Raw genomic sequence first — 57,671 nt, 5'->3', positions numbered from 1 at the left:
AGCCTGTATCATTGTCGGGTGATGATTTTCTAAATATCTTAAATGGTATTGGTCAAAAAGATGGCTTGGTCGTCAAAGTTGTTGATATTTTTGACTTCAATGGTAGTTGGATTAATGGCCTACACCGTTTTGTTGGTCAAAAAGATATTTTATTGATTGGCAACAAGGCGGATATTTTACCAAAGTCATTGAATCCAAACCGCCTCATTAATTGGATGAAGACAGAGGCTGCCAAACTTGGCTTGAAGCCGATTGACGTCTTACTTGTTTCTGCCCATACAGGTAAAGGAATGCCAGAGGCCCTGACAGCTATTGATACACTTCGTCGTGGTAAAGATGTTTATGTGGTAGGTTGTACAAATGTCGGCAAATCGACGTTCATTAACCGCATCATCAAAAGTGCGACGGGTATTGGAGAAGTTATCACAACATCTCATTTCCCAGGTACAACGCTCGACCTTGTTGAGATTCCACTTGATGACGGCAAGGCTATTTATGATACACCTGGAATCATTAACGATCATCAGATTGCACATTATTTGGATGCGCAAGATTTGAAAACGATCACGCCTAAAAAAGAAATTAAGCCGAAAGTGTTCCAGTTGAATGCTGAACAAACGCTGTACATCGGGGGACTTGCACGCTTTGATTTCATTGCGGGAGATCGTTCTTCTTTCTCGATTCATGTATCCAATCTTTTACCGATTCATCGGACAAAGTTATCCAATGCAGATGCGTTGTATAAAGAGCATTTAGGTGAGCTACTAGCGCCGCCATCTGGTGAATCATTGGAGAAATTGCCGCCATTGGTGCGTCATGAGTTTTCCGTTAAAAAAGGGAAAACGGATTTGGTTATTTCAGGACTTGGTTGGGTGACAATCCAGCATCCAGGTGTTGTTGTTGCAATTCATGCGCCACGTGGCGTCGATGTTGTGCTTCGACCATCCTTAATTTAAGGAGGAATATCCTATGAAAAAATGGTATGCCGTTATCGGAGATCCTGTCGCACAGTCGATGTCCCCAGCCATGCATGATGCTTGGTTTGTTGACAATGCTATTGACGCTTCTTATATACCTGTTCATGTAAAGGCAGAAGAACTTCAGAAAGCAGTAGCAAGCTTGAAAAAACTTGGTTGCAGTGGCTGGAATGTGACCGTGCCGCATAAAAGCACGATTATCCCGTTTCTGGACCAGTTGGAGCCTTCTGCTAAACTGATGGATGCTGTCAATACAGTGCATGTTCTGCCAGACGGTACGCTTGTCGGTTCCAATACAGATGGGCTTGGTTTTGTCCGCTCGCTAGAGGAAATGTTTGGTGAACAGTGCAAGGGTAAGAAAGTGCTCATCATTGGTGCGGGTGGAGCGGCGCGTGGCATTGCCTACGCACTCCATAGCATGGGGTATGGACCGATTTCATTTACGAATCGAACAGTGGAAAAAGCCGAGCAATTGGCATCAGAATTATTGGATTCAACGCTATTGTCCATTACAGAAGCACAGTCAACGCTTGCTGAATTTGGACTCATTGTCCAGACAACTACAGTTGGTATGAATTTCGCCCAACTAGGTATGCCGTTAGATCCGAAAAATGTGGTGGAGGGGACAGTTGTTGCCGATATCATTTATAATCCACTTGAAACAGAATTCCTTGCGGAAGCCCGTAAAAAAGGCGCGCAAACGATGAATGGTGTCGGCATGTTTGTTCACCAGGGTGCGCTCGCATTTGAAACATGGACAGGCTTTCGGCCAAATACTGAAAAAATGATACAAAAAATAACAACAACTCTTGGAGGTTAACACATGTTAACAGGTAAACAAAAAAGATTTTTACGTAGCAATGCAAATTCATTACAACCGATCGTTCATATTGGTAAAAGCGGTTTGACACAGTCAATTATTGACCAAATTGAAGAGGCGCTAGAAGCAAAAGAATTGATCAAGGTAACGATTTTACAAAATTGCGAGCAAGACAAAAACGAAATTGCTGCGAAGCTTGACGAACAAGTAGGCATTGAAGTTGTTCAAGTGATTGGTAGTATTATTGTGTTATATAAAGAGTCAGTAGAGAAAAAACGCATCGAATTGCCATTGCCATAAGGAGGATCTTATGAAAAAAGTTGGGATACTGGGCGGCACGTTCAACCCACCTCATATGGGGCATCTGCTTGTTGCAAATGAAGTGAGACATGCGCTTGGTCTTGATGAAGTCCGATTGATGCCAACAGCGGTGCCTCCCCATAAGGCGGCGCCTGGTGATGCTACGGCTACGCAGCGCCTTCAAATGGCGGAGCTTGCTGCGGCAGATATTGATGGGTTGGTTGTCTCTTCGTTTGAGGTCGAACGGGGCGGTATTTCCTACACATATGATACGATAGAGCAGTTAAAGACTTTGGAGCCTGATAATGATTTTTACTTCATTATCGGTGGTGATATGATTGACTTATTGCCGGAATGGCATCGAATTGACGAGCTTGTGAAGCTGATTCATTTTGTGGGAGTTGGACGGCCAGGAACGATTGGTGTAACAGATTATCCGATCGTCCTTGTAAATATTCCGCAAATTGATTTGTCATCGACGTTAATACGGCAACGTTTTGCTTCTCAAGGGACAGTCCAATTGTTAATCCCGCCTGCAGTGGAGGCGTTTATCCGTGAGGAGGGTTTATATGGATGTTAATCAACTCAAGCAACAGCTGGCACTGCGATTGTCAAAAGAGCGATATGAACACGTTTTGCGCGTCGCAGAAACAGCAAAGTCACTTGCAAAAAAGCACCAAATTTCAATTGACCAAGCAGAGCAGGCAGCATTGTTTCACGACATTGCTAAATGTATGGACAAAGCTGATTTACAGCTTGCCCTTGAGCGAGGACATGAGAATACCCAACTTTTTTCATACCACCATGAATTATGGCATGCGCCAGTGGGTGCCATGATTGCACGTGATGAATTTGGCATGGAGGATGAGGATGTGTTGAATGCAATCCGTTATCACACGACGGGTCGTTCCAATATGTCCATGCTTGAAAAACTCATCTACGTCGCAGATATGATTGAACCAGGACGTAGTTTTCCCGGGGTTGAACGCTTGCGTCAACTTGCGGAAGAGAGTTTAGAAAACGCAATGGAAGCTTGCATCTATCAGTCAGTGCAGTTTCTAGTGAATAAAAGAGTACCGGTCTTTCCGGACTCGATTGACTGTTATAATGAGCACATGACAAGAAGGGAACAGTGACATAATGACAACTACATTACTAACAGCAGCATATCAAGCAGTGGATGATAAAAAAGGGGAAGACATCGTTGTCTTGAACATGGAAGGGGTATCGCTAATCGCGGACCAATTCATCATTTGCCACGCTAACTCAGAGCGTCAAGTACAAGCCATTGCAAGAGAAGTCGCAGATAAAGCTTCAGAAAACGGTTATATGGTGAAAAGAATTGAAGGAATGGATTTAGCAAGATGGGTACTCGTCGATCTAGGTGACGTCGTTGTCCATGTATTCCATCGCGACGAACGCGGTTACTACAACCTTGAAAAGCTTTGGGGAGATGCTCCGATGCTGAATATGGCTGAAGGAAAATGACTCAATCCTATACTGAATTTGCCGCTGTCTATGATGAGCTCATGACGGACATTCCTTACGATGCTTACGTTGAACTACTTGACGAAGCAGCGGGAGGGATTGCTGGTAAACGACTGTTGGATATTGGATGTGGAACAGGGTTGTTATCCGTGAAACTGGCCAAACAAGGTGCGCAAGTTACGGGGATTGACCTTTCCGCGGACATGCTTGCGATAGCAGAAAAACGGGCAAGAGCACTCTCTTTGCCCGTTCAATTTATCGAACAACCGATGCAACAATTGACCGGCTTTAGTGGCTATGATATCGCAGTGATTGCCATTGATTCACTGAATTATTTAGCAGATAAAGAAGATGTTCAGTCAACATTTCGGCATATTTACGCGTCGCTTGCAGTAGGTGGAGCACTCGTCTTTGATGTCCATTCAACGTATAAAACAGATGTCATTTTCATGGAAGGCCCTTTTACTTTTGACGACGGTCGAATTGCATACATATGGGAAACAGAAGAGGGCGAACAACCCCACTCTGTGGATTCGGAACTGGCCTTTTTTATTCAACAAGACAATGGATTGTATAGTCGTTTTGACGAAGTACATAGCCAACGGACGTTTGAGGTCCATGATTATGTAGAGATGCTGACGGAAGCAGGCTTTTCTATGGAGCGAATTTTTGCGGATTGGGAAGATGAGCCGCCGCATGAAGAAAGTGAACGAATATTTTTTCAAGTACGAAAATAAACCTAGTCTTTTTGGTACTTAAAAAAGACCTTGAGGCATTATTGATTTATGGAGTCTATTGCAATATAATGGAATAGACTCCATATGGATGCCGCCGAAGAAAGGGTGAACGTACTGTTTCTTTCGTTTGTATCTAGCAAATGGCGTAAAATCATAACCCCAATCGCAGCAATCGCTGTCATATCCGCTTTACTGTTCCTCCCCAAAGGACAGGCTGACAACAATATGATTGTCATGAGCGAACAAAACCCATTCCCTGCATTAATTGAAGAACAACATGATAAAGTAGTAGAAACGACTGAGCCTATTGCTGCTGTTGCTATTGTTGTGGACGTAAAAGGAGCTGTTTTGCATCCCGGCGTCTATTCGATGCAACCAGAAGATCGACTGATTGATGCCATTCAAGCAGCAGGCGGTTATTTGCCAACAGCTGATTCTCGCACGCTGAATCATGCGATGAAACTAGTGGATGAATTGGTCATTTATGTGCCAGTCGAAGGAGAAGTGCCTTTGGAATTGCCATCACTTGTAATAATGGGGGCAACTGTCCAACAAGATGACGGAAAAATCAATATTAACACTGCGGATGAACAGCAACTGATGACGATTCCTGGCATTGGACCGTCAAAAGCGGCGGCCATTATTCAATACCGGGAAGAGCACGGTTTATTCAAACTGCCCGAATCGTTGATGGATGTCTCCGGAATTGGTCAGAAAACATTTGATAAGCTGGCATCTCAAATTACCGTAAAGTGATGATGTAATAACCTACAATTACTAATACAGGTGGAGGCAATCATATGGAGCGAATAACGTGGGACCAGTTTTTTATGGCACAATGCCATTTATTAGCAGTGAGAAGTACATGTACGAGACTTGCAGTCGGTGCAACGATTGTTAGAGATAATCGCATTGTCGCGGGGGGCTATAACGGCTCCATTTCGGGCGGAGACCATTGTATCGATCATGGTTGTTATGTCGTCGACAATCATTGTATCCGTACGATTCACGCAGAGATGAACGCCTTGCTACAATGTTCGAAATATGGAATTCCTGTTGCGGGTTCGACGTTGTATGTTACGCATTTCCCGTGTCTACAATGCTCAAAAGCGATTATTCAGGCAGGGATAAAACAGGTCATTTACTCGGCAGACTATCGTAACAATGAGTATGCTATCCAGCTATTTGCCCAATCGGGAGTAACTGTGCAACATATTCCTTTTGATGAAAAAAATGTTGATTTTACGAGTGACAGCAAGTTGGAGCTGTTCAATGAACTGTTGCAAAAAATGCAAGCGCTCGGAGTCGAGTCTAGCGAACTAACCCCTTATCAGCAAAGGGTGGATGACCTATTTGGCAAATGATGTCGCGTGTACGATTTATTTATATCGCTATTCCGGTTGCCGTATCAGCATTTGCTGCATACGGTCCGGTTTATCTCTTATTTTGTAACCTGTTAGTACTCCCCATTTTCTTGCGTAGAAAACAAGATCTTCTCACACCTATCCTCGCAGTTACGGCTGCATTTCTTTGCTATTTTTATATGTCAATGACAATTCCTCAAGTAGTAGATGAAGGTCCAGCGACGCTTTCATTGACCTGGTCGGACGCCGTGAAAATTGACGGTGGAAAAATGAAAGGCTTTGCCAAGACGTCTTCTGGACAAACGGTGTACGCCATTTATTCATTTACGAGTGAACAAGAAAAAACGCGTTTTCTTGCTATAAATATCCCGTCCATGACATTTACGATGTCTGGTGCCTTTCGTGATCCCGATAAACCTTCTCATGACTACTCATTCAACATGACAAAGTATATGAGGATGTACGGGGCGTCAGGCATCTTTGAATCGGATTCGATTATCCAGGTTGAACGGAAATCAGGTATCCGAACCCGCCTTTCTGAACATAGGCGCAACGTAAAAAATCATATTGTAGCAACGTTTCCAGAAGCGCTCCAAGTAGAAGCAGAGGCTCTGCTGATCGGTGACCGCAGTGGGATGGATGACGAGCTGGCGGCAAATTATCGGACACTCGGCATTACTCATTTATTTGCTATTTCCGGGCTACATGTTGGACTGCTAACGTTTCTATTCCGAGGAATTCTACTCAGAATGTCCATGAGGAAAGAGACTGTAGATATACTGCTCGTCGTCTTGTTGCCATTGTATGCAATTATGGCGGGTGGAGCCCCGTCTGTTTGGCGAGCGGTGTCAGTGGTCATCATGGTCCTTCTGGCGACGTCTTGGCGCATAAGAGTAAGACTAGATGACGCGTTAGCGATAAGTGCCATTATTTTTATTGTCTATCAACCATTTGTGTTGTTTCAACCAGGCTTTCAATTGTCTTATTTAGCTGCTTGTTCCCTCATTTATTCATCAGCTCTGTTAGCAAAGGCTAAGACAGTACTTGCGACATCCTTTTATGTTACTTCAATTAGTCAGTTAGCGCTCTATCCTGTGTTATTGTTTCATTTTTTTGAGTTGTCTTTATCGTCATTTGTTGTGAACCTTGCTTATGTTCCTTTGTATTCAATAATTATTTTGCCCGCAAACATATTATTTTTATTGACGACGTTTTTGTTGCCAAGGCTTGCCGATATGTTGTTCCTGTTGTATGTCCCTGTGAGGGAGATGATTAGTGGCGCTACAAGTGGACTTGCTTCATTGCCATACCAATTATGGACACCTGGGAAACCGGATGCACTATGGGCAGCGTTAGCTGTTGCAGGCGTGTTGTATTTTTTTACTCACTGTGAACGAGGGGGAAGTGTTTTTCGAGCATTGCCATTTGTCATTGTACCGGCGGTCGCTATGCAAATCATTCCCTATACGGATGGTTCGTTGCGTGTGACTTACCTCGATGTAGGGCAAGGGGACAGTATTGTGATTGAACTGCCTTATCGCAGAGCGGTCTATGTCATTGATACAGGTGGAACAGTAACTTTTGGAGAAAAGAATTGGAAAACGCCGACGAAGCCGTTTGAAGTGGGCAGAAAAATTGTCGTGCCTTATTTGAAAGGGCAAGGGATTACGACTATTGATAAGCTGATACTGACACATGCAGATGCCGACCATATCGAAGGTGCGGATGAGGTGCTACAAGACCTGCGAGTGCGTGAAGTCCATATTGCCCCCCGCAGTGACCAAGAAACGATGATGAGAAGCATCATGCACCTTATAGAGGAACAACAAATCCCGCTTTTTCAAATGAAAAAAGGCGTTTCATGGCAGGAAGGTTCAGCGGCATTTCATTACGTGGGGCCGACTGATGGGTCATATAAGGGAAATGATAGTTCACTCATTTTATATATGACCACGACAGGTCCTTCGTTTTTATTTACGGGAGATATGGAAGCGGAAGGTGAACGGCAATTCCTTCGACAATATGGACAAGCAGATTTCCGTTCTTTTATATTAAAAGCGGGGCATCATGGTAGCCGAACCTCTAGTACAGAACCGTTCATTGACGCGATACGACCGGAAATGACCATTTTTTCAGCTGGTAAAAATAATCGCTATGGCCATCCGCATCCAGAAGTTGTGGAGACATTTCGTAAATTTGGTCTAGCAACGTTATCAACAGCTGAAGTAGGTTCAATAACGGTTACTGTGAAAAAAGAGCACTACGGTGTATCTGTTATGGCGCCATGAAAAAACGGTCTTGTTGTTCCGATAAGGGAACTCCAAGACCGTTTTTAGAAAAATATTAGCGTGCGACGAGATCGATAACTGTAGCAACCAAAAAGATTGCTGAGAAAGCTACAAAAGCTACTATAAAGCCGATACCTGAATCGATAGCATCATTACGTTTGGATTGTACGTCGTGTTCAAATTCGTTCATTGCTACACCTCCTAATTCCATTATAGTATAGATGATAGCGGGCAAAAAATCCAGAGCAATCAAACTTTTGTCCGAGTTCGTCGGTAAATGACACAATTTGTTCAATTTAATCAACAGGGAGTTCAAGCTCCCTGTAAATTAAATTGAGCCTCCGGCGGATGTCACAAATTTTGAAAGGAGTTAAGGAAGGCAGTCTAAATACGCGACGTCCTGTCGCAACGACTGCATACCCGCATCCTGCGGGCACAATTCAAAATTTGGACACAATTACGCCGAGGCGTAATTGATACAGTTGTTTTGCAATACTGTATAATTGAACGAGATCAACATAGAAGAGGTGAGTAATGTGGCGACTGCAATTTGGAAAAAAATAGCCGCAGGGGAAATCGATTCGGTCTACTTACTAACTGGGCTCGAACAACATATATTTGATACGACGATTACACGTCTAAAAAAGGCGTTGCCTGATTTGGACGATGCATCCGTTATTCGCTTTGATTTGGAAGAAACCCCAATTGATACGGTTATCGAAGAGGCAGATACATTGCCATTTCTGGAAGATCGTAAGTTGATCATAGCAGGAAATGCCTCTTTTTTAACTGCAAAAGATAAGGGCAAAGAAAAAGTGACGCACAATTTGGAGTTGCTGGAAGCGTGGTTAGCAAATCCGTCACCGACAGCCATTGTGGTATTTATAGCCCCATATGAAAAATTGGATGCCCGGAAACGGATTACGAAGAAAATGAAAGAGCGTGCGACGGTTATCGAAGCAAATCGACTCCAAGGCAAGGATTTGTTTACATGGGTTCAACAGGAGGCAGGTGCGCACGGTGCGCGTATAGCCCCACAAAATGCAGAAATGCTTGTGCAAATGGCGGGAGATAGTCTACTAGCACTGTCAGCTGAACTTGCTAAAATCGCGACCTATTTAAATGGGGAAGGAGATATTACTGCGGAGGTTATCCAATTGCTTGTCCCGAGAACACCTGAAATGGATGTTTTTCGATTGACGGATGCCTATGTCAATGGACGGGTGGCGGATACCGTCTCAATTTACCATGATCTATTGCGTAACGGGGAAGAACCCATCATGCTAACATCGCTTATTGCAAGCCACATTCGTTTGATGATTCATGTGGGATTATTGCGAAAAAAAGGTTATCAACAAAATCAAATTGCTCAAACGTTGAGTGTCCACCCCTACAGGGTGAAATTGATGATGGAAAATCGGAGTCTACCGAATGACGGACGACTGCTGTTGATTTTAGACAAGCTGGCTGTCATTGATTATAAATTGAAATCGACGAGTGGCAAAAGGGAAAGGATCTTGGAGTTGTTTTTTATGGAACCTTTACGGAAATAATAAATAATAAAAAAAAAGACCGTCCAGAATTCTGGGCGGTCTTGTCTTTATTAAAGTGCTTTTTTAGTAAGACGAGCTTTTTGACGTGATGCAGTGTTTTTATGGATAAGGCCTTTACGTGCAGCAGTGTCCATTTTTTTGATAGCATCTTTTAGAAGAACAGTAGCATCTTCAGTTTTAGCGTCAAGAGCAGCTTCAGCTTTGCGGACAGCAGAACGCATTGCGTGCTTTGTTTGTGAGTTCTGTTCGTGTGCAGTAGCGCTTTGTTTCACGCGTTTGATAGCAGATTTAATGTTTGGCATTTCATTCACCTCCAATTTCAGGTAAGGCAAGAGTGTTTCCACGTAGTTTAGGATATCACTTTCACAACAAGCATTATTCTAACAAACCACGAGCTAGATTGCAACTAGAAAAGCCGAAAAGACCGCAACGAAAGTTCACCGCGCGGGAAGGAAGACGGTTTAAAAAAGCCACTTTCTGTTGGTCTAAGAATATTTTCACGATACATCGCACAAACTGATGCGTGAGGTGATTGGATGACTAAGTATGATTTTTATAGGACGGATCTTCTGGATGAAAGTGAAGAAATGGTCCGCCATCGAACAGCGGCGGAAAAAAATAGGTTGAAAGAAGAGGACGGCGTCACGTTTGGTGAATCAAGACTGGGGCGCGTTGTCGTAACTTCTGTCACTGTTGATGCGGAAGGTGAAAAAAGGATTGGCAAGAAAAAAGGATCATACATTACGTTAACGGTACCCACGCTAACACCGGATGATCTTGAAGGCATGAATGATTTATCCCGCGTGTTAATCGACAAGTTGGGAGAGATGCTTGCGAACTTGCCGGCCATTAGAAAAGGTAAAATTCTTTTCATTGGCCTCGGCAATCGGGATATTACACCTGATGCGGTGGGTCCGATGACAATGGATCGACTGCGCAATATTGTGCCTGATTATTATTCGGAAGAAGGCAGTGAGGTATTTGTTTATGCGCCGGGTGTCACGATACAGACTGGTCTTGAAACTGCGGACTTTGTTAAGGCAATTGCAGCGGAAATAAAACCAGATGTCTTGATTGTCATCGATGCCCTGGCGGCTCGAAGTAGCTCAAGGCTTTGTCGTACGATTCAGTTGACGAACACGGGTATTCATCCCGGTTCGGGGGTTGGTAATAGTCGAAAAGAAGTGTCGGAAGATACACTTGGACTGCCTGTCATCGCAATTGGTATTCCAACCGTTGTCGATGGACCTGTTTTGATTGCGGATGCCATTGATACAATGTTCGGCTATATCGCTTCCAAAATAAATGAAAAGGATAGCCCATCATCACGCCTTTCTGTTACGCCGTGGTTGCATAATGAAAGTAAAGATGCTGACCGTTCTAATCTATTACCGATTTTCGGTGATTGGGCTTCGTGGCCGCATGAAGATCGTATTCAATTATTTGAAGAAGTATTGACGAACCATGAGCTCCGGACATTCATCTCACCAAAAGAGATTGATGCATGGGTGTCTATTTATGCAGATACACTTTCCGATTCATTGGCCACTTGGATGTCTGACTTAAAAAAATAGTCATGAAGCCGTTTTCCGACACATATAGTTGGAGACGGAGGGATGCCAATTGAAAAAGACACCGCTAATTTGGGGCACACTTATACTCGTTCTCTTCCTGTTTCCTGTTGCTATCAATTTGATTCCAAGTGGGCAAACGGCGAAAGCCCCCAAGCTCATGAAAGAGACATCGTATATGGTATATGCCGCAAATATTCTTGAAGAAGATATAAATATTCTTGAAGAAGACATAGTCGTAAAGAACCCGGGAACAGCGCTTCTTTATTTCACACATTCAACCGAAGCCTATAAACCGGTGACGCAAGAAAAAAATGGTGTCATTGCTGTTTCTCATCAAACCGAGAATATAACGAAATTTGGTGAGAAATTAAAAACGCAACTTATAGCTAATGGCATTGAAACTGATGCACTATTTATCAACGTGCCCCACACAGGAGCCTATAGAAGCATTCGACCGTATGTAAAAGAACAATTGAATAAAAAAAATTATGATCTCATCATTGATCTTCATAGGGATGATCCTAAGAAAGATCGAACGACTATTGTCCACAATGAAGAAAATTATGCGAAAATTGGTTTTGTCATCGGGATGGAGCATCCGAATTTTGAGAGTAATCGTGCCAAAGCGCTGTTGCTGAAAAAAGAGATGGAGCTACTGGTACCGGGCATTACGCGTGATCTCATCATGAAGCATGGACCGGGAGTTGACGGCAAGTACAATCAAGACCTTGACCCATCACTTCTTGTTATTGAACTTGGAGGCATTGAAAACACGGAAGACGAACTAAATCGAAGCGTTGCTGTCATCGCGAAGGCGGCAGCAACAGTTATAGAAAATTCTGCACGTGCTGAATATTGAAGTCTAGACCGTTCACTGCTATAATTCATATAGCTAAAATAGGAGTGAACTATACGATGAATCTTGAACAGAAATTAGCACGACAGAAAAACATACGAAACTTCTCCATTATTGCTCATATTGACCACGGTAAATCGACGTTGGCCGATCGCATTTTGGAAAAAACGCAAACATTAACAGCTCGGGAAATGAAAACCCAAACGTTGGACTCAATGGATTTAGAACGTGAACGCGGTATTACCATCAAATTGAATGCTGTGCAGTTGACGTATACGGCAAGAGACGGGGAGGACTACACATTCCACCTGATCGATACACCGGGACACGTCGACTTTACATATGAAGTGTCACGTAGTCTAGCAGCTTGTGAAGGCGCGATTCTTGTTGTCGATGCAGCACAAGGGATTGAAGCGCAAACACTGGCAAACGTCTATCTGGCACTTGATAACGATCTTGAAATTTTACCCGTTATCAATAAAATCGATTTACCTGCGGCTGATCCAGAACGTGTGAGGCAGGAAGTCGAAGATGTCATCGGACTGGACGCTTCAGAAGCAGTTCTAGCTTCAGCTAAGGCTGGTATCGGTATTGAAGATATTTTAGAACAAATTGTGGAAAAAGTTCCTGCTCCCCAGGGAGATCCGGATGCGCCACTGCAAGCATTAATTTTCGATTCGCATTATGACCCTTACAAAGGAGTTATTGTTAATATCCGTATTATGCAAGGCACGGTAAAACCAGGCGATATGATTCATATGATGGCGACGGGTAAAAATTTCGAAGTGCTCGAAACTGGTGTCTTTACGCCTAAAATTTCACCTCGCGAAGAACTGACTGTCGGAGATGTAGGCTATCTATCTGCTTCCATCAAGAATGTTGGCGATACACGCGTAGGGGATACGATTACTACCGTGAAAAATCCAGCAAGCGAACCATTAGCTGGTTACCGCCGCATGAATCCAATGGTATTCTGCGGATTGTATCCAATCGATACATCGAAATACAATGATCTGCGCGATGCGCTTGAAAAATTGGAATTGAATGACTCGGCACTTGAATATGAGGCAGAAACTTCGCAAGCGCTTGGTTTCGGTTATCGTTGTGGTTTCCTAGGCTTACTGCATATGGAAATTATTCAAGAACGAATCGAACGTGAATTCAAAATTGATCTGATAACAACTGCACCAAGTGTTATTTACAATGTTGTATTGACTGATGGCACTGAGCTGAAAGTCGATAACCCGGCGTTGATGCCAGACGCACAAAAAGTCGATTATGTAGAAGAACCATATGTGAAAGCATCTATTATGGTGCCAAATGATTATGTAGGTTCTGTTATGGAGCTGTGTCAGCAAAAACGCGGTAACTTCATCACAATGGACTATATCGATGCGACACGTGTTAATATCATTTACGAACTGCCACTGGCAGAAATCGTTTATGACTTCTTTGACCAATTGAAGTCAGGTACAAAAGGCTATGCATCATTGGATTATGAACTGATCGGCTACAAGCGATCGAAACTCGTCAAAATGGACATCCTGTTAAACGGCGAACAAGTCGATGCCTTTAGTTTCATCGTCCACAAAGACTTCTCGTATGAACGTGGAAAACTAATTGTTGAAAAGCTAAGAAAACTAATCCCTAGACAACAGTTCGAAGTGCCGGTTCAGGCTGCAATCGGACAAAAAATCGTTGCACGTTCAACGATCAAGTCAATGGGTAAAAACGTTCTTGCCAAATGTTACGGCGGAGATATTTCGCGTAAACGTAAACTTCTTGATAAGCAAAAAGAAGGTAAAAAACGGATGAAGCAAGTTGGATCTGTTGAAGTACCTCAAGAAGCGTTTATGGCTGTATTGCGGATGGATGAGGATTAATAGTTGTAGGTATGCATATGCCTAAGGGGATGGAAGTTGAAATTAATTTCAATATTTTTCCAATGTAATATTATCAATAACGGATGGCGTGATGATACTGTCGTTTACTTTCACGCTAACGTGAATTGATTCTGTATAATGTGCACCGTATTTCAGCTTATTTTACATAAGCCGAATGCGGTGTTTTTTAATATATAAATAATTAATCCGCCCAGAGTGTGGGAGTAAATAGAAAAAGACCACTGATTGCAATTAATCAGCAGTCTACATTGCAGTTGCCATAGGTATCTTGATAGTTTTAGCAACCGTCTTCATATCTATCAGTATTTAAGAAACTTGCGCCAAGAATAATTAATAGAATAAACAGAACGATAAGTAAAGCGAATCCCCATCCGAATCCTGACCCACATCTAGGTCCATACCCAGGTCCATACCCAGGTCCGTATCCAGGTCCGTATCCAGGTCCATACCAAGGTCCATATCCAGGTCCGCAACCAAAACCTGTATTACCCATAATGTCCACCTCCTAAAACGAATTAGTTCATTTTATGCCGAAAATTAATTTTTGTCTGATTCATTCGTTTGGTGATTAAAAATTATTTAACCAGCATAGGGGTGCTTGGGAGAGGATCTTATTCAATTGGATATCATTGGAGTTTGATCACAAGTTTTTATTTGATTCACTAAAAAGACTTGACCTTGGTAATGTCATGGACAATATAAAAGAAAAATATAAGTGGAACATACGATTTATACATAATTTCAAGCGGAGGCGCATACTAGGGTAGCCCAAATGATAAGCATGACAGTGGTTTTCTGTCATGCTTATCGCGGTAGGCATCCCCAAGCGTTATTAGTAGCGCTCTTTATTTCAACATATATACGTAAAAAACTAAAAAATTGGTCTGAAGCCGGGTCGCCTTTTGTTATTTTAGGAAAAAGATTATCATTGAATTAAATGGTTAGTCATCAAGTTATGAACATTAGATTCAACAAAGTTAATTTTTTCTGTTTCAATTTTATGATGAGGGTGTGGGTGAAACCATTGAACTTCATCATTATGGAAAATTCCTCGATAGTCGTTCCCTTCAATGTTTAGTTTGAATTGACAACGTTCGTGTGCTTGGCCTTCAAACAATGGTGTAATTACCTCGAAATTTTGTAGCATAATGAACATCTCCTTTCGTAGTTAGTCTTTAAAGTATTCCCGAAACTGTTTTGCTTATGTATTGATAATAACTATTAAAAATTAAAAAAATAGGTGAAGAAGATTAGAGTTTCGTGAGAATATAGCAACAAAGTGTATTCTTTAAGGGAATCGCCTATTATAATCCTTGGAAAAACGGCCCGGAACGCATCAGCAGAGCGTTATTACTTACATAACAGCAGTAAGTTGAATAAGTTTATTATTTTAACCATGCAGGAAAATCCTGACAACTGTTGAAGGAGTATAGCATCTTTAAAATAAGGAGGTTGTTAGATTTGGCGAGAGATTTATGGTTGAACCTGCCAGTTCGAGAACCGGAACGGTCGAAAGAATTTTATCTCCAGCTCGGTTTTCGATTGAATGAACAGTATGTCGGGCAAGATGGCTCATGCAGTTTTTTCGTCGGCGACAATCAGATCGTTTTGATGCTTTTTCCTGAATCCCGGTTCAGTAGTTTTACGAAAAATGCGATTGTGGATTCGCAACAGGGGACGGAAGTGTTGTTTTCTTTGGGAGCGAATTCTAGAGATGAAGTGGACGAAATTGTATTAAAAGTTGAAGGTAATGGCGGCACTGTATTAAGGAAGCCGGAGGAACAGGGTGGATGGATGTACGGTTGCCTTTTTGCTGACCCGGATGGACATCGTTGGAACGTGTTGTATATGGATACAAGTAAAATGCCGCAGGGCTGAATGCTGGACACTCGCGGTGTTGAAGCAAGAAGTGTTTAACATTAAATCGGAAATCTAAAAAATTTAAAGACATGCAGGAGGTAGGCACGATGATAAAAGGGTTCGGAGGAATATTTTGGAGAACAAAAAATATTGATGTTGTAAAAAAAAATGGTACAGCGAAGTGTTGAAGATTGAAATAGACAATTGGAATGGGACTATTATTAAATCCCAATTAGGAAATGAGACCATTTTTTCTTTCTTCGCCGAAAATGATAATTATTTTCCGACGGAACAACAAGTGATGTTAAATTTCCAAGTACATGATCTAAATGAGGTTATTATGCATCTTGAACATATTGGTGTACCTCTTATTAAGGAAAAAGAGATTAATGAATATGGAAAGTTTGTTTGGATTAAAGATCCTGAAGGTCGACTGGTTGAGCTTTGGGAGAAATAGCGTGTTTCAACATTTGTACGATACACCTTAATGCTGTATGATATTCTATATTACTTCTATTGGTTTTGAAAAAAGACATCAATACAAGATAAAACAAAAAGAGGGCATCCAAGCCCTCTTTTTGCCGTTAAGAGAAGGAGATAACAATAATGAGAGGTATGTATATTCACATCCCGTTTTGCCATCAGATTTGTCACTACTGTGATTTCAATAAAGTGTTTTTCAAAAATCAGCCTGTGGATGCGTATATTGAATCCATTGGGTCGGAGTTGTCGATTATGCGCCAACAAGGGATTTCATTTGAAAAACTGGAGACGGTCTTTTTAGGTGGGGGAACCCCGACATCGCTATCTGAGCAGCAATTGGATCGATTGCTGGCAATTATTCATGACTATGTCGATGTTAGTGCGTTAAAAGAGTTTTCTACGGAAGCGAATCCGGATGAGCTCACGTATGGCAAGTTAACTGTGCTGAAAAATGGCGGTGTAGACAGGCTAAGCATTGGTGTTCAATCTTTTGACGCAGATTTGTTAAAGCGAATTGGGAGAACGCACGGTTCAGACGATGCTACACGTGTTATTGGAGATGCGCGCAAGGTAGGCTTCGATAATATTAGTATTGACTTGATTTACGGCTTGCCGAATCAGACGATTAAGCAATGGCAAGATACGCTCAATCAGGCGGCTGCACTTGAGTTGCCTCATTACTCGGGGTACTCGCTCATTGTCGAACCCAAAACCGTCTTTTACAATTTAATGAATAAAGGAAAATTGCCGCTACCTGGTGAGGATATTGAAACGGAAATGTTTTCAATGCTCATGGAGCAAATGGAGAAGCAAGGTAGGATGCGTTATGAAATTAGCAATTTTGCGATTCCCGGTCATGAATCAATTCATAATCTTATCTACTGGGAAAATGACGGTTATGCAGGTGTTGGAGCTGGTGCGCACGGTTATATAGATGGCATTCGCTACTCAAACATTGGACCACTTACGAAATATATGGACAAGACGGCGGCGAGGGAAAGACCTGTACAGCAGACACATATTGTCACAGCGACGGAAGCGATGGAAGAGGAAATGTTCCTTGGACTCCGTAAATCTAATGGTGTATCCGTTTCTTTATTTCAACAAAAGTTTGGCAAATCACTTGAAGAGGTTTACGGCGAAACCTTGCAATCGCTTATGGCAGATGGACTTGTCGAGCAATTGGATGATGCGGTTAAGCTAACGCACCGTGGTGTTTATAGAGGAAATGACGTATTCCAGCAATTTCTTACGTGATAAAGAGTCAATTCATTGACACTTCGAGCTGGATTTGTTAAATTATCAGTAGTATTAGCACTCGAAGTTATAGAGTGCTAACAGGAGTGATGATGATGTTGACGAACAGACAATTGCTAATATTGCAACTGACGGTTGACGATTTCATCGAATCCGCACAACCTGTCGGATCGAGGCAGCTATCCAAAAAGCCGGAAGCTCCGTTTAGTCCTGCGACTATTCGCAATGAAATGGCTGATTTGGAAGAGATGGGCTATCTTGAAAAAACCCATACTTCATCCGGCAGAATACCATCCGAAAAAGGATACCGATTTTATGTCGACCACCTATTGACACCAGAAAAATTGAAAACTGAAGACAGCATTCAATTGCGCTCCATTTTTCGAGATAAAATTGTCGAGACGGAGGAGTTAATCCGCAAATCGGCAACAATTCTTTCCGATTTGACGAATTACACGTCGATTCTTCTCGGGCCTGATACATCGTTGCATACAGTAAAACGTTTTTCAATCGTTCCATTAGATGAAAAGACGGCTGTGGCCATCATTGTTATGGACAATGGACGTGTGGAAAACAGGCTGTTTACAGTACCGGAAGGCTTTACGGCATCTGATATTGAAAAAATGGTCAATATCCTGAATGAGCGACTTGTCGGTACGCCGCTCGCACATCTTCAAAGGATGCTAGTGCAGGAAACGAAAACGGTGTTGGAGCGCCATATTCATCATACGGGTGACTTGTATTCCTCGTTTCAACGGGCAATTTCTATTGAACCGGAAGAACGCCTGTATTTTGGTGGTAAAATGAATATGATGAAGCAACCTGAGTTTAATGACATCGAGAAGATGAAGACATTTTTCGAAATGATGGATAAAGGAGCCCCGGCCATGAAGTTCTTCCAAGAAGGCCTAGCAGGGATTCATGTGCGCATTGGTTCTGAAAATAATCATAATGCGATGGAAGATTACAGCGTGATTACAGCAACCTATTCGGCTGGGGACAATATGACGGGGTCAATTGCCATCATTGGACCTAAACGAATGGACTATGCGAGAGTCATCACATTGCTCGATCTCATGAGCAATGATTTGTCTAGGGAGCTAGCGAGGCTGACAATCGGTGGGGGAACAGCAGGAGGGAACGAACATTGACAGAAGTTAAAAATGAATTTGTAGAAGATGACTTAGCAGTAGAGGAAACAGAAGCTGTGGGCGAAGACAACATCGTTGAAGAAGTTAGCGAAGTTGAAAACAGCGTAGACAGTGTTATTGCAGAACTCACTGCACAGCTGCAAGAAGAAGAGAATAAGCGACTTCGGTTGCTTGCTGATTACGATAACTTTAAAAGACGGGCGTCACTTGACCAAGAAGCGTTGCAAAAATATCGTGCACAAAATGTCGTGACGAATCTACTTCCTGTGCTGGATAATTTTGCGCGCGCACTTTCTGTTGAGGCAAAGACTGAAGAAGTTCAGTCGATTATGACAGGCATGGATATGATTTATCGTACCCTTGTCACCGCACTTGAAACAGAAGGTCTTGTTGAAATTGAGGCGCTTGACCAGGAGTTCGATCCGAATTTCCATCAAGCCATTATGACAGGTGTAGATGATACAAAACCTTCAGGAATCATTCTTGAAGAAATGCAAAAAGGGTATTTGTTGAAAGATCGTGTCCTTCGACCTTCTATGGTTAAAGTGAACGAATAAATAAATAATAGTAGCAATATTTTTAGGAGGAATTTGATTATGAGCAAAATTATTGGTATTGACTTAGGAACAACAAACTCAGTAGTGTCAGTGTATGAAGGCGGAGAGCCAAAAGTTATTCCAAATCCAGAAGGTAACCGCACAACGCCATCTGTTGTCGCGTTCAAAAACGGTGAAAGACAAGTTGGGGAAGTAGCGAAGCGTCAATCGATTACAAACCCAAACACAATCATGTCTGTTAAACGTCATATGGGTTCAGACTATAAAGTAAAAGTGGACGATAAAGAATATACACCACAAGAAGTTTCTGCAATGATTCTTCAATACATGAAAGGCTACGCGGAAGAATATCTTGGCGAGCCTGTAACAAAAGCAGTTATTACAGTTCCAGCTTACTTCAGTGATGCACAGCGTCAAGCAACACAAGACGCAGGTAAAATCGCTGGTCTTGAAGTAGAACGTATCATTAACGAGCCAACTGCAGCAGCACTTGCTTATGGTCTTGATAAAACAGATGAAGACCAAACGATTCTTGTCTATGACCTTGGTGGTGGTACATTTGATGTATCTATCCTTGAGTTAGGTGACGGCGTATTCCAAGTTCTTTCAACTGCAGGAGACAACAAACTTGGTGGAGATGATTTCGATGACGTTATCATTGAATACCTTGTAGAGCAATTCCGTAAAGAAAACGGCATCGATTTATCTAAAGATAAAATGGCGATGCAACGTTTGAAAGATGGCGCTGAAAAAGCGAAAAAAGACTTGTCAGGTGTAACGTCTGCACAAATTTCACTACCATTCATCACGGCTGGAGAAGCTGGTCCACTTCACCTTGAAGTGACATTGTCTCGTGCGAAATTTGACGAATTGACTGCACATCTTGTAGAACGTTCAATGGTACCAACACGTCAAGCGATGAAAGATGCTGCTCTTTCTGCATCACAAATCGACCGCGTTATTCTTGTTGGTGGATCAACACGTATCCCTGCTGTTCAAGAAGCGATTCAAAAAGAAACGGGTAAAGAACCTTATAAAGGTGTAAACCCAGACGAAGTCGTTGCAATGGGCGCAGCTGTTCAAGGTTCAATCTTGAGTGGTGACGTTACAGACGTTGTTCTTCTTGACGTAACTCCATTGTCATTAGGTATTGAAACAATGGGTAACGTATTTACAAAATTGATCGAACGGAATACAACAATTCCAACAAGTAAATCGCAAGTATTCTCAACAGCGGCGGATAACCAGCCGGCAGTAGATATCCACGTACTACAAGGGGAACGCCCAATGTCAGCTGACAATAAAACACTTGGTCGCTTCCAATTGACGGACATTCCACCAGCACCACGTGGCGTTCCACAAATTGAAGTAACATTTGATATCGATAAAAACGGTATCGTAACAGTTAAAGCGAAAGATCTTGGTACGCAAAAAGAGCAAGACATTACAATCCAAGCGAGCTCAGGTCTATCTGACGATGAAATCGAACGCATGGTAAAAGACGCGGAAGCAAATGCTGAAGCGGACCAAAAGCGTAAAGAAGAAGCTGACTTGAAAAATGAAGCAGACCAACTAGTCTTCATGGCTGAAAAAACATTAAAAGACCTTGACGGTAAAGTTTCCGAAGAAGAAGTCAAAAATGTTGAAGAAGCGAAAGACGAATTGAAGGCGGCACTTGAAGCAGCTAACTTCGACGATATCCGTACGAAGAAAGAAAAATTAGAAGAAATCGTTCAACAAATGACGATGAAACTATATGAGCAAGCTGCAGCAGAAAATGCTGGAGAAGCTGAACAAGCTGGCGGGCCACAGGATGATGGCATAGTCGATGCTGATTTTGAAGAAATTATCGACGAAGATAAAAAATAAATCAGAGTTGTTGACGGAAAAGTCAAAGTCCGATATTCCGGCTTTGGCTTTTTCGTTTTGATTGTCCGTGCGTAGTGGTATAGTAGAGGATAGGCAAAAGTATTTCGGGAGTGTGGAAAATGAGTAAACGAGATTATTATGACGTGCTAGGTATATCGAAATCGGCGTCAAAAGACGAAATTAGAAAAGCATACAGAGGGCTTTCCAAAAAGTATCACCCTGATTTAAACAAAGCAGCTGATGCGGAAGAGAAATTTAAAGAAGCAACAGAAGCTTTTGAAGTATTAAGTGATGACACGAAGAAAGCGAATTATGACCAATTTGGTCACGCTGATCCCAACCAAGGATTCGGTGGCTTCGGTGGCGGCGGTGCTGATGGCTTCGGCTTTGAAGACATATTCAGTACATTTTTCGGTGGTAATTCTCGTCGACGTGATCCCAATGCGCCTAGAAAAGGCGATGATTTGCAGTATTCTATGACGATTGATTTCATGGAGGCTGTTTTTGGGAAAGAAACGGAAATTGAAATACCGAAAGAAGAATCTTGTGATACTTGTGATGGATCTGGTGCTAAAAAAGGCACTTCGCCTAAAACATGTAACCACTGTGGTGGTTCTGGCCAAATTAGCGTCACGCAAAACACGCCACTCGGTCAGATGGTCAATCGTAGGGCATGTCCACATTGTCAGGGAACAGGTAAAATTATTCCGGAAAAATGTACAACATGTCATGGTGCGGGCAAAGTAACAAAAAGGAAAAAAATCAAAGTTACGATTCCAGAAGGTGTCGATGATGGCCAACAGCTACGTGTAACGGGGCAGGGTGAACCTGGTCATAAAGGCGGTCCGGCGGGTGATTTATACATCGTATTCCGTGTGAAGTCACATGAAAAATTCATCCGTGAAGATGACGATATTTACTTAGAACTAAGCTTATCTTATCCACAAGCTGCACTTGGTGATGAAATTGAAGTGCCAACTGTACAAGGCAATGTTAACTTGAAAATCCCAGCAGGTACACAAACAGGCACACGTTTCCGTTTGAAAGGCAAAGGTGTTAAAAACGTTCATGGCCGTGGTATCGGCGATCAGCATGTTGTTGTTAAAGTTGTAACACCGAAAAAAATGACAGAAAAACAAAAAGAATTGATGCGTGAATTTGCAGCGATTAGCGGCAATACACCAGAAGAGTATTCAAGTTCTTTGTTTGATAAAATCAAGCGCACAATCAAAGGCGACTGAAAGGGATGAAGTCATTTGAAATGGTCAGAAATTGCCATCCATACGACACACGAGGCAACTGAAGCAATAGCAAATATTTTGCACGAAGCAGGGGCTAGTGGCGTTGTGATTGAAGATTCGGTAGAGCCAGATAGAATTCATGAAGATCGTTACGGGGAAATTTATGCACTCGACAAAAATGATTTCCCTGTCGACGGTGTCATCGTGAAAGCCTATTTACCTGTCAATAGTTTTTTAATTGAAACGATGAAGGATATTAGCCAGGCGATTGAAGGTTTGAAAGAGTTTGGATTAGATATCGGGAAAAACGCTATTCAAACGAATGAAATTGATGAGGAAGATTGGGCAACTGCTTGGAAGCAATACTACCATCCTGTTAAAATTTCTGGCCGTTTTACGATTGTTCCTACATGGGAGGAATACGAGCCCGTTGAGTCTGATGAATTAATCATTGAGCTGGATCCAGGTATGGCATTTGGTACGGGAACTCATCCAACAACAGTGATGTGTTTACAAGCACTTGAAAAGTACGTCCAACCTGGTCATACCGTAGTTGATGTCGGTACAGGGTCAGGTGTATTGTCCATTGGCGCTGCATTACTAGGAGCATCTCATATTCATGCGTTGGACTTGGATGATGTGGCGGTTGTTGCTGCAAAAGAAAATATCGTGTTGAACAAAGTAGATAAAAAAATTACAGTGACACATGGTAATCTATTGGACTCAGTCAAAGAGCCGGCCGATATTATTGTTGCAAATATCCTTGCAGAAGTGATTATGACCTTTTCGCAAGATGCTTATGCCATTTTACCGCAAGATGGATTGTTCATCGTTTCGGGAATTATTGGGCAGAAGCGAGACCTTGTGAAGGATGATTTAATCGAAAAAGGATTTGACATCGTTGAATCTGTTTTAATGGAAGATTGGGTAGCTATTGTCGCTCAAAAAAGGGGCGTGTAAGGTTTGCAACGCTACTTTTTACAATCTGAATTTGATGATCAACAGCTCGCAAACATTACGGGCGAGGATGGTAAGCATATTGTCCGTGTCATGCGAATGACTGTGGGGGACAATGTGATTGCTGTATCGGGCGGAGAAGCATACGTTTCTACGATTACCGAACTTTTGGCGGATGGAGTTGTCGTCAAGCGCCAAGCAGATTCTTTGAAAATGAACGAAATGCCTGTCCGTGTAACGATTGTCTGTGGCTTGCCAAAAGGTGATAAGCTGGATTTGATTGTCCAAAAAGGGACTGAACTCGGCATGGCAGGTATACTGCCATTCGAAGCCGAGCGCTCGATAGTTAAATGGGACGCAAAAAAAGGCGACAAAAAAGTCGAGAGACTGCGTAAAATCGCAAAAGAAGCTGCGGAGCAATGTCATCGGACGATTATCCCAGAGGTAGCAACACCTTTCTCCTTTAAACAATTAATCGCCCAATCGACAAACTATGACGTTCTTCTTTTTGCAGATGAAGAAGATGCCAAAAGCGGGAATCCTAATCGGATGGCTGAGCGACTTAAAAATGTAAGGCCAGGTCAAACGGTTTTAACTGTTTTTGGACCAGAAGGCGGTTTATCAAGAAACGAAGCGGAGGCACTACGCTCCGCTGGCTTTTTGCCGATTGCATTAGGTCCGCGTATTTTAAGAACGGAAACAGCTCCGTTGTATCTATTGTCCGCAATGTCTTACGAATTTGAATAAATGAGCTTGGGCAAAAACCACTTAAAATGACCATTTTAAGTGGTTTTTGCGTTTTAATCTAGCAGGTCAGGGGATATTATCTGACGCTCTTTGTTCATGCACTTCAATTCTTCATTGGTCCTTATGATGCCATAAATTTCACCATTACCGCCACTCTAATCATGACGAGGCTAAAAAGATAGGCTCATCATGCTTATTTATGCTATCATAAAACACGTTGACATTTTATTTAACCAAAGTTAATTTTGATAATGATTGTAATGAAAGGATGAAATATTTTATGAGTAACGAGCGTTTAAAAACCGTTAGTTTCCATACCCTCGGCTGCAAAGTGAATCATTATGAAACTGAGGCGATTTGGCAACTTTTTAAAGATGCTGGTTATGATCGCGAAGATTTTGATAAGAATTCCGACGTCTATGTCATCAATACATGCACAGTCACCAATACGGGTGATAAAAAGAGTCGACAAGTAATACGTCGTGCGATTCGAACGAATCCAGATGCGGTTATTTGTGTAACGGGTTGTTATGCACAAACTTCTCCGGCAGAAATCATGGCAATCCCAGGCGTTGACATTGTTGTCGGTACACAGGATCGTCATAAGTTACTTGGTTTGATTGATGAATATCGAACAGAACGTCAACCGATCAATGCAGTTCGTAACATTATGAAAAACAGAGTCTACGAAGAGCTTGATGTACCTGCCTTTACAGACCGTACACGTGCGTCTCTTAAAATCCAAGAAGGTTGTAATAACTTCTGTACATTTTGCATCATTCCTTGGGCGCGTGGGTTAATGCGTTCGCGTGATCCACAAGAAGTGATTCGTCAAGCGCAACAGCTGGTGGACGCTGGCTATTTAGAGCTTGTATTGACAGGTATTCATACAGGTGGTTACGGGGAAGATTTGAAAGACTATAATCTTGCGCGTTTACTGCGTGATCTTGAATCGCAAGTAACGGGATTAAAGCGACTACGGATTAGTTCAATTGAAGCGAGTCAAATAACGGATGAAGTGATTGACGTCTTGAGAAATTCTAATATTGTTGTTCGCCATCTTCATATCCCGATTCAATCGGGGTCTAATACAGTATTGAAACGGATGCGTCGCAAGTATACGATGGAATTTTTTGCGGAGCGCTTAGACAGACTTCGTGAGGCATTGCCACATCTTGCTATCACTTCAGATGTCATTGTTGGTTTCCCTGGTGAGACAGAAGAGGAATTTATGGACACGTATAACTTCATCCGAGAACATCGTTTTTCCGAACTGCATGTTTTCCCATATTCAAAGCGGACGGGTACGCCTGCTGCAAGAATGGAAGACCAAGTGGATGAAGACGTAAAAAATGAACGCGTTCATCGCTTGATTGAACTGAACGATCAGCTTGCGAAAGAATACGCCTCCACTTTTGAAGATGAAGTGCTTGAAGTCATCCCAGAAGCAACTTATAAATTGGATCCGAATAGTGGCCTTTATGAAGGCTACACAGATAATTATTTGAAAGTGGTCTTCCCAGCCGATGAATCGATGGTTGGTAAAATTGTCCGGGTGAAAATTACAAAGCCTGGCTATCCCTACAATGAAGCTCAATTTGTTCGTGTTGTTGAAGACGAACAAGTCCATGCTTAATTTGCATCAGTAGAAGTCGCCCATTGCTATAAGTGACGGGATGAATGGTAGATATGCATTTAATTCAGTTGGGGTTCAAACCCCTGCTGAATCAAGTTAAAGTCTCCGACGGATGTCACAGATTTTGAAGATAATAAAAAAGTCATTCTCACCTTTAACGGTAGAATGGCTTTTTTCGTGCAGAAACAAACGATTGTTGATATGATGTAAAGAAGTACGGACATCTTAAAGGAGGAATTCATTTGAATACGAAGTTTGCAACTTATATCGATCATACATTACTGAAAGCTGACGCGAAGAAAGCTGAAATCATGGAGCTTTGTCAAGAAGCACGTCAATACGAATTTGCATCAGTTTGTGTCAATCCAACTTGGGTGACAACAGCAGCGGCTGCATTAGAAGGTTCACCAGTTAAAGTATGTACAGTGATTGGCTTCCCACTCGGGGCATCGACTTCTGAGGTGAAAGCATTTGAAACTGTCAATGCGATTGAAAACGGCGCAGGTGAAATCGATATGGTTATTAATATCGGGGCGCTTCGCGGTGGCGATGATGAATATGTCAAACAAGATATTGAAGCTGTCGTGAATGCTGCGAAAGGGAAAGCTATTGTCAAAGTCATTATCGAAACAGCTTTGCTATCTGATCATGAAAAAAGAAAAGCATGTGAACTATCAATCCTTGCAGGTGCTGATTTCGTGAAAACATCAACAGGCTTTTCAACTGGTGGTGCGACAGAAGAAGATATTAAATTAATGAGAGCAGTTGTTGGACCTGAAACGGGTGTTAAAGCATCAGGTGGCGTCCGCAGTTTTGAAGACATGAAAAAAATGATCGATGCAGGTGCTACACGAATTGGTGCCAGCTCGGGTGTTCAAATTATGCAGGGACTTGAATCTAAATCAGATTATTAATTTTTAATTTTATATTGACCAATTTTTAATTATGCGGTATAATTCTTGAGTACATGGCACTTGGTTATGTACAAAGTGTGTTTGGAGGGAGGGACAAGAGATATGTCGAAAACTGTTGTTCGTAAAAACGAATCGCTTGAAGATGCTCTTCGCCGCTTCAAACGTACTGTATCCAAAAGTGGAACAATACAAGAGGTAAGAAAGCGCGAGTTCTATGAGAAACCAAGCGTAAAACGTAAAAAGAAATCTGAAGCTGCAAGGAAACGTAAGTTCTAATTTCCTGTTGCCATGAATTCAATCTTGTAATGAATCTAAAATTTGGTAAACCGGAAAATCCTTAGTGATTTTCCGGTTTATTTGTTGTTACGACAAAATTTCTAAAACAAAAATGAAACTTCCAAGCTTTTCGCTCGTATATAGATATATAATAGATGATAGAGAGAGGTGAAACTACAATGCGTAAAATGATAGGAAGCGTGCTTCTGTTCATTTTAGTTATCTCGACGCTTGCATTTCCGCTCACCAACACGGGTGCGGCAACTCAAAAAGTCTATAAAGTTCCGATTGAAAATGAAGTTGAAAAGGGATTGTATGCATTTCTGCAACGCTCGTTTTCGGAGGCTGAACATGCAGGGGCAGATGCCATTATCTTGGAGATTAATACACCAGGAGGTTTTACAGATGCGGCTTGGAAAATTGCCAAGCTGATGGATGAGACAGACTTGCGTGTAATCGCTTATATCAATGACAAAGCCATATCAGCGGGTGCATTTATCGCACTCCATGCGGATGACATTTATATGTCGAGGAATGCCACAATGGGTGCCGCGCAAGTCATTGACTCAGCGGGCAATGCAGCATCAGATAAGGCACATACCTCATGGCGTGCAGACATGATAAGTGCTGCGGAGTCGTCGGACCATAAACGCGATCCGAAATATGCAGATGCTATGGCAGATAGTTCGGTTGATATTCCTGAATATCGTGCAGGTGTTGGACAATTGCTTACACTGACTGCTTCAGATGCATTAGAAGTCGGTTATAGTGAAGGAACAGTAGCTTCTTTCAAAGAGTTGCTTCAAGTGACCGGCTATGAAAATGCGGAAATCATTTCAACCAATGAAACCTTTGCGGAAAGTCTTGCGCGTATTATTACCCATCCAATCGTTGTACCAATCCTGTTATCAATCGCAGGACTTGGGCTTGTATTGGAATTGTATTCGCCAGGATTTGGTGTGCCAGGAACGATGGCTATTATCGCGTTCATCTTGTTTTTCTACGGGCATTTAGTAGCTGGGCTTGCGGGCTATGAAACAATTATTTTGTTTATCATAGGGGCTATTCTCGTCGGTGCGGAAATATTCTTGCCGCATGGCATAGCAGGAGCCATTGGTTCGCTCGCGATTATTGGTAGTATCATTATGGCGGGCGGCAATCCGATGTATATGGCGATTTCTGTCCTTATCGCGATTGCTATTGCTGTCACAGGGATGGTGATTATTATGAAGTTTTTTGGTAAAAAATTGCATTTGCTCAACAAAGTTGTCTTGATGGATTCGACAGATACAGAATTAGGGTATGTGTCAAATGTCAACAGAGTAGAATTACTCGGACGCATTGCTAAAACGTCCACACCGCTTCGACCAGCCGGCACTATTGAGCTGGATGGAGAAAGAATCGATGTTGTTTCTGAAGGAAGCTACATCGAAAGAGGAAAAAGTGTTAGTATTGTTAAGGTTGAAGGTTCCCGGATTGTAGTCAGGGAATCAGTAGAGAAAGGGGAGAATGAATAATGTCAGCACTCGCAGGTTCAGCAGGAGTAATAGGAATCGTTGCAATCGTCGTTATTGCAATAATCATCTTATCTGTATTTTTCACACTAGTCCCTGTCACGCTATGGATTTCTGCCATGGCAGCAGGTGTACGCGTAAGTATTTTTACACTAATTGGGATGCGTCTTCGTCGGGTAATTCCGAGTCGTATTGTTAACCCGCTTATTAAAGCGCATAAGGCAGGACTCGATGTATCGATTAATCAGCTTGAAAGTCACTATCTTGCAGGAGGGAACGTTGACCGCGTTGTCAACGCTCTAATCGCTGCACATCGTGCCAATATCGAATTAACTTTTGAACGTTGTGCTGCTATTGACCTAGCAGGTCGTGACGTACTAGAAGCTGTTCAAATGTCCGTAAACCCGAAAGTAATCGAAACACCATTTATCGCAGGTGTGGCAATGAACGGGATCGAAGTAAAAGCAAAAGCGCGTATTACAGTACGTGCTAACATCGACCGCCTTGTTGGGGGTGCTGGAGAAGAAACAATCGTTGCCCGTGTTGGTGAAGGGATTATCTCCACAATCGGTTCATCGATTGACCATGCAAAAGTATTGGAAAATCCAGATATGATTTCTCAAACTGTTTTGGCAAAAGGTCTTGACTCTGGAACGGCATTCGAAATTCTATCCATTGATATCGCGGATGTTGATATCGGTAAAAATATCGGTGCAGAACTTCAAACTGAACAAGCAATGGCTGATAAAAACATTGCGCAGGCAAAAGCGGAAGAACGTCGTGCGATGGCCGTTGCCAATGAGCAGGAAATGAAAGCGAAAGTAGAAGAAATGCGTGCGAAAGTTGTTCTTGCTGAAGCGGAAGTACCACTTGCCATGGCAGAAGCACTCCGCACAGGTAATATCGGCGTTATGGATTATATGAACTATAAAAATATTCAAGCCGATACAGGGATGCGTGATTCCATCAGTGGCTTTGGTGGCAATAATAGCGACCCAGAAATTAAAAAGAACTAATTTATCCATGTTCAGCAGGTGGTCAAACTCCCGCTGAACAAGGATAAATGCCTCCGGCGGATGTCACGGATTTTTTAGGGTTGCTTTTCGAGCGAGCTCGAAAAAAATCCGGACACAATTACGCCAAGGCGTAATTGATAATGAGCCATTTCCTGGAAGGGGGATGCACGAATGGAATCGATAATTATTATTGTCATTATGGCGATTGTCTCATCTCTTTTTAAAAAAGGAAAAGAGAACCCGGCAAAAGGCCAGTCAAAGCCGTTTACAGCAACCGGGAATAATCCAGACAGTCCGCAAAGTAAATTAAAAGAAATGTCGAAAGACTTGTATCGCGAGTTGCAGAAGGAAATGCAACGTACGGATGTCGAACCACCTAGTCGGCAATTGCAACAGCCGCCGGTGTCCCGGCCAGTCGTTGTAGCGCCTATGCCGGCTCCAGTTGTATCTGCGCCAACCATACCTGCACGTTCCACTGCACCACGTGCAGGAGTTGAGCGAAAAGAACGTTCTGACAGCTCAAGGGATCGCGGAAGACATAGCGGACGTCTTTCTGCGCATGGCGCTCAATATCAAATGGCGTCTACTGTGGAAGCTCGTGATTTACTGCCTAAGAATGAGCAGGATCTTATTAAGGGAATTATATTCTCTGAAATTTTTGGTCCACCAAAATCAAAACGATAATCATTGACCCCCAGTTCATTTCATACGATATGGATAGGGGGTTTTATTTTGAGAAAATTATTTAATACAGGTTCATCGGTAACAATTGAAGAGTTTTCTTCATTACGCATCAATGGTCCATACACATTGCTCAAGCTTGGCCCCGATTTTGCAATGCTCAAGAGCGGTGATTACATGATTGAGGCGTCAGGCGAGGATTTGATTGTCGAGACATTGTCCGAGGAAATGGCGGTATTTTCTTTCACTACCATCACAGCAATGCGAGTGACAACAGAACAAGACAATGGGGGAACGCGTGGTGCATAAGCGTTATGATATCAAGGTTTCAGGTGATGGTGACCTTGCTGGATTCCTCACAAAGCTTGTTGCATTAAAGGTGAAGGTTTTATCATTATCAGTTGTAGACGGTGTGGCTCGCTTTCGAACAGATCGTCACGGATTGAAGGTTATTCGAAGCAATCGAAGGCGCTATCGATTAAAGGTCAACATGTCGGTTGCAGGGATTGAATCAGGCGCAAAAGGGATTTTCACTTCTAATTTTTTCGTGATTGCCTGTATCATTCCATTTGTCGCTTCCTTATTTTTGTGGACTGTGGAGGTCGAATCGGATAGACCTGAAGTTGTAGAAAGGATTGATGGGAAACTTGAAAAAGCCTCCATTGTTCCGTTAAGGCCACTTGCCCTAATCCCGGATGAAGGTGAAATTCGCCGGGCACTTATGCTCGACGACCCCGCGTTGTCATGGGTTCGATTTAGCCGAGTTGGAACGACACTTACCGTTATTCCAATGTTATCGCCTCTTGCAACGCAAGAAGAGGAAGTGGCAGGACCTCCATCCGACTTGATTGCACGTACAGGAGGCGTTATTACCCACTTTGAATTAAAAAAGGGGGAGCGGGTCAGCCACGTACATCAGACCGTTAAAAAGGGGGACGTGCTTGCGACGGGGGTCCTAGTACAAGGCGATAAAACAACAGTTGTCGGTGCGGATGGAGCGGTTTATGCAGATTATTGGGTCGAATATTCCTTTAGTCTGCCTAAAGTCATTGGTTATCGTTTGCAAGGGGAGGAAACGGTGGAGTTTTCCTTCAATCTTCCTTGGCAGTCCCAAGAGGAAAAGTGGACACCAAAATCTTTTATCCAGACGGAGCGTCATGTACAAGAAGAGACTGGGCAGTTAGAATTAATGGAAGGAATGGAGGAAACTGTTCTCATTCCGCTGTTAAAAAACAAGTTATTGTCGGAATCTTTATCAAAAGCGATTATTCAAGACGAGAAAGTTTTGCACGTGTCATTCGATAATGATAAAGTTAATGGGACCATATTATTTCTTATCAATGACAATATCGCAGTAAAAAGACCGATTTCCCAAGGAGAATGAGACGAATGGACGAACAATTGATTCAACTTCATGTCGAGGACCCGAATGAAGCGGTTATGCTACTCGGGATTTCCGACCAGAATATGAAATTAATCGAAGAAGCGTTACAGGTGTCAATTTTAACAAGAGGCGAGACGATTGCGCTCAGTGGAGAGGAAGAAAATAAGAACTCGGCTAGAGCACTTTTGGAACAGCTTTTAAAAGTAATTCGTAAAGGTGTTAATATTAATCAACGTGACGTTTCGACAGCTATCGAAATGGTGAAAAGTGGAACAATCGAATACTTTGCAGAATTGTATGACGAAGAAATAGCAAGAAATAGTAAAGGCAAAGCGATTCGTGCGAAAACGATTGGGCAACGAGAGTACGTCCATGCCATTCGCACGCGAGATCTTGTGTTTTGCATTGGACCTGCTGGGACAGGGAAGACATATTTGGCAGTAGTACTGGCCATTCAAGCGATGAAATCGGGTTCAGCTAAACGAATTATTTTAACACGTCCCGCTGTTGAAGCTGGAGAGAGCTTAGGCTTCCTTCCGGGCGACTTGAAGGAGAAAGTTGACCCATACCTGCGCCCGCTTTACGACGCGTTACACGACGTGCTGGGGACGGAACAGACGGATCGACTCATTGAACGAGGCGTGATTGAAATTGCCCCGCTCGCTTATATGAGGGGCCGAACGCTCGACGATGCATTTGTCATATTGGATGAAGCGCAGAACACAACGAAAGCGCAGATGAAAATGTTTTTGACACGTCTAGGATTTGGTTCGAAAATGGTTATCACAGGTGATAAAACCCAAATTGATTTGCCAAAAGGTATCGAGTCCGGTTTAATTGTAACGGAAAAAATTCTGGGAAAAGTTGGTGATATCAGTTTTCAATACCTGGAACAAGGCGATGTTGTCCGTCACCCGCTTGTCGCAAAAATAATTGAAGCTTATGAAGAAGAGCAGTCATCTTAACTTGACTGCTTTTTTTACAAATGCATCGACTACCAACTAGAGAGAGAAATGGGGGATATTTAATGTTGCAGCCAATTAGGAAGTTTTTACTCTCACTGAAATTTAATTATCTAGCCATCTTCCTTATCGGATTGTCTGGAATACTCCTGTTTTCTATTATGTATGGAAGTGTGAAGAAAGAAACGTATGAGTTGGAGTCGTTACAAATTTCACCCGATACAATCCGATCTATCAAAACAGTTGAGGACACGGTGAAAACGGATCAGGATAGAGAGCGGGCTGCACGTGAAGTGACGCCCGTCTACCAATTATCGAAGGATGTCGCAACGAATCGGCAAGCAATTGCCTCGTCCATTTTCGATATTCTCATCGATGTCAAACAGATGGGAGAGCCAGTGCAGTTTGGTAGCGACGACTCTATTTTTGATAATAAAAAACAAATTGCTGAAGTGCGTAAAAAGCTAGGTAATCTGGAAAAGGAAGAACCAGGTCTACGATTAAGCGATGATGCTATTTCTGCCTTATTAGCACAAAAGACTGATGTGTTAGAGGACATCCAAAACGTCTTGGCAACCATTATAGGTGAAGAATTATCGAAGCCGATCCGCAAGGCAGATCTCTCGGCGATTCGCTATGAAGTAGAGCAGAAAATTCGACTTGCAGATGCGATTCCATCGTCTGTTCAGCCAATCATTTTAACACTTGGACGATTATTGGTTGTCGAAACAGAAACGATAAATGTGGAAGCGACTGAGGCTGGAATTGAGCAAGCAAGAGCTGCAGTTGAGCCTACGCGGATTTTACAAGGACAAGTTATTGTTCGGGAAGGGCAAATGATTGACAAGGAAATTTATCGACAACTGGAACTGACAGGGTTATTAACCAATCAGTCATCGGTTAAGCCATTTGCAGGTCTTGCGCTCTTTGTATTGATCATTACAGCAATCATTTTTATGCATTTCAACACTTGGCAAGAACATAGTTCTGTAAAGAAAAAAGCCTTAGTCATCGTTCTGTCTGTTTTTTTCCTACTTGTCATTTTAATGAAATTGATTGCATTGATTGATAAAGACTTTGATGTATTATTGGCATTCCTGTTCCCCACAGCGCTTGCACCGATGCTAGTGAAATTGTTGACAAACGAACGCCTTGCCATCATGATGACGATCATTACTGCTGCTACTGCGGGTGTTATGTTACAGGAAGGATTTGCTGCTATCATTCAAATGGAAGTGGCACTGTACATACTGTTTGGAGGCGTTGTGAGCCTTTATTTGCTAGGTAATGGAGGGAGACGTTCAACTATCTTGCGGACTAGTGCAGGTGTTGCGACGTCCAATATGCTATTCATTGCTTTTTACTTATTGATGACTCAATCTGCTTATAATTTGTCTGAACTTGGCTTTTATCTAATCGCTGCGATTGCATCTGGAATTCTATCGGGCGCCTTGACGATTGGTTTGATGCCATTTTTCGAATCAGCTTTCGGATTATTGTCGGACATGAAACTGATTGAATTATCGAACCCGAACCATCCGCTTTTGAAAAAAGTGTTAATTGAAACACCGGGGACCTATCATCATAGCATAATGGTTGCCAATCTTTCTGACGCAGCTTGCGAAGCGATTGGCGCAAATGGCTTACTCGCTAGGGTTGGTAGTTATTACCATGATATCGGGAAGACAATTAGACCTGGATTTTTTATTGAGAATCAGCATGCTGGACAAAATCCACATGATGCATTGCCACCGGAAAAAAGCCGTGATATTATTATTGCCCATGCTGAAGAGGGCGCAAAGCTGCTTGAGAAGTATAAAATGCCGCAAGAAATCATCGATATTGCACGTCAACACCACGGCACGAGTACATTGAAGTATTTTTTCGTAAAAGCAAAAGAATCTGGCAAGGATGTCGTGGAAGAAGCGTTTCGTTACCCAGGCCCAAAGCCGCAAACAAAAGAAATTGCGATTATTTCGATTGCAGATAGTGTGGAGGCTGCGGTTCGTTCCATGAAAGAACCTACCCCGCAAAAAATTGCTGGACTTGTACGGGCGATTGTCAATGATCGATTGAATGATGGTCAGTTCGATGAATGCGATTTATCTATGAAAGAATTGAAGAAAGCGGAGAAGGTCATCTGCGAAACATTAAATGGTACATTCCATAATCGGATTGAATACCCGGATTAAGTACGAAAGGAGAATAGATACATGCTAGACATTTATTTTGATGACGAAACAGCTACGATTGATACCGAGGTTGAAGAAATGATTCGCAAATTATTAAATCATGCGGCGCAAGAAGAAGCATTGTCGGGTGAACTGGAAGTATCGGTGACATTTATGACGGACGAGGCGATTCAACAAGTGAATGCGGAGTATCGTGGCAAGGACGTGCCGACGGATGTTATTTCGTTTGCACTGGAAGAAATGACGGAAGGTGAAGTGGCAATTGTTGTAGAAGAGGGCATGCCAACTGTTTTAGGTGATATCATTATTTCAGTGGAAACGACGAGCAGACAAGCAGAGGAATACGGGCATGATTTTAATCGTGAAATCGGCTTCCTTGCGCTTCATGGCTTCCTCCACTTGCTAGGATATGATCACATGACCGAGGAAGATGAAACAGTGATGTTCAAAAGGCAAAAGGATATTCTTGCAACATTCGGGCTCGAGAGGTGAAGCCATGCGTAAGTTCTTCAAGGCATTTAATTACGCATGGAGTGGCATTCTTTATGGCGTAAAGGCTGAGCGCAATGTGAAATTCCATCTACTGGCTACCGTTGTTGTTATGCTAGCAGGTCTAATTACTGGCTTGTCAGTGCTGGAATGGTGTATCGTTCTACTGTTAATCGGTGGGATGCTAGCCCTTGAAATGATGAATGCAGCTATTGAACGCGTAGTGGACCTTGTCACAACAGAAAGTCACCCACTTGCCAAGTATGCGAAGGATCTGGCTGCAGGTGCTGTGCTGATTTATGCAATGATAAGTGCGGTGATTGGGTGGTTGATTTTTGTACCGAAATGGTTTAATTAGGAGAGTGTAAGTATGGAGATAGAAAAATTAATAGCTGAATCAAAAAAAGCACGGGATAAAGCGTATGTCCCGTATTCTAAATTCCCAGTCGGGGCGGCATTAGTTGCTGAAGACGGGACTGTCTATCATGGATGTAATATTGAAAACTCATCGTATAGCATGACGAATTGTGCGGAACGTACGGCGTTTTTTAAAGCCGTTTCGGAAGGTGTTAACACATTCAAGGCATTGGCGGTTGTTGGTGATACAGAAGGCCCGATATCCCCGTGTGGTGCATGTCGACAAGTCATAGCGGAATTTTGTGAGGGCTCTATGCCCGTCTATTTAACAAATTTAAAAGGGGACGTCCTAGAAACAACGGTTGCAGAATTGTTGCCCGGCGCGTTTTCCAAGGAGGATCTTTCTTATGCAGCAAAACAATAAATCATTCAAGTCTGGCTTTATTTCTATTATTGGTCGCCCAAATGTGGGGAAATCGACATTTTTGAACCGTGCTGTTGGACAAAAAATTGCCATTATGAGTGACAAGCCACAGACTACGCGTAACAAAGTACAAGGCGTTGTCACGACAGATGACTCACAATTTATCTTTATCGATACGCCAGGCATCCATAAGCCAAAGCATAAACTAGGCGATTTCATGGTGAAAACGGCACGCAATACGTTGAAGGAAGTCGACGTTATTATGTTCATGGTCAATGCAGACGAAGCGATTGGCCGTGGAGACCGTTTTATTATCGAAATGCTTGAACATACACAGACACCTGTCTTTTTGATCATCAATAAAATCGATTTGGTTCACCCAGACGAACTGTTGAAAATTATTACTTCCTATACATCAGAATACAATTTTGCAGAGATCGTCCCAATTTCTGCAATGAATGGTAATAACATAGAACGTTTAAATGAGACGTTGACGAAGTATTTGCCGGAAGGGCCAAAATATTATCCGGACGATCAGGTAACAGATCACCCAGAGCGTTTCATCATTTCTGAATTGATTCGTGAAAAGGTGTTGCATTTGACACGGGAAGAAATTCCTCATTCGATTGCGGTTGTTATTGAGAAAATTGAGCGTGAAGAAGCGCGCGAAATGGTTAATGTCATGGCAACGATTGTGGTGGACCGTGATTCTCAAAAAGGCATCGTGATTGGGAAAAAAGGTGCTTTGCTAAAAGAAATCGGAACGAAAGCGCGATATGATATTGAGATGTTGCTTGGTTCAAAAGTATTTTTGGAGTTATGGGTGAAAGTGCAGAAAGACTGGCGCAATAAGCCTGGCCAATTGAAGGAATTTGGTTTTAGAGAAGACGAATATTAATAACAAGACGAAGTTGGTGTGATGACCTTGCTGAATAAATGGGAAGGTATCATTTTAAGAAGTATGCCATATGGCGAGTCGAACAAAATTGTGACGCTTTACACAAGAGAAGCCGGTAAGCTGACGGCGATGGCTAGAGGTGCTAAAAAACCAACCAGTCGACTCGCCGCTATTACACAGCCATTTACGCATGGTTCATTTCTCATCCGAAAAGGAAGGGGAATGGGGACGCTTGAACAAGGCGAGCCAATCGACTCGATGCGTCATATTCGTGAAGATCTTGAAGCGACGGCTTATGCGAGTTATGTTGTTGAGTTAATTGACCGTTTGACGGAAGACGGAGAGCGCTCTGAGGGGATTTACGGACTATTGCACGAGGCGCTTCATGCCATCAATGAACAATATGATCCTGAAGCAATTGCTTTGTTTGTGGAGTGGAAAATGCTGCCGGTAGCGGGGATTCACCCCGTTTTGCATCAGTGCGCGAATTGCGGGGCAACGGAAGGGGAATTTGCATTTTCTTTTAAGGAAATCGGTTTTCTCTGCCATCGCTGTTTCCATACCGATCGCTATATCATTCGAATTTCACCTACTCAATTGAAGCTTATTCGGACATTTTACACAGTTCCGATTAACAGGGTCGGCAACTTGACCTTGAAAAAAACGACGAAGCAATTTATGAAAAAACTCGTGCGCACGATTTATGATGAACAGGTTGGTATTCGCTTGAAATCGAGGTCTTTCCTCGATCAACTTGAATCCACACCTGAATTGCTGCCACGACAAGAAAAACCGGAAGAACAAGGGGAGTAGTGCCCTTGTTTCTCCGGTTTTTCAAAAATTATTTTTTAACTTAAAACTCAAGATGTTTTGCAATATATTCTTTTACATCTGCAATTGGCATACGGACTTGTTCCATTGAATCGCGGTGACGTACTGTTACTTGGCGATCTTCTTCAGAATCGAAGTCATACGTGATACAGAAAGGTGTACCAATTTCGTCTTGACGGCGGTAGCGTCTGCCAATAGATTGAGAATCATCGTATTGAACATTGAAATGCTTCGCCAACTGTGCGTAAACGTCACCAGCGCTATCTGCCAACTTTTTCGATAAAGGAAGAACCGCAGCTTTTACAGGCGCAAGGGCAGGGTGGAAGCGAAGAACTGTACGTTTGTCGTCATTTTCCAATTCTTCTTCATCATAAGCGTCGCATAGGAACGCAAGTGTTACGCGGTCTGCTCCAAGAGATGGCTCGATGCAATATGGTACGAATTTTTCATTCGTGATAGGGTCTTGGTAGTGGAAATCCTCACCTGAATGCTCCATATGGCGATTCAAGTCGAAGTCTGTACGGTTCGCAATACCCCATAGTTCGCCCCAGCCAAATGGGAATTTGTATTCAATGTCGACAGTCCCTTTTGAGTAATGGGAAAGTTCATCTTCATTATGCTCACGTAAACGCATAGCATCCTCAGACATCCCAAGGTTTAACAAGAAGTTCTTAGAATAATCGCGCCAGAACTCATACCATTTCATATCTTCGCCAGGCTTACAGAAGAATTCAAGCTCCATTTGTTCAAACTCGCGTGTACGGAATGTGAAGTTACCTGGTGTAATTTCGTTACGGAAACTTTTACCGATTTGTGCAATCCCGAAAGGCATTTTCTTGCGCATTGAACGCTGAACATTTTTAAAGTTAACGAAAATCCCTTGTGCTGTTTCAGGACGTAGGAAAATTTCGTTTGCTGATGAATCCGTCACACCTTGTGACGTTTTAAACATCAAGTTGAACTGACGAATTTCCGTGTAGTCCATCGCTCCACATGTAGGGCACACAACATCATGGTCTTGAACAAGCTCAGCCATCTTATCGAAAGAAAGACCGTCAACAACCAGTTCAATACCTTTTGCATCAAGTGCATCTTCAATCAATTTGTCTGCACGGTGACGTGTTTTACATTTTTTACAGTCAATCATCGGATCATTGAAATTTCCAATATGGCCTGAAGCTTCCCATACTTTCGGGTTCATTAAAATTGCTGCGTCAAGTCCGACGTTATACGGTGACTCTTGAACAAATTTCTGCCACCAAGCTTTTTTTACGTTGTTTTTCAATTCGATCCCAAGTGGACCGTAATCCCACGTATTCGCCAAACCTCCGTAAATCTCAGAGCCTGGGAACACAAATCCACGCTGTTTTGCCAAATTAACTACTTTTTCCATCGAAATTGTCATAGTAAATCCCTCCAATTATTAATCAAATACGCCTTGGCGGATTTGTGTCCAGATTTTGAATTGAGCTTGCTCAATTAATACCCCTCAAAATCTGTGACATCCGCCGAAGGCTTTATTTTGGTTCAGCAGGGGGCTTATGCTGCACCAAAATAAAAAGCACCCATCCCTGGACATAATGTCCAGGGACGAGTGCATGATTACCCGCGGTTCCACCCTGTTTGACCTTTGATAAGGTCCACTTCATAGTGCAATGGCTCGAGGATGCCGTTTCATGTCAGTACGGGCTTTCACTGTCCCCGTTCGCTTCAATTGACACTACTTATCGTCCTGTCTCCGCCTATTCAATTCTTTTTTAGTGTAGCACGGTTCCGCTTTCTTCGCAATAGTGCACGTCTTCGTATATAATAATCGAGGATAAAGAATTGAACGATTAGGGCGGTGACACATATGGAACTGAATAAGCGCCAGACGGAGATTCTTGCAATCGTCAAAGCGGATGGACCCATAACTGGCGAACAAATTGCAGAACGACTTACGTTGGCAAGGGCTACAATCCGCCCAGATTTAGCAATCTTAACAATGGCAGGCTATTTGGATGCTAGACCTCGTGTCGGCTATTTCTATTCAGGAAAGAAACCTGTCCAATCGGTTGCTGATAGTATGGTAGGTATGAAAGTGCGTGATTTCCAATCCATCCCGATTGTGGTTTCAGAAAACACTTCAGTCTATGATGCGATTTGTCATATGTTTTTAGAAGACGTTGGAACACTTTTTGTTGTGAGCGGAACTTCTCTACTGACTGGAGTTCTTTCCAGAAAAGATTTGTTGCGAACGAGCCTTGGTAATAATGATTTGGATAAAATTCCAGTTCACGTCATTATGACACGCATGCCGAATATTACGTATTGCAATAAGCAGGATACGCTACTACATGTGGCGAAGAAAATGATAGACAAGCAAATTGATTCTTTACCCGTTGTCGATGACAAAGGAGAAGGACTTGAAGTAGTCGGTAGAATTACGAAAACGAATATTACCGCAGCTTTCCTGTCACTTTCGGATGACCATGAATTATGAGGGGGATACAAGTGGGAAAGTTAACATTATTCATCGTCTCTGACTCTGTTGGTGAAACAGCTGATTTAGTTGCTAAAGCAGCTGCCAGTCAATTCAGACAAGGTCTTGAAGCCGTTTCGATGAAAAGATTTTCACATATCGAAGATGAATCACAGCTCAATGAAATTGCTTTTTTAGCGAAAAGTCAAGATGCTATCATTATCTATACACTTGTGAAAAATGGAATGCGTCTAAAAATACAAGAGCATTGCCTATCCTATGGTGTGCAATGCATTGATTTGCTAGGACCAGTTGTTGATAAAATCGGTGCAGAGCTAGGTGAAAAACCACTTGAAGAGCCGGGACTTGTTCGACAACTAGATGATGATTATTTCAAGAAAATCGAAGCGATTGAGTTTGCTGTCAAATACGATGATGGACGAGATCCACGTGGGATTTTGAAAGCGGATATCGTGTTGGTTGGTGTTTCAAGAACATCGAAAACACCATTATCACAATACTTAGCACATAAACGTTATAAAGTAGCGAATGTTCCACTTGTGCCTGAAGTGGATCCGCCGGAAGAATTATTTATGATTAAACCCGAGAAATGCTTCGGCCTTGTTATTTCTTCCGAAAAACTAAACTCTATCCGTAAAGAGAGACTTATAGCACTCGGTTTAAAAGATGATGCCAGTTATGCTAGAATCGAGCGAATTGACAATGAAATTATTCATTTTAACAAAATTGTCTCGAAAATTGGTTGCAAAGTCATCGATGTGACAAACCGGGCTGTCGAAGAAACGGCAAACGTTATCCTTAGTGAAATTGCAAATTATAATCGGTAAGCGATTGAATCTCAGCAGTAGCAATAAGAAGGACCGCCCACTCCCGTGGGAAGGTTCTTCTTTTACGGATACTGATAATCATTTTAGGGAATAACATTAATTTAGAGCAAAAGCCTTTGTATTAGTGTAAAATAATAGTTTCGGAGTATAATCGAAAATATTTTGTCGAATACAAAGGATTTTTGAAGAATTTCTCGAAATAAGTAATTAGATAGAGTGGAAAATGGTGATACGTTGACGAAAATACCAGAAGAAACAATTGAAGCTGTCCGCTCGAAGACCGATATTGTAGATTTGATCGGTGAATACGTGCAATTGACGAAAAGGGGAAAGAACTGGTTTGGGCTTTGTCCGTTTCACGGTGAAAGTACACCTTCCTTTTCAGTTTCCGAGGATAAGCAACTATTCCATTGTTTTGGTTGCGGTGCAAGTGGCAACGCGATTACATTTGTCATGGATATCGAAAATAGTCCGTTTACGGAAGCGGTTGTCAAATTAGCTGGTCGTACTGGCATTGAAATTGATGCAGTTATTGGTGATGAAACCGAAGCGCAACCCCGTCATGAATTTAAGTCTATGATTGAAGCACATGCCCTTGCGGCAAACTTTTACAGTCATTTACTGCTAAACACTGTGGAAGGCGAAGAAGCGTTGCAATATCTTGAAAAAAGAGGATTTACGAGGGATAGTATCGAAAAATATGGTATAGGATGGTCACTCAATGATTGGGAAGCATTGACAAGCCTCTTGAAACGAAAAAATTTCGATATGAAAGATATGGAACGTGCAGGGCTGTCTATTATGAAAGATGATGGGACAGGCTATTTTGACCGATTCCGTGGGCGTATCATGTTCCCGCTACGTGACGATAATGGAAACGTTGTAGGGTTCTCGGGACGGATTTTATCCGGCTCAAAACAGGAAGCGAAATATTTGAATAGTCCTGAAACCCCGATATTCGAAAAAAGTCATATTCTGTACAATTTTCATAATGCACGTCTTAACGTACGAAAATCGGGTAAAGTAATACTGTTTGAAGGATTTATGGATACGATATCGGCTGATCGTGCGGGCGTAACGAATAGTGTGGCAGTTATGGGCACAGCATTGTCCGATAAGCATCTTTTAAAATTAAAAAGAATTGCAAAAGAAATCATCATTTGCTGTGACGGTGATGACGCAGGCTGGGAAGCTGCGAAACGCTTTGCAGACATGGCGATGAAAAAAGGAATGGATGTTCAAGTTGCTCTGTTACCAGGGAAGATGGATCCTGATGACTATATCACGCAATTTGGTGGCGAAGCTTTTCGTGAAAAAGTTATCGATAATCCACATTCATTCATGTCATTCATCATGGCTTATGCCAAACGGTCCAAGAACTTATCTTATGAAAATGATGTGTTGCAATATATTCATGAAGTGCTGGAAGAATTGGCCCTGCGAACATCGCCGGTAGAGCGGGATCTCTATATTCGACAACTTTCAACAGAAACGGCTGTGTCTGTTGAGGCCATTCAACAACAATTTATTAAAATGGCTGGACATCAGGCGAAAAAAGCGAAAGCAGAGCCACTCCCCGGAGAGACAATGCGAGTGCATAATCCAGTCCGAGAAGAGAAGAAAACGGGTACGGAACGAGCCGAGCGTTTGTTGCTTTATCATTTATTAAATGATGGGGCATTGTTTGATCGTTTACAGAAGGACAAGCAAAATCTGTTCATTCGGGATGATTACACGGCGATTTTCGTACGACTTGCGGGATTTTACGAACAATATGGAACTCCGGATTTCCACAGGTTTGCCGAATCGATGGAGGACCGTGAACTACGGAAAATTGTCTTGGAAGCAGCTATGGTGGAAAGAGATCCTGAACAAGCACAAGCAGAAATTAATGATTGTATTCATCATTTGGAAAAATATCAGATCAAATTAACCATTCAAGCAAAAATGCACGAATCGAGAGAAGCAGAAAAGATGAAGGATCATACCCGGGCGCTGGAGCTGGCCAGGGAAATTATACAGCTCCGGAAAACATTGACGACATTATAGTCGTATTCCGGTGTACTAAGGAGGAACGGGTAAGATGAGTAAAAAAGAATTAGCTGGAGATATGGAACACGAATTGACAATTGAGGAAGCAAAAGCGAACCTATTAGAGGGCGGAAAGAAATCAGGAGAACTAACGCTTGATGAAGTGACGGAAAAATTGGCGGCATTTGAAATGGAGCCAGAACAGTTTGAAGAATTCCTAGATTTGATTGAAGCGCAAGGGATTGAAATGGACCGTAAAGCAGACGACGAATCTGGGGAAGAAGGCGGCAAACCGGCTGCGGAAGAAATGCAGTTCGATTTGAATGATCTAAGTGTACCGCCGGGTGTTAAAATCAATGACCCTGTTCGCATGTATTTGAAAGAAATTGGTCGTGTAGACTTGTTAACGGGCGCAGAGGAAGTTGAATTAGCCATTCGTATTATTGCTGGCGATGAAGAAGCGAAAAAGCGCTTGGCAGAAGCCAATCTTCGTCTAGTTGTCAGTATTGCCAAACGCTACGTAGGGCGTGGTATGTTGTTCCTCGATTTGATTCAGGAAGGAAATATGGGTCTCATTAAGGCAGTTGAAAAGTTCGATCATACGAAAGGCTTCAAGTTCAGTACGTATGCGACTTGGTGGATTCGTCAAGCGATTACGCGTGCTATCGCGGATCAGGCACGTACGATTCGTATTCCTGTTCATATGGTTGAAACGATCAATAAGCTCATTCGAGTACAACGTCAATTATTGCAGGATCTTGGACGCGAACCGTCTCCAGAAGAGATTGGCGAGGAAATGGATTTGACGGCGGAAAAAGTACGTGAAATCTTGAAAATTGCTCAAGAGCCTGTGTCGTTGGAAACACCAATTGGGGAGGAAGACGATTCGCACCTAGGTGATTTCATCGAAGATTCCGAGGCGCAATCTCCGTCGGACCACGCAGCCTATGAATTACTAAAAGAACAGTTGGAAGATGTACTCGATACATTGACAGACCGCGAAGAAAATGTACTTCGTCTACGCTTTGGATTGGATGATGGGCGCACCAGAACACTCGAAGAAGTTGGAAAAGTATTCGGTGTGACAAGAGAGCGAATTCGTCAAATTGAGGCAAAAGCACTTCGTAAGTTGCGCCACCCATCAAGAAGTAAAAGATTGAAGGATTTCCTAGAGTAAAAAAACTACACCGGCATATTTATCATGCCGGTGATTTTTTAGTGTCAAGGAGCGATAAATCTTATGAACCAACAGCGAAAACGAATTATTATTTCTGAAATAAAGTATTGGAAACATAATAAATTATTGCCCGCACATTATTGTGATTTTCTCATTACACTTTACGCGCGAGGGGAAGAGGATAATGAGCGGGAAGTAAAAGCTTCCGAGTCGATTTTTGTTAAAGAAAAGAAGAGTTTAAATCGGACAGTTTTCTTCCTGTCTATATTAGCGGTAGTCGTCAGTGCCGGGATGTTTATCTTTACACAGTATCCCGGAATGACAATGACTTTGGCGGCAGTACTTGCTGTTGCTTTTTTGCTGATAACTCTACGTAAAAAGGCGAACCAAGCATTAGCACCTTTTTTATACATAATCGTTTCTTTTATGCTGCTGATCATGTCATTGAAAGTATGGTTTGTCTTTTTTGAAGGGCATACAATGTTACTTCTTGGGTTACTGATGTTGAACTGTTCACTGTGGTTGTTTGCGGGACGACTGTTAAAGCTATTGTATTTTACGATCTCCGGAACCGCGGGTATATTATTGATTATTGGATTCCTACTTCTTTCATTTTAGTAGTTGTGAAAGTAGTAGCGAATTCGCTATAATTAAAGTGTAAGCGTTTACAACGAAGGGGATGAAGTTGTGAATTTCGATTTGACAGAAGAACAGCAGATGATTAAAAAGATGATTCGGGCATTTGCGGATGACGTTGTTGCACCCGGTGCTATTGTGCGTGATCGAACAAAAGCGTTTCCTGTAGACATCTTTCAACAGCTGTCTGACATGGGGATGATGGGCTTGCCATTTTTGGAGCAATACGGGGGTGCAGGAGCTGATACCATAAGCTTCGCTATTGTGACCGAGGAATTAAGTCGTGCTTGTGCATCGACGGGAATTACTTATTCAGCACATATTTCGCTTGGGGGAGCACCGCTGCATTTATTTGGCACGGAAGAGCAGAAACAGCGTTATTTGACACCAATTTGTACAGGTGAATCATTTGGTGCATTTGGCTTAACAGAAGCAAATGCTGGTTCGGATGCGGGGGGGACGCAGACGACGGCTAAAGAAGATGGCGATGATTTTGTCATTAATGGTTCGAAGGTGTTTATCACAAATGCGAGTTATGCTAAGCATCTCGCAATTACCGCGATTACGGGGAATACCAATGGGCAAAAAGAAATTAGTGCGATTATCGTGCCAACGGATGCAAAAGGTTTTACCATCATCGACAATTATGAAAAAATGGGGCTACATGCTTCCAATACAACAGAACTCGTGCTTGACAATGTCCGTGTGCCTAAAGAAAACCTGCTAGGGACGCGAGGCGACGGTTTCCGCCAGTTCTTAGTCACATTGGATGGTGGACGTATCGGTATCGGTGCAATGGCTGTGGGGATCGCTCAGGCGGCTTTTGACCGAGCGCTCAGTTATTCAAAAGAACGCAAGCAATTCGGGAAAACATTAGCCGAATTCCAAATTACCCAATTTAAATTAGCAGATATGGCGCTGAAAATTGAACTGGCACGCAATATGGTGTATAAAGCAGCTTGGTTAAAAGACCAAGGACGTCCATTTTCAAAGGAAGCATCGATGTGTAAGCTTTATGCGTCAGAAATTGCGATGGAAGTAGCGACGGAAGCCATCCAAATTCATGGCGGCTATGGCTATATGAAAGAATATGAAGTCGAACGCTATTTGCGCGACGCAAAATTATTGGAAATTGGGGAAGGGACTTCAGAAGTCCAGCGCATGGTTATTGCCCGACTGATTGGCTGTTAAGGTGAAAAGTTTGTCGAAATTGTTACAGCGCTTTAAAAGATAATCGATAACTCTTTCAGTTTTCAATTGAATACAGTACAATAACAATTGTGCACTGTATTTAATACAGAAAATGAACTTAATGAAGGAGGGTAATTTAATGGGTAAAAATCCTGTAGTACCTTATATCCTAATTTTTGCGCTTGGGCTTGGTCTTATTTTCTTCATGTCCCTCTATGGACTTGATCAACAAAAAGAGATCGCAAATAAGGGTGAAGAAGGTAAAACTGAAGATGTTGCTGAATCAGCAGAATTCGATCCTGAAGTTGCAGTTGGTAAATGTATCGGCTGTCACGGTGGAGACTTGACAGGCGGTATGGGTGGAGCTGCTCCATCACTAGTTGGAACAAGTCTTTCTAAGGATGAAATTAAGAATGTCATTCTAAATGGTTCAGGCGCAATGCCAGCTGGAATCATCAAAGAAGATGCCGAGCTTGACGCAATGGCAGATTATATTCTATCACTTAAATAATTCTTACGATGTAAAGAGCTGTCAGTCAGCAGAAGAACTCTGTAGACTGATGGCTTTTTATATTGTCTAAAGTGTAAAATGGTACAATATCTTATACAATGCTAACAATGAAAGGTGAGGATAATGTGAATACAGAACGTTTATCAACTAGATTGGCGACAGTCGCTTCTTTTGTCGAAACAGGGGCCGTTGTTGCAGACATTGGCAGTGATCATGCCTATTTGCCATGTTTCCTTGTTCATAATGGAACGGTGCAAAAAGCGGTTGCTGGAGAAGTTGTCAAAGGGCCATATGAATCTGCTGTGCGAAATGTTCGACGTGAAGGCCTATCATCTGCGGTGACGGTGCGATTGGCAAATGGCTTGTTTGCAATTGAAGAAGGGGATGCGGTCGATACCGTAACAATCGCTGGGATGGGTGGACCACTCATTGCGACTATCCTTGAAAGTGGTAAAAATCGACTTCGAGGTGTGAAGCGCATTATTGCGCAGCCGAATATATATGCAAAAGCCATTCGTGAGTGGGCTGTTGCCAATGATTGGATCATTTATAACGAGGCAATTTTAAAGGAAGATGGCAAAATCTATGAAATCATCGTCCTGGAAAGAGGAACAGCTACATACGACGAATTACAACTGCTCGTAGGGCCTTTTTTACTGCAGTCCAAATCAGCAGTATTTTTGGAAAAGTGGGAGAGGGAATTGTCGGAATGGCAACGTGTGCTTAGCTCTCTTCAACAGGCAGAACAAACAGAGGCTATCCAAGCGAGGAAACAGGAATTGCTCACGCATATCGACTTTGTCGGAAAGGTGCTGGCGACATGAAAAAAGTCAATGGCCATGAAATTATTGGTCTGTTTGAACAATGGTCGCCAAAACGCTTTGCGATGGATGGTGATCCCATAGGTCTTCATATTGGGCAGTTGAATCGACCAGTGGAAAAAGTACTCATTACGTTGGATGTCAATGAAGAAGTGATTGATGAAGCCATTCAGCAAGGGGCAAATCTTATCATTGCTCATCATCCACCTATTTTCAGACCGTTAAAAAGTCTGCAAACGGACACACCACAGGGTAGAATGATTGAGAAATGCATTAAAAACGATATAGCTGTCTACGCAGCGCATACCAATTTGGATGTTGCACCAGGTGGCGTCAATGATATGCTAGCTGCAAAACTGGGATTGCTAGATACAGCTGTCGTTGAACAGACATTTTCTGAGCCACTTTACAAATTAGTCGTTTTTTGCCCTGTTACACATGCCGAAGATCTTAGGCAAGCATTGGCACAAGCGGGTGCAGGTTCTATTGGTGATTACATGGGTTGTAGCTTTAGTTCATCTGGGACAGGCCGTTTTACGCCAGTTGGAGGTGCTGACCCGTATATTGGCGAAATCGGTCAAAGTGAACAAGTGCAAGAAGAGAAAATTGAAGTTGTCTTACCAAGTACTATTCGTAATAAAGTACTGAAGGCTATGCTTGTCGCACATCCTTATGAAGAACCTGCCTACGACTTTTTTGTCCTTGATCAACGGACCAATGAATATGGTCTTGGGCGAATTGGCAAGTTAGAGAAACAAACGACACTTGCACAGTTTGCTGAACATGTGAAACAAGTATTTGGAGTACCGGCTTTGCGTTTTGTGGGTAATCCAGATAAGGAAATTCGAAAGGTTGCGGTTCTTGGTGGCGATGGCAATAAATATATCGGTGCTGCGAAAAGAGCGGGTGCTGATGTGCTTGTCACGGGAGATTTATATTACCATGTGGCGCATGATGCTGAAGCAATGGGGCTTGCTGTCATTGATCCGGGGCATAATATTGAAAAAGTGATGATTGAAGGTGTCGTAGATTATATGCAAGATGCTTGTGTGGAGGCTCGCTATAATGTGAAGTTTATCAAATCAGCTGTCATTACTGAACCATTTCACTTCATCTGAATTCAGCAGAAGACTGCCACTTTTATAGGTGGCAGGTGTTAGCGATTTTGTTCCCTGTTCAGGGGGTGTTCAAACTCCCGCTGAACCCAGATAAAGCCTCCGGCGGATGTCACGGATTTTTAAGGGAGCTTAAGAAGGCAGTCTAAGTACGCGACGTCCTGTCGCAACGACTGCATGACCTACTTCCTGTAGGCCCCAAGCTCGAAAAAAATCCGGACGCAATCACGCCGAGGCGTGATTGATCTGATAAAAAAACCGACCTCACGAATGGGGTCGGTTCACTTTACGTGGTCGCATACGGTTCAATGCGTTCAACAGGTGTTGGATTTTTAATTTTCGGCAGAATTTTTTCTAATTGGAATTTGCGCTCTGGGTGATGAGTTGTCGGATCTTCCGCATCAAACTTCTCAAGGAAGGCAATCACTTCTCGGACAATCAGCGTAGGTGTAGAAGCACCAGCTGTCACGGATACCTTTTGGACACCTGTTAACCAGTTGACATCAAGTTCTGATACATCTGAAATTCGATACGATGGTGTCTGGGCAATTTCAACTGACACTTGCGTAAGGCGGTTCGAGTTATTGCTTTTCGGATCTCCCACAACAATTAGCAAATCTGATTGCCCCGCTTGTTCTGCAACGGCTTCCTGTCGTACCTGTGTGGCCATGCAAATTTCCTTATGCACTTCAATATGGGGATATTTCACTTGCAGTGCGTCCATAATATGAACAACATCCCATTGACTCATCGTCGTTTGGTTTGTGACAAGTAGCTTGCGATTGTTGACGTCAAGATTGTCAACGTCTGTAAGTGTCTCGATTAAATGAACCGCGTGTGGTGCGACACCGATTGCACCTTCAGGCTCGGGATGATTCTTTTTACCAATATAAATAATATCATAGCCCTCTGCCGTTTTTTCCTCAATCAAATCATGGGTGACAGTGACATCAGGACAGGTCGCATCAATCGACACAAGTCCTTTTCTTTTTGCTAGCTCACGGACTTCGGGTGAAACGCCGTGGGCTGTGAAAATAATTGTACCTGTCTCCACTTTTTCGAGAATTTCTAAGCGATTTTCACCGTCGAGCGTAATGATACCGTCTTCTTCAAAGGCATCCGTAACATGTTTGTTATGGACTATCATACCCAATATATAAATAGGTCTCGGCAACGTTTTGTCGAGTGCCGCATTTCTCGCAATAATCATTGCATCGACAACCCCGTAACAATACCCTCTCGGGGAAATCTTCAATACTTCCATGCATCATTCACTCCTCTAAATAGGATCTACTATCCATTATAGCGGAGTCTGCTAGTTGATTCAATTTCGCCGCGGCGAAATTGCGTCCAAATTTTGAATTGCGCTCGGGGCAATTCAAAATTTGTGACATCCGCCAGAGGCCAACTTGAATGAGTAAGGAGTTTGAACTCCTTACTCATTCAAGTTCAAAAATATAGGATTTAAGGTTGGAAAATGCGTGGAATGGATGCGCCGAGTGAGGCGCTGGCTGCCGACGAAGCGCTGGCTGCTGCCCCAGCCCCTGCTGCCCCTGCTGCCGGAAGCCCTTGGAAGCCTTTGTACAGTCTCCACATAGCGGGTAAATTTTGAACCATTGGGGCGAATTGCTGAACCATTGGCGCAAATTGCTGTGCAGTATTGAGAAACTGGTTGGCAGTTTGCATATAGGATTCCATCTTTGATGGACCTTGTTGTTGACCTGGATTGGTCGCAGGACCGCCTAATGGATTATTCACAGAATTGCCCATTTGATTCCCCATAGGACCGCCATTTTGGAAAGGCTGATTCGGCATCTGCATTGGGCCCATTTGCGGAGGCATTCCGAAGCCCATTTCTCCCATAGGAAGTGGATTGGCTGGCTGTTGCGCGAACGGATAAAAGGATTCGTACCTCATAATTTTCTCCTTTCAAAAAATCAGAATGAACTTTCACATTGTATACTATGCGAAAATCGCATACGGCGGAACAGAATCGTGTTATAATAAGACTACGATTAGGAGGAACACCAATGTCTAAATTTACTGATTACCAATTTAAGCCGTTTATTCGGGAAGCTATCGGGAAGCTTGGCTTCGAAAACCCGACACCGATTCAAAAAGAGATGATTCCACTCATCCTGAAAGGGACGAATGCCATCGGACAAGCACATACAGGAACAGGGAAGTCTCATAGTTTCCTGATCCCAGTATTGGAACGGATAGATGCAATTGACGATGAGCTACAAGCAGTGATTTCCGCACCAACGCGAGAATTGGCAACGCAATTGTTTGATGAACTTGCCAAGATGACCGAAGGAACGGATGTACGCAGCTCATTGCTTATTGGCGGGACAGATAAGCAACGTTCAATAGGTAAGTTGAAATCGAATCCACATATCGTTGTTGGGACACCAGGACGGATTAGCGATATGGCTGAAAATGGTGCGCTTGCTATTCATACAGCCAAAATTTTAGTGATTGATGAGGCAGACCTTGCATTTGACATGGGCTTTATCGAAGATATCGATAAGTTTGCGTCGAAAATGCCAGCTAACCTTGAAATGTACGTATTTTCAGCAACCATTCCTGAGAAATTAAAACCGTTTTTGAATAAATATATGGACTCACCGGTTCATGTTAAAATCGGTGAACGCAAGCCGTTAACGGAAGGTATGCGCTATTCTTTAGTCCCTGTACGCAGTATGAATAAAAGAAAAAAATTATTACATGTTATTGAATCCATCAACCCGTATTTGGCGATTATCTTTACCAATACACGTCAAAATGCAGATGGATTAGCCGATTTTCTTGCTGAAAATGGTATTAAAGCAGGGAAAATTCACGGTGATCTAACACCACGTGAACGGACGCGGATGATGAAACAAATCCGTGATTTGGATTATCAATATATCGTTGCGACAGATCTTGCAGCGCGTGGCATTGACATTCCCGGAGTCAGTCATGTAATCAACTTCGAATTACCTGATGAGCTAGAGTTTTTCGTTCACCGTGTAGGACGAACAGCACGTGCAGGATTAGAAGGGACTGCGATTACATTGTACGAGCCATCTGATGATGATAAAATTGTCAAAATTGAGAAGCTCGGTATTCCATTTATTCATGAAGATGTGAAAAATGGTGAATGGATTGAAGTAAAAGAACGTCATGCACGACGTAATCGTGTTAAAGAAGAGGATGATATTGACCGTAAGGCGACGTCATTCGTTCGTAAACCTGCAAAAGTAAAACCAGGTTATAAAAAGAAAATGGCACAGCAAGTGGAGCGCTTTAAAAAGCGTGAAAGGAGATTGGCACGTAAAAAATGACAAATGATAAACCCTTATTGCTCGGCTCTCACGTTTCGATGAGTGGCAGTAAAATGTTACTCGGTTCGAGTGAGGAAGCGGCAAGCTACGGCGCTAGTACGTTTATGATTTATACGGGGGCACCTCAGAATACGCGGAGGAAGCCAATTGAAGAACTCAATATCGCAGCGGGCCAATTGCATATGGCGGATAATGGACTATCCAATATCGTTGTCCATGCACCTTATATCATTAATATTGCGAACACGTTAAAGCCAGAAACCTTCGAACTTGGTGTAAGTTTTTTACAGAAGGAAATTGAACGCACTGCTGCGCTTGGCATCGACCAGATTGTCTTGCATCCAGGGGCTCATGTTGGAGCAGGTGTCGATTTGGGCATTGCTAAAATTATTGAAGGGCTGAACGAAGTACTTTCCCAAGATTATCCGGTGCGTATTGCACTCGAAACAATGGCGGGCAAAGGCACTGAATGTGGCCGAAACTTTGATGAGATTGCGGCGATTATTGATGGTGTGAAACATAATGAGCGGTTATCTGTTTGTTTTGATACGTGTCACGTCCATGACGCAGGCTATGATATTGTAGGGGACTTTGAAGGTGTGCTGAATGAGTTCGATAAAATCATTGGACTAGACAGAATTTCTGTTATTCATGTCAATGATAGTAAAAATGAGCGGGGGGCTATGAAAGACCGCCATGAGAACATCGGATTCGGTCATATCGGCTTTGAACCACTTTCTTACATCGTTCATCACCCAACATTTCAAGCTGTTCCTAAGATTTTGGAAACGCCTTTTGTTGGGGAAGATCCGAAAAAGAAATTGTCACCTTATAAGCTTGAAATTGAAATGTTGAAGGCGAAATCATTTCAACCCGAAAAAATCGAACAATTAAAAGCTGAATAATAATAACCCGTCTGCAAGGGGTATACCATGCAGACGGGTTTTATTTGATTGAAATGGCCGAGTACAATTCTAATAATTACCCAGCTTAACTCATAATTGCAACTCTAACACCAAACAGTTTCAACTGGCATTATTTTGTCGTATTAATATATTTTTGAAAGAGAATCTCCGTTTTTTTATTACCAATCGCTCTTCGAATTTTGTTGATGAACGACTCGGGAACGCCAGTGAACAGCCAATGGAAGGACACGTCATCTAGTAAAGGACGCAGCGCCTGGATTTCTGTGATTGAAAGATCGACACCATATTGCCCCGCAAGAACTTTGACATCCTCGTCACTTCTCGTTTTCACTTCATGTAATAATTGCGCATAATCCATTTCAAACACCATCTTTCTTAAAAGGTTGTGTCCTTTCATCCCATAGTATATAATTCAACAAGTGAATCGGAATGATTCCGGTTATGGGTGGAAGAAAGGATCATATAATAACATGACAAAAACAATTATTCAATTAGACGATGTGAGTTTTAGTTATGAGCAATCCATTGCTCTAGATCATATATCTCTCCAAGTAGGGGAAGGGGAATTTTGGGCGCTCATTGGCCCCAATGGTTCTGGTAAATCAACACTGATCAATATTATTCTCGGTCTTCTTAAACCTACAAGTGGCTCGGTAAAGTTATTTGGTGAGGACATAGAAATGTTTAACCACCGGGAACGGATTGGCTATGTGTCGCAGAAATCGAATTCATTCAACTCAGGTTTCCCGGCGACTGTGCTCGAAGTTGTGCGCAGTGGCTTGACACGAAAAGTAGGTCTATTTAAAAGTTTTACGAAACAGCATGAGCAACAGGCAGTAGAGGCACTTCGAATTGTTGGCATGGAGAAATTGGCAAGACAGAATATCGGTCAATTATCTGGCGGTCAGCAGCAGCGGGTTTTCATCGCACGGGCGCTTGCAGGTAAACCAGATTTGCTTATTATGGATGAGCCAACGGTGGGAATTGACCAGCAGAACGTTACATCGTTCTATTCTATGCTCAATATGCTGAATCGTGAGCATGGTATTGCGATTGTACTCGTGACACATGAAATTGATTTGGTTACGGATTTGGCGACGCATGTGGCTTGTCTCAATCGGACGATTCATTTCCACGGTGTCCAATCGGCTTACAAAAATATGGAAGACCAAGATGTTTCGAGATGGTATGGCCATCCTGTACGGCGCATTCATCAGCAGTCGGCGGAGGTGGAGCAATGATTAGCGCAATTTTATCATATGAATTTCTACAAAATGCATTTCTTTCAGGTCTAATTATTGGTATCATCGCCCCGTTGCTTGGTTTGTTTATCGTCGTTAGGCGTTTGGCGCTCATTGCGGATGCGCTCAGCCATGTTGCGCTAGCAGGTATCGCAGGAAGTCTGTATTTAAGCCAGCAAGTTCTATTTTTTGCTGCGCTGAATCCGGTGTATCTTGGGATTGCTTCCGCAGTCGGCGGCTCACTACTCATTGAAAAATTGAGAGGGGCTTATCGCCATTACGAAGAACTCGCCATACCGGTGATTTTATCGGCCGGGATTGGACTCGGTGCGATTTTCATTTCATTATCCAAAGGCTTCGGCTCGGATTTGATTGGTTATTTGTTTGGCTCTGTGTCAGCTGTAAGCAGACAGGATCTTGTCGTTGTGATGATGATTGCAATCATCGTGATTGCTTATGTCCGCTTTATGTATAAAGAACTGTTTGCCCTGTCATTTGATCAGGATTATGCCAAAGTATCTGGTGTCAATTCACGTTATATCCAGATGGTTTTTATGATAATTACTGCGCTGGTGATTGGGGCTTCGATGCGTATTGTCGGAATTTTACTTGTGTCCTCGCTTATGACGATTCCTGTTGCGGCGGCGATGCAACTGGCGAAAAGTTTTAAAAGTGCTATGATATACTCGATTGTATTTGGAGAAACAGCCGTCATCGTCGGACTTGTGACGGCCTATTATTTGGACATAGCTCCTGGAGGGACAATCGTTATTACGTCCATTGTTATTTTACTAATCGTTCTTTTGTGGAATAAATTACGGGCGAGACATAACGCTCGTGTTATCAAGGGGGGCATTGTATGACACTCGATGAGGCATGGCGTATCCTACAAGACAAGCAATTTAAGCGGACAAAAAATCGGGAAACAATTTTACAATTTTTCTCGCAAAATGATCGCTATCTCACAGCAGCTGAAGTACGAAGTTTTATGGAACTTGACAACCCAGGGATTAGTTTCGATACGATTTATAGGAACCTCACAACCTTTGCAGAGCTTGGTATTTTAGAGGAAACGGATTTGATGGGGGAACGTCATTTCCGAATGCAATGCGACGCGAGCGTCCATCACCATCATTTCATCTGTACAGCTTGTGGTAAGACACGGAGCATTCCACATTGCCCGATGGAGATGATTACAGTCAATCTACCAGATTATGAGGTGGAAGGGCATAAGTTTGAGATTTACGGTAAATGTCCATTATGTGTGGCGAATTAAAAACGGTGTGAAACTCTAAACTTCGAGTTTCACACCGTTTTTTTATTTCAATATTCCTTGTTCAATCGGAAACAACTTGTTAATCCATTGATTCGCTTCCTGCCAGTCATTGACGCGAATGACACCCTGGGGAATAGGCTCCCGATTATAAGGTGTATCAAACAGAATAACAGGTATATCGAGCTCTTCATGAATTTCCACTGCATTGTCGTGCTTATCTTCAAAAAAGGCATGGACGCCAAATTTTTTCGCCGTTGCAATCTTATGATGACTACCAACAAGTTCGATATGGTCGTACGGAATTTCTTCACGGTTGAACCAATCCATTGTAGCATCGAAGACCTGCGGACCACGAGCTGAAATATAATACAGCTCAAACTGTGCCTGCCAGTCGCCCAATACTTTTTTAGCGTAGGCTTGTGGAGGAGAAGTGCTGTAAATATGCGCTTCTGCTCCTGTATACCATTGCCAAAAGACCTCTTTATCGACGGAGAATGCCGCGGTCAAGTCATATTCCGTAATATCATCGAGTACAAGGTTGCAGCCGAATTGTTTATTGATATGAGGCAACAAGGAAGTTGGGCATGTCACCGTGCCATCGATATCAATGCCGAAACGGAGATTTCTCATTCTGTTTTCCCTGCCTGAAGCAATAACTCTTCCTGGCGTTTCTTTTCAAAATACTCTTCTGCCAGTTTATCAATTTCAATCTTTAATTCATCGACCATCGTTGCTTCAGGCACTTTACGAACGATTTTCCCCTTCATAAAGAGCAAACCTTCACCACGTGCCCCTGCAATACCGATATCTGCTTCTCGTGCTTCACCTGGACCGTTGACCGCACAACCAAGCACCGCAACTTTCAGAGGTGCCTTAATATGCGAAATATACTCTTCGACTTCATTGGCAATCGAAATGAGGTCGATTTCAATGCGCCCACATGTAGGGCATGAAATAAGTGTTGCTGCATTCGATGAAAGACCGAAAACTTTCAACAGTTCACGTGCTACTTTGACTTCTTGAACGGGGTCAGCGCTTAACGACACACGCATCGTGTTACCAATACCAGCCGACAGTAATGTCCCAAGACCTGCCGAACTTTTAATAGATCCTGCAAACAACGTGCCAGATTCCGTTATCCCTAAATGTAATGGATAATCGAAGGCAGCTGCTGCTTTCTTATACGCTTCTACTGCTAAATTCACATCAGACGCTTTTAAAGACACAATGATGTCGTGGAAATCGAGATCTTCTAATATTTTTATATGGTGAAGGGCACTTTCTACCATACCGTCAGCTGTTGGATAGCCATACTTTTCGAGAATCTTTTTCTCAAGTGATCCGGCATTGACGCCGATTCGGATGGGAATCCCTTTTGCTTTTGCTGCATTGACAACGGCTTCGACTTTCGCCTGTTTACCGATATTACCCGGGTTAATGCGGATTTTATCTGCGCCTTGTTCAATGGCAATCAACGCTAGCTTATAATCGAAATGAATGTCGACGACAAGCGGAATATTAATTTGTTTTTTGATAGCCCCAATTGAATAGGCAGCGCGCTCATCTGGACATGCAACGCGGACGATTTGACATCCTGCTTCCTCTAAACGCAAAATTTCTGCAACAGTCGCTTCCACATCATGCGTCTTTGTTGTCGTCATACTTTGAATGAAAAGCTCATCACTACCGCCAATTGTCAAATTACCAACACGGACCTGACGTGTGTTTGCTCTGTTTATCATTGGATTCATTTATTTCGCTCCTTAAATAGTCTAGAACTTATAACTATACCTATTTTAGCAATCAACACAGCAAAAAGACAAGGGACAGCCCTTATCTAGTGGATTCCGTACAATTACCAGATGGAACTCGCGATAGTGGTAGGATAATTTTCTCTCCTCCAACTAGCTGCTGGTTTTGAAGATGAGGATTTAGGGAATAAAAAGAATTCAATCTGTCCAAAAAACTTATATCTGGGTCAGGATACAGCGCGAATAGCGCTTCAATCGTATCCCCATCAACTGTCGTAACAGGAATGGAAGTGTGCTCTACCTGCTCTTCACAGGACGCGGGCTCACTGTCATTCTTAAAAGAAGCGAGTGAGATAGTCCCTTCTACGAGGTCCATTCGGATAACATGAAAGGCTATGAATAATAGTACGGCGATTAGTAGTGTTCTCATGGAAATTCCCCCCTCCGCCACTATATGCACGGAAAAGGGAATTATTCATTTCGATAGTTTGGGATAATATTTGGCTGCAGCCGCAATATAGCCTACATGAACGACTGATGTTATGACCATACTGTAATCGCTCATTGCAGGAATGAAATCAAGGGCAATGGTCAATAACATAGGGATTGTGACTGCAATAGCTGCTGTATTCCACATAAATCGGTACTCTCCACGCCTTTTCATCAAACGCAACAGAACGACGCCCACATAGGCGAAAACGCTAATGCGAAGGAAAATATAAAAAGTGCTGACAACAAATTGGAGGATAAGCGCAATCGGATAGATAAGCCAGCCTATCAATTCACCATGTTCCAGTAGCTCG

Annotated in this window: 63 protein-coding genes and 1 pseudogene (2 of these 64 running past the window's edge); 52 read left to right on the top strand and 12 right to left on the bottom strand. The window is 42.6% G+C overall.

Annotation, left to right across the window (positions count from 1 at the left end; genetic code table 11):
- The 10 genes from yqeH to R2B72_RS04525 form a co-directional block, all read left to right on the top strand.
- Positions 1–956, top strand: partial view of a ribosome biogenesis GTPase YqeH gene (gene yqeH, locus R2B72_RS04570; RefSeq protein WP_318615115.1) — the 3' portion only. 145 nt of this gene lie to the left of the window's left edge; only the last 956 of its 1,101 coding nucleotides appear in the window; its start codon lies off the left edge, out of view; the stop codon is at positions 954–956.
- A 13-nt stretch (positions 957–969) separates the two neighbouring features.
- Complete coding sequence (gene aroE / locus R2B72_RS04565) at positions 970–1,797, top strand: shikimate dehydrogenase (RefSeq protein WP_318615113.1); 828 nt, start codon at positions 970–972, stop codon at positions 1,795–1,797.
- A 3-nt stretch (positions 1,798–1,800) separates the two neighbouring features.
- Positions 1,801–2,097 carry a ribosome assembly RNA-binding protein YhbY gene (gene yhbY / locus R2B72_RS04560; RefSeq protein ID WP_318615112.1) on the top strand — a complete coding sequence of 99 codons (297 nt, stop codon included), beginning with the start codon at positions 1,801–1,803 and terminating at the stop codon, positions 2,095–2,097.
- Positions 2,098–2,107: 10 nt separating this feature from the next.
- Positions 2,108–2,677: a nicotinate-nucleotide adenylyltransferase gene (locus R2B72_RS04555; RefSeq protein WP_318615111.1), complete on the top strand. Its 570-nt coding sequence runs from the start codon at positions 2,108–2,110 to the stop codon at positions 2,675–2,677.
- Positions 2,667–3,233 carry a bis(5'-nucleosyl)-tetraphosphatase (symmetrical) YqeK gene (yqeK, locus tag R2B72_RS04550; RefSeq protein WP_318615110.1) on the top strand — a complete coding sequence of 189 codons (567 nt, stop codon included), beginning with the start codon at positions 2,667–2,669 and terminating at the stop codon, positions 3,231–3,233. Before R2B72_RS04555 ends, yqeK begins: the two co-directional genes overlap by 11 nt.
- A gap of 4 nt (positions 3,234–3,237) precedes the next feature.
- Entirely contained in the window at positions 3,238–3,585 is a 348-nt protein-coding gene (gene rsfS, locus R2B72_RS04545) for a ribosome silencing factor (protein WP_318615109.1), read from the top strand.
- A complete protein-coding gene (locus R2B72_RS04540) occupies positions 3,582–4,322 on the top strand; it encodes a class I SAM-dependent methyltransferase (protein ID WP_318615108.1) in 741 nt (246 codons plus the stop codon). Before rsfS ends, R2B72_RS04540 begins: the two co-directional genes overlap by 4 nt.
- An 84-nt stretch (positions 4,323–4,406) precedes the next feature.
- Positions 4,407–5,078 carry a helix-hairpin-helix domain-containing protein gene (locus R2B72_RS04535; protein ID WP_318615106.1) on the top strand — a complete coding sequence of 224 codons (672 nt, stop codon included), beginning with the start codon at positions 4,407–4,409 and terminating at the stop codon, positions 5,076–5,078.
- A gap of 44 nt (positions 5,079–5,122) precedes the next feature.
- Positions 5,123–5,686 (top strand): ComE operon protein 2, encoded by a 564-nt coding sequence (locus R2B72_RS04530; protein WP_318615105.1) that lies wholly within the window; start codon positions 5,123–5,125, stop codon positions 5,684–5,686.
- Positions 5,683–7,974: a DNA internalization-related competence protein ComEC/Rec2 gene (locus tag R2B72_RS04525; RefSeq protein ID WP_318615104.1), complete on the top strand. Its 2,292-nt coding sequence runs from the start codon at positions 5,683–5,685 to the stop codon at positions 7,972–7,974. Before R2B72_RS04530 ends, R2B72_RS04525 begins: the two co-directional genes overlap by 4 nt.
- A gap of 55 nt (positions 7,975–8,029) precedes the next feature.
- Here the strand turns inward: R2B72_RS04525 and R2B72_RS04520 are convergent, their stop codons facing one another.
- A complete protein-coding gene (locus tag R2B72_RS04520; protein WP_318615103.1) occupies positions 8,030–8,164 on the bottom strand; it encodes a YqzM family protein in 135 nt (44 codons plus the stop codon).
- 346 nt (positions 8,165–8,510) lie between these two features.
- Between R2B72_RS04520 and holA the strand changes: the two genes are divergently transcribed.
- Positions 8,511–9,527, top strand: coding sequence for a DNA polymerase III subunit delta (gene holA / locus R2B72_RS04515; RefSeq protein WP_318615102.1), 1,017 nt, complete (start codon positions 8,511–8,513; stop codon positions 9,525–9,527).
- 50 nt (positions 9,528–9,577) lie between these two features.
- Here the strand turns inward: holA and rpsT are convergent, their stop codons facing one another.
- Positions 9,578–9,829 (bottom strand): 30S ribosomal protein S20, encoded by a 252-nt coding sequence (gene rpsT, locus R2B72_RS04510; protein ID WP_318615101.1) that lies wholly within the window; start codon positions 9,827–9,829, stop codon positions 9,578–9,580.
- A gap of 234 nt (positions 9,830–10,063) precedes the next feature.
- Between rpsT and gpr the strand changes: the two genes are divergently transcribed.
- The 3 genes from gpr to lepA are packed head-to-tail and all read left to right on the top strand — an operon-like array spanning position 10,064 to position 13,840.
- Complete coding sequence (gene gpr / locus R2B72_RS04505) at positions 10,064–11,101, top strand: GPR endopeptidase (protein WP_318615099.1); 1,038 nt, start codon at positions 10,064–10,066, stop codon at positions 11,099–11,101.
- A 49-nt stretch (positions 11,102–11,150) separates the two neighbouring features.
- Positions 11,151–11,960: a stage II sporulation protein P gene (gene spoIIP, locus R2B72_RS04500; RefSeq protein ID WP_318615097.1), complete on the top strand. Its 810-nt coding sequence runs from the start codon at positions 11,151–11,153 to the stop codon at positions 11,958–11,960.
- Between the two features lie 56 nt (positions 11,961–12,016).
- Entirely contained in the window at positions 12,017–13,840 is a 1,824-nt protein-coding gene (gene lepA, locus R2B72_RS04495) for a translation elongation factor 4 (RefSeq protein ID WP_318615096.1), read from the top strand.
- 298 nt (positions 13,841–14,138) lie between these two features.
- Here lepA and R2B72_RS04490 read toward each other — a convergent pair whose 3' ends face one another.
- On the bottom strand, positions 14,139–14,354 hold the full coding sequence (locus R2B72_RS04490) for a YjcZ family sporulation protein (RefSeq protein WP_318615094.1): 216 nt from the start codon (positions 14,352–14,354) through the stop codon (positions 14,139–14,141).
- A gap of 432 nt (positions 14,355–14,786) precedes the next feature.
- Positions 14,787–15,008, bottom strand: coding sequence for a hypothetical protein (locus tag R2B72_RS04485; RefSeq protein WP_318615093.1), 222 nt, complete (start codon positions 15,006–15,008; stop codon positions 14,787–14,789).
- A 314-nt stretch (positions 15,009–15,322) separates the two neighbouring features.
- Between R2B72_RS04485 and R2B72_RS04480 the strand changes: the two genes are divergently transcribed.
- The 24 genes and pseudogenes from R2B72_RS04480 (at position 15,323) to recO (ending at position 37,539) form a co-directional block, all read left to right on the top strand.
- Entirely contained in the window at positions 15,323–15,739 is a 417-nt protein-coding gene (locus R2B72_RS04480) for a VOC family protein (protein ID WP_318615091.1), read from the top strand.
- Positions 15,740–15,828: 89 nt separating this feature from the next.
- Positions 15,829–16,178: pseudogene (locus R2B72_RS04475) on the top strand (VOC family protein).
- Positions 16,179–16,324: 146 nt separating this feature from the next.
- On the top strand, positions 16,325–17,461 hold the full coding sequence (gene hemW / locus R2B72_RS04470; protein WP_318615265.1) for a radical SAM family heme chaperone HemW: 1,137 nt from the start codon (positions 16,325–16,327) through the stop codon (positions 17,459–17,461).
- A 95-nt stretch (positions 17,462–17,556) separates the two neighbouring features.
- On the top strand, positions 17,557–18,612 hold the full coding sequence (hrcA, locus tag R2B72_RS04465; protein ID WP_318615090.1) for a heat-inducible transcriptional repressor HrcA: 1,056 nt from the start codon (positions 17,557–17,559) through the stop codon (positions 18,610–18,612).
- On the top strand, positions 18,609–19,169 hold the full coding sequence (grpE, locus tag R2B72_RS04460) for a nucleotide exchange factor GrpE (protein WP_318615088.1): 561 nt from the start codon (positions 18,609–18,611) through the stop codon (positions 19,167–19,169). Before hrcA ends, grpE begins: the two co-directional genes overlap by 4 nt.
- Positions 19,170–19,208: 39 nt before the next feature.
- A complete protein-coding gene (dnaK, locus tag R2B72_RS04455) occupies positions 19,209–21,038 on the top strand; it encodes a molecular chaperone DnaK (RefSeq protein WP_318615087.1) in 1,830 nt (609 codons plus the stop codon).
- 119 nt (positions 21,039–21,157) lie between these two features.
- Positions 21,158–22,279 carry a molecular chaperone DnaJ gene (dnaJ, locus tag R2B72_RS04450; RefSeq protein WP_318615085.1) on the top strand — a complete coding sequence of 374 codons (1,122 nt, stop codon included), beginning with the start codon at positions 21,158–21,160 and terminating at the stop codon, positions 22,277–22,279.
- Between the two features lie 15 nt (positions 22,280–22,294).
- Positions 22,295–23,239: a 50S ribosomal protein L11 methyltransferase gene (gene prmA / locus R2B72_RS04445; protein WP_318615084.1), complete on the top strand. Its 945-nt coding sequence runs from the start codon at positions 22,295–22,297 to the stop codon at positions 23,237–23,239.
- Between the two features lie 3 nt (positions 23,240–23,242).
- A complete protein-coding gene (locus R2B72_RS04440) occupies positions 23,243–23,983 on the top strand; it encodes a 16S rRNA (uracil(1498)-N(3))-methyltransferase (protein ID WP_318615082.1) in 741 nt (246 codons plus the stop codon).
- Between the two features lie 280 nt (positions 23,984–24,263).
- A complete protein-coding gene (mtaB, locus tag R2B72_RS04435) occupies positions 24,264–25,619 on the top strand; it encodes a tRNA (N(6)-L-threonylcarbamoyladenosine(37)-C(2))-methylthiotransferase MtaB (RefSeq protein ID WP_318615080.1) in 1,356 nt (451 codons plus the stop codon).
- A 242-nt stretch (positions 25,620–25,861) separates the two neighbouring features.
- A complete protein-coding gene (gene deoC, locus R2B72_RS04430; protein WP_318615078.1) occupies positions 25,862–26,533 on the top strand; it encodes a deoxyribose-phosphate aldolase in 672 nt (223 codons plus the stop codon).
- A gap of 102 nt (positions 26,534–26,635) precedes the next feature.
- Positions 26,636–26,809, top strand: coding sequence for a 30S ribosomal protein S21 (gene rpsU, locus R2B72_RS04425; protein WP_016426884.1), 174 nt, complete (start codon positions 26,636–26,638; stop codon positions 26,807–26,809).
- 179 nt (positions 26,810–26,988) lie between these two features.
- Entirely contained in the window at positions 26,989–28,326 is a 1,338-nt protein-coding gene (locus tag R2B72_RS04420) for a nodulation protein NfeD (protein ID WP_318615076.1), read from the top strand.
- Positions 28,326–29,339: a flotillin-like protein FloA gene (gene floA / locus R2B72_RS04415; RefSeq protein ID WP_318615074.1), complete on the top strand. Its 1,014-nt coding sequence runs from the start codon at positions 28,326–28,328 to the stop codon at positions 29,337–29,339. The genes R2B72_RS04420 and floA overlap by 1 nt, the downstream gene beginning before the upstream one ends.
- 171 nt (positions 29,340–29,510) lie before the next feature.
- Entirely contained in the window at positions 29,511–30,023 is a 513-nt protein-coding gene (locus R2B72_RS04410) for a hypothetical protein (protein ID WP_318615072.1), read from the top strand.
- A gap of 48 nt (positions 30,024–30,071) precedes the next feature.
- A complete protein-coding gene (locus R2B72_RS04405) occupies positions 30,072–30,329 on the top strand; it encodes a hypothetical protein (protein WP_318615071.1) in 258 nt (85 codons plus the stop codon).
- A complete protein-coding gene (locus R2B72_RS04400) occupies positions 30,322–31,404 on the top strand; it encodes a sporulation protein YqfD (RefSeq protein ID WP_318615070.1) in 1,083 nt (360 codons plus the stop codon). The genes R2B72_RS04405 and R2B72_RS04400 overlap by 8 nt, the downstream gene beginning before the upstream one ends.
- Before the next feature lie 5 nt (positions 31,405–31,409).
- Positions 31,410–32,369 carry a PhoH family protein gene (locus tag R2B72_RS04395; protein ID WP_318615069.1) on the top strand — a complete coding sequence of 320 codons (960 nt, stop codon included), beginning with the start codon at positions 31,410–31,412 and terminating at the stop codon, positions 32,367–32,369.
- A gap of 62 nt (positions 32,370–32,431) precedes the next feature.
- Positions 32,432–34,558 (top strand): HDIG domain-containing metalloprotein, encoded by a 2,127-nt coding sequence (locus R2B72_RS04390; protein ID WP_318615068.1) that lies wholly within the window; start codon positions 32,432–32,434, stop codon positions 34,556–34,558.
- Positions 34,559–34,579: 21 nt separating this feature from the next.
- Positions 34,580–35,050 (top strand): rRNA maturation RNase YbeY, encoded by a 471-nt coding sequence (gene ybeY, locus R2B72_RS04385; RefSeq protein ID WP_318615066.1) that lies wholly within the window; start codon positions 34,580–34,582, stop codon positions 35,048–35,050.
- Between the two features lie 4 nt (positions 35,051–35,054).
- A complete protein-coding gene (locus R2B72_RS04380; RefSeq protein ID WP_318615065.1) occupies positions 35,055–35,405 on the top strand; it encodes a diacylglycerol kinase family protein in 351 nt (116 codons plus the stop codon).
- 12 nt (positions 35,406–35,417) lie between these two features.
- Positions 35,418–35,828 (top strand): cytidine deaminase, encoded by a 411-nt coding sequence (locus R2B72_RS04375; RefSeq protein ID WP_318615064.1) that lies wholly within the window; start codon positions 35,418–35,420, stop codon positions 35,826–35,828.
- Entirely contained in the window at positions 35,812–36,726 is a 915-nt protein-coding gene (era, locus tag R2B72_RS04370; protein ID WP_318615063.1) for a GTPase Era, read from the top strand. Before R2B72_RS04375 ends, era begins: the two co-directional genes overlap by 17 nt.
- Before the next feature lie 27 nt (positions 36,727–36,753).
- Positions 36,754–37,539, top strand: coding sequence for a DNA repair protein RecO (gene recO / locus R2B72_RS04365; RefSeq protein WP_318615062.1), 786 nt, complete (start codon positions 36,754–36,756; stop codon positions 37,537–37,539).
- A gap of 40 nt (positions 37,540–37,579) precedes the next feature.
- On the opposite strand, the gene R2B72_RS04360 is transcribed toward recO, so the two are convergent.
- Positions 37,580–38,962, bottom strand: coding sequence for a glycine--tRNA ligase (locus R2B72_RS04360; RefSeq protein ID WP_318615061.1), 1,383 nt, complete (start codon positions 38,960–38,962; stop codon positions 37,580–37,582).
- A 438-nt stretch (positions 38,963–39,400) separates the two neighbouring features.
- Between R2B72_RS04360 and R2B72_RS04355 the strand changes: the two genes are divergently transcribed.
- The 9 genes from R2B72_RS04355 (at position 39,401) to R2B72_RS04315 (ending at position 48,351) form a co-directional block, all read left to right on the top strand.
- Positions 39,401–40,039, top strand: a complete 639-nt coding sequence (locus R2B72_RS04355) for a helix-turn-helix transcriptional regulator (RefSeq protein ID WP_318615059.1) — start codon at positions 39,401–39,403, stop codon at positions 40,037–40,039.
- Positions 40,040–40,050: 11 nt separating this feature from the next.
- Positions 40,051–40,866, top strand: a complete 816-nt coding sequence (locus R2B72_RS04350) for a pyruvate, water dikinase regulatory protein (RefSeq protein WP_318615057.1) — start codon at positions 40,051–40,053, stop codon at positions 40,864–40,866.
- 234 nt (positions 40,867–41,100) lie between these two features.
- Entirely contained in the window at positions 41,101–42,915 is a 1,815-nt protein-coding gene (gene dnaG, locus R2B72_RS04345; protein WP_318615056.1) for a DNA primase, read from the top strand.
- Between the two features lie 34 nt (positions 42,916–42,949).
- On the top strand, positions 42,950–44,074 hold the full coding sequence (rpoD, locus tag R2B72_RS04340; protein ID WP_318615055.1) for an RNA polymerase sigma factor RpoD: 1,125 nt from the start codon (positions 42,950–42,952) through the stop codon (positions 44,072–44,074).
- A 63-nt stretch (positions 44,075–44,137) separates the two neighbouring features.
- Entirely contained in the window at positions 44,138–44,692 is a 555-nt protein-coding gene (locus R2B72_RS04335) for a hypothetical protein (RefSeq protein WP_318615054.1), read from the top strand.
- A 69-nt stretch (positions 44,693–44,761) separates the two neighbouring features.
- On the top strand, positions 44,762–45,901 hold the full coding sequence (locus R2B72_RS04330) for an acyl-CoA dehydrogenase family protein (protein WP_318615053.1): 1,140 nt from the start codon (positions 44,762–44,764) through the stop codon (positions 45,899–45,901).
- Positions 45,902–46,040: 139 nt separating this feature from the next.
- Positions 46,041–46,412, top strand: a complete 372-nt coding sequence (cccA, locus tag R2B72_RS04325) for a cytochrome c550 (protein ID WP_318615052.1) — start codon at positions 46,041–46,043, stop codon at positions 46,410–46,412.
- Between the two features lie 125 nt (positions 46,413–46,537).
- Positions 46,538–47,236 carry a tRNA (adenine(22)-N(1))-methyltransferase TrmK gene (locus R2B72_RS04320; protein WP_318615051.1) on the top strand — a complete coding sequence of 233 codons (699 nt, stop codon included), beginning with the start codon at positions 46,538–46,540 and terminating at the stop codon, positions 47,234–47,236.
- Positions 47,233–48,351, top strand: coding sequence for a Nif3-like dinuclear metal center hexameric protein (locus tag R2B72_RS04315; RefSeq protein ID WP_318615050.1), 1,119 nt, complete (start codon positions 47,233–47,235; stop codon positions 48,349–48,351). Before R2B72_RS04320 ends, R2B72_RS04315 begins: the two co-directional genes overlap by 4 nt.
- A gap of 283 nt (positions 48,352–48,634) precedes the next feature.
- Here R2B72_RS04315 and R2B72_RS04310 read toward each other — a convergent pair whose 3' ends face one another.
- Positions 48,635–49,612: a 4-hydroxy-3-methylbut-2-enyl diphosphate reductase gene (locus R2B72_RS04310; RefSeq protein WP_318615049.1), complete on the bottom strand. Its 978-nt coding sequence runs from the start codon at positions 49,610–49,612 to the stop codon at positions 48,635–48,637.
- 200 nt (positions 49,613–49,812) lie between these two features.
- Positions 49,813–50,265, bottom strand: coding sequence for a VrrA/YqfQ family protein (vrrA, locus tag R2B72_RS04305; RefSeq protein WP_318615048.1), 453 nt, complete (start codon positions 50,263–50,265; stop codon positions 49,813–49,815).
- A gap of 113 nt (positions 50,266–50,378) precedes the next feature.
- On the opposite strand from vrrA, the gene R2B72_RS04300 reads away from it, so the two are divergent.
- Both R2B72_RS04300 and R2B72_RS04295 read left to right on the top strand, forming a co-directional pair.
- The gene (locus R2B72_RS04300) at positions 50,379–51,674 is read left to right on the top strand and encodes a DEAD/DEAH box helicase (protein WP_318615047.1); all 1,296 of its coding nucleotides are present in this window, start codon (positions 50,379–50,381) and stop codon (positions 51,672–51,674) included.
- Positions 51,671–52,579: a deoxyribonuclease IV gene (locus R2B72_RS04295; protein WP_318615046.1), complete on the top strand. Its 909-nt coding sequence runs from the start codon at positions 51,671–51,673 to the stop codon at positions 52,577–52,579. The genes R2B72_RS04300 and R2B72_RS04295 overlap by 4 nt, the downstream gene beginning before the upstream one ends.
- A 130-nt stretch (positions 52,580–52,709) precedes the next feature.
- Here the strand turns inward: R2B72_RS04295 and R2B72_RS04290 are convergent, their stop codons facing one another.
- Positions 52,710–52,958 carry a hypothetical protein gene (locus tag R2B72_RS04290; protein WP_318615045.1) on the bottom strand — a complete coding sequence of 83 codons (249 nt, stop codon included), beginning with the start codon at positions 52,956–52,958 and terminating at the stop codon, positions 52,710–52,712.
- A 112-nt stretch (positions 52,959–53,070) separates the two neighbouring features.
- On the opposite strand from R2B72_RS04290, the gene R2B72_RS04285 reads away from it, so the two are divergent.
- Genes R2B72_RS04285 through R2B72_RS04275 form a run of 3 tightly spaced genes read left to right on the top strand, consistent with a single transcriptional unit; the run spans position 53,071 to position 55,117 of the window.
- Entirely contained in the window at positions 53,071–53,841 is a 771-nt protein-coding gene (locus R2B72_RS04285; protein WP_318615044.1) for a metal ABC transporter ATP-binding protein, read from the top strand.
- Positions 53,838–54,704 (top strand): metal ABC transporter permease, encoded by an 867-nt coding sequence (locus R2B72_RS04280; RefSeq protein WP_318615042.1) that lies wholly within the window; start codon positions 53,838–53,840, stop codon positions 54,702–54,704. The genes R2B72_RS04285 and R2B72_RS04280 overlap by 4 nt, the downstream gene beginning before the upstream one ends.
- Positions 54,701–55,117, top strand: coding sequence for a transcriptional repressor (locus R2B72_RS04275; protein ID WP_318615041.1), 417 nt, complete (start codon positions 54,701–54,703; stop codon positions 55,115–55,117). Before R2B72_RS04280 ends, R2B72_RS04275 begins: the two co-directional genes overlap by 4 nt.
- 42 nt (positions 55,118–55,159) lie before the next feature.
- On the opposite strand, the gene R2B72_RS04270 is transcribed toward R2B72_RS04275, so the two are convergent.
- From R2B72_RS04270 to R2B72_RS04255, 4 genes are all read right to left on the bottom strand, one after another.
- Positions 55,160–55,747, bottom strand: a complete 588-nt coding sequence (locus tag R2B72_RS04270) for a 5' nucleotidase, NT5C type (protein WP_318615040.1) — start codon at positions 55,745–55,747, stop codon at positions 55,160–55,162.
- Positions 55,744–56,868 carry a flavodoxin-dependent (E)-4-hydroxy-3-methylbut-2-enyl-diphosphate synthase gene (ispG, locus tag R2B72_RS04265; protein ID WP_318615039.1) on the bottom strand — a complete coding sequence of 375 codons (1,125 nt, stop codon included), beginning with the start codon at positions 56,866–56,868 and terminating at the stop codon, positions 55,744–55,746. The genes R2B72_RS04270 and ispG overlap by 4 nt, the downstream gene beginning before the upstream one ends.
- 82 nt (positions 56,869–56,950) lie before the next feature.
- Entirely contained in the window at positions 56,951–57,298 is a 348-nt protein-coding gene (locus tag R2B72_RS04260) for a hypothetical protein (RefSeq protein ID WP_318615037.1), read from the bottom strand.
- A 45-nt stretch (positions 57,299–57,343) separates the two neighbouring features.
- On the bottom strand, positions 57,344–57,671 hold the 3' portion of the coding sequence (locus tag R2B72_RS04255; protein ID WP_318615036.1) for a DUF1189 family protein. Its footprint extends 176 nt past the window's final position; only the last 328 of its 504 coding nucleotides appear in the window; the start codon falls outside the window, past its right edge — the gene reads right to left on this strand; its stop codon occupies positions 57,344–57,346.

The organism is Sporosarcina sp. YIM B06819, assembly GCF_033485175.1.
Taxonomy (GTDB): Bacteria; Bacillota; Bacilli; order Bacillales_A; family Planococcaceae; genus Sporosarcina.
Note: the sequence above shows the minus strand (reverse complement) of the source record. Positions and strands in the feature narration are given on the sequence as shown.

Coding starts and splice junctions, on each gene's coding strand:
- aroE (WP_318615113.1), top strand. CDS start 970: ATGAAAAAATGGTATGCCGTTATCGGAGATCCTGTCGCACAGTCGATG.
- yhbY (WP_318615112.1), top strand. CDS start 1,801: ATGTTAACAGGTAAACAAAAAAGATTTTTACGTAGCAATGCAAATTCA.
- R2B72_RS04555 (WP_318615111.1), top strand. CDS start 2,108: ATGAAAAAAGTTGGGATACTGGGCGGCACGTTCAACCCACCTCATATG.
- yqeK (WP_318615110.1), top strand. CDS start 2,667: ATGGATGTTAATCAACTCAAGCAACAGCTGGCACTGCGATTGTCAAAA.
- rsfS (WP_318615109.1), top strand. CDS start 3,238: ATGACAACTACATTACTAACAGCAGCATATCAAGCAGTGGATGATAAA.
- R2B72_RS04540 (WP_318615108.1), top strand. CDS start 3,582: ATGACTCAATCCTATACTGAATTTGCCGCTGTCTATGATGAGCTCATG.
- R2B72_RS04535 (WP_318615106.1), top strand. CDS start 4,407: ATGGATGCCGCCGAAGAAAGGGTGAACGTACTGTTTCTTTCGTTTGTA.
- R2B72_RS04530 (WP_318615105.1), top strand. CDS start 5,123: ATGGAGCGAATAACGTGGGACCAGTTTTTTATGGCACAATGCCATTTA.
- R2B72_RS04525 (WP_318615104.1), top strand. CDS start 5,683: ATGATGTCGCGTGTACGATTTATTTATATCGCTATTCCGGTTGCCGTA.
- R2B72_RS04520 (WP_318615103.1), bottom strand. CDS start 8,164: ATGAACGAATTTGAACACGACGTACAATCCAAACGTAATGATGCTATC.
- rpsT (WP_318615101.1), bottom strand. CDS start 9,829: ATGCCAAACATTAAATCTGCTATCAAACGCGTGAAACAAAGCGCTACT.
- gpr (WP_318615099.1), top strand. CDS start 10,064: ATGACTAAGTATGATTTTTATAGGACGGATCTTCTGGATGAAAGTGAA.
- lepA (WP_318615096.1), top strand. CDS start 12,017: ATGAATCTTGAACAGAAATTAGCACGACAGAAAAACATACGAAACTTC.
- R2B72_RS04490 (WP_318615094.1), bottom strand. CDS start 14,354: ATGGGTAATACAGGTTTTGGTTGCGGACCTGGATATGGACCTTGGTAT.
- R2B72_RS04485 (WP_318615093.1), bottom strand. CDS start 15,008: ATGCTACAAAATTTCGAGGTAATTACACCATTGTTTGAAGGCCAAGCA.
- hrcA (WP_318615090.1), top strand. CDS start 17,557: ATGTTGACGAACAGACAATTGCTAATATTGCAACTGACGGTTGACGAT.
- dnaK (WP_318615087.1), top strand. CDS start 19,209: ATGAGCAAAATTATTGGTATTGACTTAGGAACAACAAACTCAGTAGTG.
- dnaJ (WP_318615085.1), top strand. CDS start 21,158: ATGAGTAAACGAGATTATTATGACGTGCTAGGTATATCGAAATCGGCG.
- mtaB (WP_318615080.1), top strand. CDS start 24,264: ATGAGTAACGAGCGTTTAAAAACCGTTAGTTTCCATACCCTCGGCTGC.
- rpsU (WP_016426884.1), top strand. CDS start 26,636: ATGTCGAAAACTGTTGTTCGTAAAAACGAATCGCTTGAAGATGCTCTT.
- R2B72_RS04420 (WP_318615076.1), top strand. CDS start 26,989: ATGCGTAAAATGATAGGAAGCGTGCTTCTGTTCATTTTAGTTATCTCG.
- floA (WP_318615074.1), top strand. CDS start 28,326: ATGTCAGCACTCGCAGGTTCAGCAGGAGTAATAGGAATCGTTGCAATC.
- R2B72_RS04410 (WP_318615072.1), top strand. CDS start 29,511: ATGGAATCGATAATTATTATTGTCATTATGGCGATTGTCTCATCTCTT.
- R2B72_RS04395 (WP_318615069.1), top strand. CDS start 31,410: ATGGACGAACAATTGATTCAACTTCATGTCGAGGACCCGAATGAAGCG.
- R2B72_RS04390 (WP_318615068.1), top strand. CDS start 32,432: ATGTTGCAGCCAATTAGGAAGTTTTTACTCTCACTGAAATTTAATTAT.
- ybeY (WP_318615066.1), top strand. CDS start 34,580: ATGCTAGACATTTATTTTGATGACGAAACAGCTACGATTGATACCGAG.
- R2B72_RS04380 (WP_318615065.1), top strand. CDS start 35,055: ATGCGTAAGTTCTTCAAGGCATTTAATTACGCATGGAGTGGCATTCTT.
- R2B72_RS04375 (WP_318615064.1), top strand. CDS start 35,418: ATGGAGATAGAAAAATTAATAGCTGAATCAAAAAAAGCACGGGATAAA.
- era (WP_318615063.1), top strand. CDS start 35,812: ATGCAGCAAAACAATAAATCATTCAAGTCTGGCTTTATTTCTATTATT.
- R2B72_RS04360 (WP_318615061.1), bottom strand. CDS start 38,962: ATGACAATTTCGATGGAAAAAGTAGTTAATTTGGCAAAACAGCGTGGA.
- rpoD (WP_318615055.1), top strand. CDS start 42,950: ATGAGTAAAAAAGAATTAGCTGGAGATATGGAACACGAATTGACAATT.
- R2B72_RS04335 (WP_318615054.1), top strand. CDS start 44,138: ATGAACCAACAGCGAAAACGAATTATTATTTCTGAAATAAAGTATTGG.
- cccA (WP_318615052.1), top strand. CDS start 46,041: ATGGGTAAAAATCCTGTAGTACCTTATATCCTAATTTTTGCGCTTGGG.
- R2B72_RS04315 (WP_318615050.1), top strand. CDS start 47,233: ATGAAAAAAGTCAATGGCCATGAAATTATTGGTCTGTTTGAACAATGG.
- R2B72_RS04310 (WP_318615049.1), bottom strand. CDS start 49,612: ATGGAAGTATTGAAGATTTCCCCGAGAGGGTATTGTTACGGGGTTGTC.
- vrrA (WP_318615048.1), bottom strand. CDS start 50,265: ATGAGGTACGAATCCTTTTATCCGTTCGCGCAACAGCCAGCCAATCCA.
- R2B72_RS04300 (WP_318615047.1), top strand. CDS start 50,379: ATGTCTAAATTTACTGATTACCAATTTAAGCCGTTTATTCGGGAAGCT.
- R2B72_RS04295 (WP_318615046.1), top strand. CDS start 51,671: ATGACAAATGATAAACCCTTATTGCTCGGCTCTCACGTTTCGATGAGT.
- R2B72_RS04290 (WP_318615045.1), bottom strand. CDS start 52,958: ATGGATTATGCGCAATTATTACATGAAGTGAAAACGAGAAGTGACGAG.
- R2B72_RS04285 (WP_318615044.1), top strand. CDS start 53,071: ATGACAAAAACAATTATTCAATTAGACGATGTGAGTTTTAGTTATGAG.
- R2B72_RS04280 (WP_318615042.1), top strand. CDS start 53,838: ATGATTAGCGCAATTTTATCATATGAATTTCTACAAAATGCATTTCTT.
- R2B72_RS04275 (WP_318615041.1), top strand. CDS start 54,701: ATGACACTCGATGAGGCATGGCGTATCCTACAAGACAAGCAATTTAAG.
- R2B72_RS04270 (WP_318615040.1), bottom strand. CDS start 55,747: ATGAGAAATCTCCGTTTCGGCATTGATATCGATGGCACGGTGACATGC.
- ispG (WP_318615039.1), bottom strand. CDS start 56,868: ATGAATCCAATGATAAACAGAGCAAACACACGTCAGGTCCGTGTTGGT.
- R2B72_RS04260 (WP_318615037.1), bottom strand. CDS start 57,298: ATGAGAACACTACTAATCGCCGTACTATTATTCATAGCCTTTCATGTT.